We start from the raw sequence: 57142 nt of genomic DNA, 5'->3' as shown, positions 1-57142 counted from the left end.
ACAATGCGCCAACCAGGCAGTCTGTAAGCAAAATGGTCAAACCCAGGCTACCAAAGCGTACGTTTGGATTGATGCCAGAAATAATCATGCCCGCTAGGGTGCCAGCACCATGCGCGCCCATCAACCAACCGAACGCTGCCGCACCGTGGTCCATTTGATTGGCAATGACAGGCAGGGCTACCTGCATGGGGCCGCCAATGAAAAATGCGATCGCCGCGAAGTATAGAAAGCTGGTGCGCAGGCTGACGTCGTTCCAGCAAAACCGTAGCCCCTCTCCGACCAGCTTGAAGACATTTGGATGACCATTCGGTCCTACCGGCTGTGGCTGCCAACGGACGTTGACGCGAGCCAAGGTCCAGGCCGACAACAAGAAACTAACGGCATCGCAGACAAATGCCAGCGCCATACCTTTGGCGTCACCCGTACTGCTTGCCTTGGCGTCGCCCATCTGTGCGATTAGTATGCCCGCCAGGATGGGGCCAACCAGCATGGTCAGTTGACGCAAGCTCATCAAAATGCTGTTCGCGACCTGCAACTGTTCGCGCTTGACAATGTGGGGGAAAATCGCGGTCGCCGCTGGGATGCTGAAAGCGGTAGCTATGCCGATCGCAACGGCCAGTACGTACACCATCGACAAGGTCAGGCTGCCATTCTGCAACAAACCGGCCAGGATAAGCAGCAAGAACATATTGATGTATTTGGTCCACATCAGTACGCGCTTCGGTGAATAGCGATCGGTCAGCGCACCGCCAATCAGCATGAAAATCGCGCGCGGTAATGCTGTCAGTGCCAGTACCGTGCCAACAGCAAACGGATCGCCTGTCATCTTGAGTACCAACCATGGCAGAGCAATCAGTGAGAACTGGTCGCCCAGCATGGATAACGCGGCTCCGCTGAGAAACCAGCGGAATGGTTGATCCCGAAATAGCGCGGCGCGCGGGTTGTCATTTTTTTTGTCGGTCATGGAAAACTTTCAGGAAAAACGTTGGGAATATTTGCTATGGCGAAGCATGGTGCAATGAGGACTGGCAAGCTAGGCAACTGCTGTTCAGGAAGTGTGCCGTGAACATCGCCGATAGATAACTACCCGTGTTTGTAGGGTTGGCCTACATTTGGCTGCTTTTGATGAAGACCAAGCTGAATCAAAACCGATTGTGGCCGCCAGTAAAGCGTCCGCCCTGTTCAATGCCTACGCCACACTTGCACAACTTCCTGTCGACTATGGCGCCGGCGCCCTCATCCAACAGCACTGGCTCTTTCTGGTAAGCGAAAGCGATGGTTTCAGTGCGCTTGCCCTAGGTTTGTAACTGCTTAGATGGTGCTGGCTCCCCGTCCAACTGGACCAGGTCGCCACCGGGATGTAACGCTTACCTCCTGCGCAATGATGCCGGCGCCGCACCAGTCAATGACAAGGGTAATCACAATCAGTGTGCCATTCGGAGTTGGGAGTTTCTCAGTAATGTAGGCGTTCCCATTCATGGCCGCATCCGGGACACTCCTCATGCGAGCGTTCATCGTCAAGCCCCACTTCGCCAGGCTCAACACCGCTGCCAAATGCCATGGTGCTCATCTCAGCTTCCCTGTTTATTTGCACGGTTCACTGATGGATGGCTGTGCAAAGCCGGTTGCGGCGGCTTGCTGGCCGCTGCATGAAAAAGGGAGGCGAGTGCTATGGCATACACGGAGAGACTACGCCGTGCCGAACACTGGAACCGGCAGTTATGCCGCATCTGCGGCCAGTCTGAACGCAGGCGCGCCTTGGCCGGTGCCTGTTGTCGTACCCGATGAGCATGGCGGGCAACGATAGCTACGCGTGCTGCAACGGTGCAGCAGGATCCGGTCACGCGCCCACGATGGACATGCACCGGAGCAACGTGAGACCGACTCTCAAACACATGCAAGCTTATTTTTGCACCAGACGCCTTGCAATTCCAGTAGCGGAAAGGATCATGTTCGACGAGAAGTATCCTGACGCGGACTTTTTTTGCCGGGAGTTTGACGAATCGATGTAAGTATTCACTCGCCAATCACTAATCGGCGGTTTTCTGTGTGGTCGCTACGTTGAAGAGGGCGCCGGGTGTGAGGCTTGGAGCTGCTTGGGCAGCGGCGGCATAGGCTGGCCGGAGATCCATACCCATGTGCCGGGAGTCTCTTGCAGGTGCGCGGCCTTCTCGGCTTTGGCTTTCTCGCTCCAGAAGGTGCTGATGGTATGCAAAGGGATGGGCATGGGCCCTGCATCGAGCAGCAGCGCTGTGGCGAAGCGTGCGGCATGCCTACTGTCATATGCCAGCGGCTTCATAAAGTGCCGGCGTGCGCTGGTGAGTACATGTACGAGCTGCGCCTCATGGGCATCCTCAACGGGGATCCAGTTTGCGGTCGTCGTCATGATACTTGCCGCATGGATGAGGAACGCCGCTTCAGTCTTTGGATAGATCAGTGCGCACAGGACAATGCGCAATGCTGCCTCAGGATCGGCATCCTTCATCAAAAATGACGCCTCGAAGGTGTGTTCTATTTTCTTCCAGGACTTTTCGTCAATGAACAGCGGCATGTCCGACATGTGTTTGATGGAGACTTTTTTGCCGTTTGCCGAATCTGCGACGCCTTTGAATTCACCAAGGATGATCCCTAGACGGGTTAATCCCCCGTCAACATGACTGGTGAGGGAAGCGATTTTGTTGCGGCGCCTTTCGGCGATCTCGGTTTTACGCTGTTCGTTAAATGGCTCTGGCACGTACAAATGCTCCGAGAGTACCGTCCCCTTGATCCTGGTACTGTCCGCCACCTGCATGAGGTATTTATGGATGACGGCCTGGTTGCGCTTGCCTTCCATTGCCGGTAACCATCGATTGAAACCGGCCCAGTCAAAGAGATAATGCATGACGGCGCGCAGCGACATCTTCCTTTTTTCCACATTCACATCGACCTGTTCCATCTTCTTTTCCGGGTGTCTTGCTATCCCGCAGCTCTTTTTGAGAGGGAAATTGACGTCGATCTCGGTGAGCGCGTCGCCATTGTCGAACACCGCTTCACCCATCAATTCACCCAGCCCTGAGTCACTGTATTGCGGCTCAAACGATTTGCAGGACGGATGGTGCTTGTGGCCGGTGCCGGGCATGCGCTTGAGTAAGCAGTGATCTATCTTTGTAATGTACATGTCGACGCCACCAGGCATACACAGGCAACGTGGCCGCTCGGAGGTGCCGTGCAGCTCGGCCAGGGCCTGCTGCAGTTCGGTGGCGTTGGCATTCATACGCCGCCCTCTCACCAGATAGATGGTAGTGTCCACATAGATTCCGTCAGGCATGTTGCCCAAGAGCGGTGCGATGTCGTACGGTTGTGCTGAGACTGGTCCGGTTGTTGCCCGCCACGAGCAAGCGCTTAACCGTCGCTCGCTCGCTGACGCCCAGCAGTGTTCCGATGGCTGCGGAGCCAACGCCACGCGTATCGAGCTTCTGTGCGATCGTTCGGCGCGCACTCATCGCTGTGATGCCGACGAAAGGCCCAAAGCTAAAGATGCGTTTATAGGCAAGTAGAATATCGCTGCACAAGTATTGCATTCCGGTGCTGGTCTTCTTTTGTACGATCCGCATGTTTTCGCCATCCGGGCGCAGAAAAAGCTTCGAGAAAGGAGCCAGCCCGCGGAAATGATCCGCGTCGCCGATTCCCTGGTGTTTCGAGATCCTTTGGGCAAGGTACTGGTCAATGGCCATATTCACCGCATCGCAGCAGAAAAACACAGGCCTCTGCGTGCCATTGATGGCAACCTCTGCCCGAATGATCGATTGTGCGCGCACCGATCCATCCGGCGCAAGATAGTCACGTACTTCCAGTCTGGCGATTTCCAAGGGCTTCGCCGCGGTGGAGAACAGGATCATCAGCAGCGCGACATCGCGGTGCGCATTTCGGCTGTGCCGCCGAATCTGCTGCGCAAGCGCATCGACTTGCTCGTCTGGTACCGCGCATTTCTTCATGCGCGAGTGGTAAGCGCGCTCTGGCGTGTAATGCCCCAGCGCCTCGAGGTAGGCGTTGCGATTGGCGCGCAGCATACGCGCCGTAGGAATGGCATGATCGGGCACATCGACCACGCCGACGATGGATTGTAGGTCGCGCGCAATGAGTCGGACTCGGTGCTGTATCGCCGTCCGCTTCAAGGTATACGCTTCGCCAACCTGCTTGTACGTCTGCCCGAACATCACGCGTTTAATCATATCAATTGATGCGGCAACATAGGCGGCGTCCATGTGAATCTCCTGATCATTCAGCTGAGAGCATCATGCCCCGCAATTGCTCCCGCCAGTGGCCAATAGCGTCACGTTTTCAGCGGGCTTTTGGATCAGCATCGCACTTCGCCATAGTCGCCAGCATGTGCCTATGGCGCGACAGGAATGCGGCTGTAGACAATATGGCGTCCTACCAAAAGCGCACGCTATGCGCTCCGGCATGCGTGCAGATACACCATACATCGCCTGTCCGCGCTACAGTGATCATTCCGATGATGATGCATCCGCCTGGGCTAATCAGGCGCGACAGCAGCAACATCAAGGGTTATTCATCTTATTGGGGAAGCTGATGAAGTGCATCTCTTTACCTGCCAATGTACCAGCCGCATATCGCGACACACTACGCCGCGCTATCCCCCCCAGAAGCGAAAGCGCATACTCCGTCCCGCAAACCGGCCCCTGTACTCTCACACACCCAACAACTCGCAGAACCCTCTTCGACGCGACAAGCATGGCCTTCAACCCTGCCAAACAATGAAAATAGAATACAATACCTTTCGTTAGCGCAATTAACTGAGGTTAACTTATGACAAACAGATCACCGCGCTCGCGCGCGGCCAACACCGTCTACATAAAGAGCCTCCTATGGGCCACCGATCCCAAGGCAGCCTTTCACTGCTGGCTTGAAAAAGACGCGTACGAGGAAGGCCACAACTTCAGCGCAAAAACCATTGCGGTCTACACGTCAATGTGGGCGATCTTCATTGCCCACCTGCGAACATTCCGCGGCAAAAGTGTCGTACAGGCCGATGAACAAGATATCCGTCACTTCCTGGATCAGGCCCATGTGTGCAAGCGCGTCGAAGCGCGCCAGCGCTATGCGCTGCTGCTGCGGCGCGCGTACGCTGCCCTGCAGCAAGCTGATCCTGATCTCGTCAATCCGACCGAAGCGACCTTTCGCCCAGCAACACCACCTGCCGACGAAAAACCGATGCCTTTTCTGCTGCCTGCTGAGCGCGCGCGCGTGTTTGACCTGCTATGCGATACCAGCGATCCGCTAGACCAGGAGAGCCTGGTACGCATCCGCGCCAAGGCGATGTGTGCGTTGATGCTGGGTGCCGGATTCAAGCCTGGACAAGCAAACATAACCTCAGTTAATTGTGTAGGGCATGGACGCGAACGGTTTATCCTTGCGCCACAATGCGGTACCATGACGTCGCACCGGGCCCTGGTGCATCCGGCCGCCTGGCCGGCAATTGACCGATGGCTGGCGTTGAGCGATAGCAAAGGATTGATGTTTCCCGGCGCGCCCTCGGACAAGGAACATCCGGTCGATTATGCACGTGCGTTCGTCGGTGCGAAAAAACTGCTGGCTGACCTCGGGACAATGGCTGGCGGCGAACGGGTCAGCCCGCAAACGTTGCGCAACTCCTATGGCGCCAGCCTGCTCGAGGATGGACTGGGCCTAGAGGCCGTGCGGGAATACATGGGCTACTCCAGACTAGAGTTTGCCAGGCGCTTTTCGCATGCCCATGCGGCATGGTGCCGCCGTTCCGGGCTACAGCAAAGCACGGTAGAATCGACGTCTAGCAACGATCTGAACGATGCTCCACCACCCTCTTCTGAAAGCTGCCACGATGCCACCGATTAATCCAACGGCAGAACAACGTATCGCCGAGCTGGAAAGCGCCCTTACAAAAGCGGTCGACTATTTGCGCTCATTGCCATTGAATCCTTCGAACCACCACGCCGCGGCGGCTGCCGACCAGGTGCTACGGCAACCTGCCCTGCCGGTACAAATGCTGTCGGGAACGTTATTGGCATCGGCCGGCGTGCCTCTGCTACGCGCCACACTGCAAGGCAATCAGCTCGCGGTGCAAACTGCTGATCCAGGCACAGTGCCGGCTGCATTCCGGGACCAGCATGCAGCGCAGCTGCGCGCGGCACTCATTCGCGGCATCACCATTGACTTGTCAGGCGCCTAGAGCCCACAGTATTTTCTTGTCCTGGCATGCCGAAGCACGACAGCGAAGCTGGCGCCGCAGCAGATCCTGCACCCGCAGCTAGCGGGGTGCCAGGCTGAACTGCTCGACGAAGGCGGCCAGTGCCTCAATGGTAGGTTCACCCCAGAGCTCCTGGGCGTACCAGTTGGTAAACAGCGAGCGTGCCAGAACATTCTCGACGCCGCGGTCCAGATTGACAGCCGTGTTCGTATTCTGATCCTTGAAGCGCTCGAAAATGGCGCTGCGGTCGGCGTTATCGAGTTCGTTGTACAAGTCATACGCGTCCTGGGCCCGCGCCGCGAGAAATTTCTCCAATACCGTCGTGCCGCTGTCTTTCTTGGCAACGCTATTTTTTGCCGCGTTGCTCTTGAGCTGCAGGTTTTTCGCGGCATCGGCCCCCTGCTTCATCGTCCAGCGGAAATACGCAGCCGGAGAATCCAATGGTGCACTGCTCTTATGATCAATCCGCGCCTGCACGAAGGCCACGGCGCTGCGGATCTTGTCATCGCCATGCTGCGCCATGACATCGGCCGCATCGACCTGGGTCAGGCCAAATTTCATAATGCTGCCCATCAATTCCAAATCGATAACAGGCGGCGCCGCAAAGCCAAGCTGCGGCTGCTTGGTATGCTCGACGCGAAACTGCAAGCGCTCGACGCGCCGGCCCACGCGGTGCTCGATCAGCTCGACCTGGATATCGGTAAGGGCATTGATCTCCGCCATCGCAGGGCGAATGACATCGCGCTTGAAATATTTATACTGCGGCGGTGGCGCATCCTCGGACACAGGATTGCCGGTCAGCGCACCATACCAGTGTTCATACGTCTCGATCAACGTGACCTTGGATGGATTGGTGGCATAGCGGCGGCAAATTTCGTACAGTGCGAGCGACGAACCGGAACGCAGCAAACCCTGGTAGAAAATGCTGAACCGCGTGTAAGTTCCCGGGGCCATGACCAGCTCATGCACTTCCGGCGGAAACGCAAAACCAAACCAAACTTGCCCGGAATGCTTTTTTAAGCCCATCGGATTGACCAGCGTGACCGAAGCGACCAGGCGCTCGGACGTCCACTGGCGGTCATTTTCCATCAGCAGCTTGATGTTCTGCATCTCTTCAAGCTGGGCCTTCAAGAACTCGGTGTCCTTACTGTCATACGCAGCATCGCGGGCCAGATCTGCCAAGCGAATCCAGAAGTATTTTTTTGACGCCGGCGTATCGATCGGCGAATTGACGCCCGTGACCTTCAACTGCTGGGCGTGGTACATCATGACGTTGAACACCTTACGGGTGAGCAAAGACATCTTGCCTTCCCGCACGCGCAGACCGATCGCATCATTCGTCTTGCGAAACTCCATCGACGGGGATGTCAGTTCGCCATTCTTGGCTGCCTTGGGTTTTCTCGTTGCCACGCCGATCCTCTTTCATCGAGAAAGCATGGCTCCACATGCCCATACTCGCCTTTACATGGTGCGAACTATAACGCGAATTGACTCACCTTTGCATGCTCGCACATGAAATTTCACCAAAATAAGTGATTTTTTTCTGAAAAATATTTCACCTTAAAACAGGGGCTGCACGTTTCGAATTAGAGCCATTAAGTGGCAAACTCCCCGTGCAAGCTCACCTGGATTCGCAACGCCGGAACCAGCAAACAACGCCAAAACCGCATGGCTGGCGGCCCAGAGTACTTTCCCAAGCCGCAACCGCGAAAGCTGCAAGCTGTCCATAGCATGGCCATATCGGTCTCCACATGCTGCGCACTCCCTGTGCAGTCTCACCTATCGACGCAGCAAACGCAGCACAGCGCCCTCCATCCCCTGTCACCGCACCGATTTGACCTATTCCGTATAAAAATGGCACCTACTGACCATAGCACGCCTGCGTTCCACCACAAATAGCCTGTACTACCAAAAACACTCCCTGTGGAAGCTCCCCAGAGAACCATCACCAACATCAACTCATACGTAACCTGTTGATCAGGAAAACAACTCCCCGTAAAAGCTCACCTAAGAATTAGCGACCCCACTGTCACGACCCCGGGAAACCAACACCAACCAGATACGCCCGACACAGGAACCACATAAACACAGCACACACCACATCAAGCTATACCCGGCACAACAGCCTGGAAAATAGTTATCCCCATTTCCATTTACGCACTGTCCCTGTGTAAGCTCACCTGAAGGGTCTACAGTCACCGTATCCCCTCCCCTCACTACCCGTATAGTCTCACCTTAAAAACATTCACTCCCTGAACCGACTCACCGAACTCCCCGTACAGCCTCACCCCTGTCCCCGATCAAGCTCACCGAATCCCTCGGAAAGCCGCATGAATGCTCGGTCTACGCGAGCTTAATTTGTATTTAAGGTTTTAAAAGGGTTCTTTATCAAAAAACCTCTCAAGCAAAAAAAATGTTCCAATGAAGGTTTAACGCAGAATCCAGTACCAAAAAATAAGAATATTTTAGAAAAAAACAATATATTTCACTTCCCAATGGGTAATTACAGCATTTCATGAGAAAGATCAGTCATGCAATCCAAGCAAACATACTAACTTTATAAGTATATCGTGAACAATATAGCGTCTTCAAAGCCAGATTACTGGATCACAACGTCGTGATACGGAACAGTTTTTAGTTTCAGCAACCAATTTACACTCCACCTTACTACTCGAAAAGTGTTTCTTTAACAAATGATAGATCGAGAGCAATCACCTCATTCATTGTTCCCGTAGAAGCTCACCATAGGTGAATAGCAAAAAGAGATCACCAGTAGATTGACAAATGAGCATCATTTCTGCAGGGATACGCACTTTTCATTTATTAATTAAGCAATTGATTAACAAATAAACAAAGACACGCGACATATAAACATCAGTCCCTGTAAAAGCTCCTGTTTCGTCACGTTGAATTTACAGTGCAGCATATAGTCATGCGTAAAGTTCATATTCTCATCGACTCGGCAACGCATGCGACACACTAAAGGTGAGGGATTACAGGGAGCGCACACCAATATTTTTTCCAAATATTTCCTATAAGTTGCAATAGTGCAATTCATATACTTGCTAGATGTTCATATCATCATGCTTCGAACCAATGTGATGCACGTAAACCACTTCAACAACGACTCACACGCGTACTTTCTCATCAAATCCAAGCATGTTCACTCACATGACATGATTAGATGTCCCTGTAAAAGCTCACTCATTAGCGACCTCAGCTCTTAATACTCCCTGTAAAAGCTCCCCCTTGTATAAAAGGATCACGAGATTACGCATTGAATGATTGAAATACCAACCTACCTGCTGTCAAAGGGGTCCCTGTTAAGGCTCACCTATGACACACCTTCATCCTCTCCATGTAAATTATTAAAATTAATGCAATAAAATTACATTCTATGAATACCGATAACTTCTTGATACGCTCCGATTTGCAAATTTTGCCTTGATGCAACCCAAAAAATCACATCCGGGCTTTTGAAAGAGACTATTCCTTTTAACTTGCCGATAGACTTTATTTTCGTCAATCTCCCTTTATTTGGAAAAGTTCGATTGAAAAGTACATTGAAACCCGCTATCATCATTGAAATAATCATCACCACGGGATCCACATGCGCGCATTTGAAGGTGTCAAGCAGAAACTAGCGATGGAATTGAGCGGCTTCACCGGTACGCCAAAAACGTTTCGCACACGGTATCGTGAACAAGCAGACAACAAGCACAAGCTCTACAGTGCCGCTGAAATTCGCGCTATCCGTTTCGGACTTCTGAATATTCCTCCAGATACCAAACGCCCTTTGACACTGCCCCCGGTGATCGACACGCGCATGGCCAAGGGCGGTGTCGGCAAAACCACCATTTGTGGTAACGTCGCCAGCTGCATCGCCTTGTCAGGCTACCGAGTGCTGCTGATTGATGGTGATCCACAGTCATCGCTGACGAGCCTGTACGGCATCAACTGGCTTGACGAAGAAATTACGCACATTGGCGAGCTGATGAAACGCACCTCGCAAGGTCAGCGTGCGCATCCAGAAAAGGCGATCCGTTCGATCTATCCTGATGGCATGCTGGATCTGATCCCAAGCGACATCACCATGGTCGATGAGTCCTGGCTGATGGGCGCCATGAACCGGGAACAGGCATTTACGCGCTTGCTAGAAGCCGAGATCGAGTTTTTCAGCCAGTATGACGTCATCATCATTGATTCCGCACCAGGAACATCCGTCCTGGCCACAACGTTCATGGTGGCCTGCAAGACCCTTCTGACCGTGGTAACGGCTGAAGGACAGGCCATTGCGGCGCTCGACGTACTGGCATCGAACGTACAGGAGATCAATGCCGCTTTTGGACGGCAAGGAATTCATCTGGACGTGCACATCGTGGTGAACCAGTTCAATACCTCCAAAACACCGCACCAGTATCAGCTATCGAAGCTGCTGCCGAAATTCCCTGGCAAGATCAACGACACCATCATCCGTGATTTTGTCGGTTTCTTACGCGAATCGGATCCCGACAACATCAGCAGCAATGGCCCCGTGCTGGAGAAAGAACCCAACAGCGGGGGCGCACGCGACATCATCGACTTAACCAAGTCGCTTATCAAACTATATGGTCTGCGCTTGGCGGGCACCACATTACCAGGGCAGGAAAAATTATGAGCAGAAAACCATTGAAAGTATCCGGCCTGATCCAGTCGGGCCGCCTGGTGCCGCAGGCCGGCATTACCGCATCGACCGCATTTGATACGCCAGCCGATGCCCCAGCCGCAGAGATTGGCCAAAACCAGCCAACTGAAATGGCCTACAACGCTCAGCCTGCCAGCGCCCCAGCGGTTGTAGCGCCGGTCAATGTACTTGGCGTGGAAAAGCTGATTGATCTGGATTTACTTGATGACAGCCCATTTCAAACCCGGTTGAAATATGACCCGGAACGTATCGATGAAATTTCACAGTCGTTCCTGAGCGCCGGACAAAGCACCCCAATCACGGCACGGCAGATGCCTAACGGCCGCTACGAGATCATCAAAGGTCAGACCCGCAAGAAGGCTGCCATTAATATCGGCTGGAAGCAGGCACGCGTCCTGGTTGTTTCGCGGACGGATCGTGAAGCCGAGTTGGATGTCATGGTGGACAACACCGGCGCACCGCCGACCGAATATGAAGAAGCACTGATGTTCCGCAAGGCCATGAGCAAGGAATATGCGACCACGCAAAAGGCCGTTGCAGCGATGTTCCTATGTTCCCAGGCAAAAGTCTCCAATGGGCTGGCAATGTTGAATCTGCCTACCGAAGTACTCAGCCTGCTCGATGAAGAGCCTGGCCTATTTGGCGCCCATGCAGCAAAGGTGATCAATTCACTTTGGGAGACCTATCCTACCCACCACCACGTGATCCTGAAGGCCATCCAGCGCCTCAAGGAGGGGGCGGACCAAGGATCGATACAAGTGTGGGTCACACAACAGATTAACGCTGCCAGCCGCCCTCCCCGGGCACAGAAGCATCTGATCCCTTCTTCATCAGGCGCGCCACGGTATTTGACACAGGCGAAGGACCGCGACATCATCGTACGTATTTCGGACCGGTCGATCGATGCTGCAATGGTGCACCAAAGAATTGACGAAATGCTAAGAAAAATGGCTGATGAAGTAGTCGAGTAATTTAATAAATTTAATTAAATCAAAGACTTATAGTGTATTACTGAGTAATAACTTGATCTGTTATACGTCAAAGGCCTGGGGTTTCCAGGCCTTTTTTTGGAAGTTGATTGCTCATATCACGATACTTTGGTGGAGTAAAGCGCTGACAGATCATACTTGTCGCGTTTTCGATATCCACCCGTATTAAGAGAACGGCATTCATCTGATGTTGTTGGTGTAGCTAGCTGAAGCCAACCATCCAATCCACCACTCGCTTACTCGTATCTTTTCCAACCATGGCAAGCATCGCATAAAAATTGCTCGTTACTGCGCTAGGCCAGTACCAGTTTCGCTCAATTCAACGTCTACAGATTTCGAAGGCAAAGCATGTCTAATTTCAGCCTCAAGGAGTGCTGTGGATTGTGACGCAACAACTGCGCATCCTGGATCATCTGCGGACTCTTTTTGTCTAGGTAAAAAACTAGCCATGACGCGAATGGTGAGGTTAAACAGGGACCACTCTCGGAGAATGGCTTTATCTAACATCTCGTTTCATCCCGTACAACGTGCCAGGTGCATTTCCGTCACAGCACTCTTATTCTAGAAACATGGTTTTTCTTCTAAGGTGAGATATAGCAGGGAGTCAATTTCAGGTCATCGCTATGTGTTACGAATACAGATTAACTGCGGACATTATTTTCATGTTCTAGTATCACTTCTTATCCTTCCTGAAACCGTTGCATGTTGGCCGCCAATGGATTTCTAAGTGTATTTAGCTTTACCTGAAGCTGTAGAGATGGTGTTACGCAGATAACTAATAAGAACCTGATCTGTTTTATCCATTAAAGGGGGAGCTTTATCAGGGACTCTCGAAAGCAGTCCCTGATAAAGCTCCCCCAATACCGGCGTGGGTAACTTGGCAGGAAAATCGCTTTCGAGACGTGCCGGCGATGGTTGGCTGGTATCGTCTTTTCTAAGTTCTTCACGCTAAAGCATTGATTGGCATACAAAAACGGTTTCTTGATTATTTAGGCCGTGGCCTGCATGTAGGTTTCGTGGCTGTCAGGGTATCGCCACAATATCATCCACCGCCGGTTGAGCAGCAGTCTTCGCTGATGAGCTGGCCGTAAATACTGCAACAATCAATGCCTGACGCCCCACATACGGAATGTAGACTCAGGACATCAATATGGTATCCCGACAAGTCGGTCAGTAGTTTGACTACTCCGCTGTCTGCTGTCTGGCTAGAATAGAAGCGGCGAGACCACTAGAGTCGTTCCGATAGTGTGCTGACAACCTGGCGTTGGACTGGGAAAGTTTCTTTGTGTTTCACCTGGCTAGACGTCAACGGCATCGTGGTGGATGACTTGCCCAGTCTGCTGTTACAGATCCACCATCAAGTCTTCGTATTCTCTTGTGGTTCTAGTCCACGCGGCACAACAGAAGGCACTCAGGCTACTCGGCCCCATGTGACTTGGTGCCACGCTAACCAGATGTTCTTTACCCTGTTGTGCTGGCTGTCCTGTTGTTTGTTCGAAGACATATCTACAGATGTACTCTCAGCTTCAAAACATTGCTTTTTAAAGGGAGCTTTTACGGGGAGCTAAGCTCTTGAGGCCAGAGATCGCCATGTCCTTGCATTCACGCTGCTCGATCATGTTTAATGGCCATGTAGTCCTGCACTTTCCCCATCAGATAGGATAAAGGTGTGGAGGTGTATCTCACAATTGCCGAAGACAACGATCTTATTCGTTCTCAACTACCTTACCCAGAAGGGCGTAGCTTGAAAGGAGGATACCTCGAGAATTCAGGTTGTCCTAAGAAAGTACCTGGGGACTAAAGCTCTCGAGTACTACGTTGCGTGGATGTGCAATACCGTGGCCGGGATGCTTCATCCTGTCCCGCCCGATACCGGTTTGCAACATTCTTGAGGAGAGCGAGGTAGTAAATCTGCTGCCTCCGTCAGAATGCGTGCAAGCGCAAACCGCCACGGGTTTTCGTGGCGACGTCACAAAAGACTCAAGGTGGCTGTATTTGTTCTGGATAAGCGGCAGCAGCCCTTGATGCCGTGTACACCGAAGCGAGAAGAGAACCGCATCGCCTGCTGCCGTACGCGGATCCGCAGGCTGTTTCTGTTCTGTATCCGGCTCGTCGAGCGTCTTCACGAAACGAACGTCTGGTCGCCCCTGCACTTGTTGCTTGACTCCTGCAGAAAAACCACCGGCCTGGGGCTCTGCCGTATCGACGCCGCCGTTGACATCAGCGGCGCGGCAGAACCATCCAGTTCCTGCTCGAGCTGGTGAAGCAGTGTTACTGCCATCCGTGATACCCTGCACGGCCTGTGCGGGTTCGGCGCCGGGACAATCTTCGCTACCGCGCACAACAGTTCAACAACCGCAACAGACCGACGGGCTGGCTACGGCCATCCATCGATACGACCAGGCCTGGCAACGGTCGCGCACCTGGATCAGGAATTGGTGTGCTTCGATATGCAAATGCTGCAAAATCTGTACATCAGCGGCGTCGCCTATCAGCAGGTTTGCTTGCCGACTATGAGTGCGCGAGTACCCGCTCGGAAAATTTGGGCACATCTGCGCCAATTACGACACAACCGTCGACCCGCTGCAGATAGAACACATTCATGCACGCGCCGTCGGTGGCTCGAACCATGTGAGCAACTTGCCACTAGCGTGCAGACTCTGCACCAGTTACAAGGCCGCGCGGAACATCCGGGGCTTCTTGGCGAATACCCCGGCGAGGCTGACACGCATCCTGCTGTAAGTGAGAACGCCGATGCGCGATGCGGCCGCCGTCAAGCTACGCGAGCGCTGCTGGTGACGCTGTAAAAGACCATTTTTTCGATTCAGACGCGAAGCGGCGGGAGCACGAAGTGGAACCGCAGCTGGCTCGGCCTGGTCAAGACGCATGCGCTGGATGCTGCTTGCGTGGGCACGGTACACACGTGCCAATCCTGCACGTCACTTGCACCGGGCGATGTCTTGCGCCACCGGTTCGGCTTCCAGCGCGCCTACCTGAGGCGAAAGAAGACCGCATTAGGTTTTCGTGCCGGCGACATGGGGATAGCGGCGGTGCCGTCCGCAGGGCGTGCACAAAGGTCGAATCCCCATCTGTATGACGGGCAATTTCAACATTCAATCAGGCCTTGCCAGCGCCGCGACTTTGTAAGGCATGGGGCAAAGACATTGCCGACTGCTGCAGCGTGCCGACGGTTACGGTTCTGTGTGGCAAACGACACTTTCCCTACAACGGTGACAGAGGCTGCGACCGTTCAACGGCCGGCTCCTCCAATATTACTCAGTAATACTACGTAACCCATTGATTTTATTGGTATTCCTAAAAAAATAGCGTAGGAGGTCATCAGAAAAGTGGTTGCAGCCAGATAGCGGCCACTGTTGAGGAACCAGCCTCTCCTGAACTGCAGCATCGGGACATCGGTAGGTGACATCGAGTTATCCGATCACAAGTGTCGCAGTGTGGGTATGGACCTTTTATAACATCAATCTCTGGTAATGCAAGCTACCTCGCGATGTGACTTTGATCGGTGGCACGCAAAACCTCGCCTTTCAGGGCGGGGCTAAGGGGGCCGACGGCGAAGCTGTCAGGCTTGACATGACTAGTTCCAGGTCAGCGGCTGCTCAATGTGCTCCGGATAACGGGGGCAAAGTGTGAGGACGACGATAGTGCGCCGTTCGAATGCTTCTTACGGATCGGAAGACTCAGACGCCACTCCTTTGCATCGATTGCTGTAAGCCCAATAAATTGGGCACCATCAATGTTTTAGAGTGGTGACAGCGCTTGTTGGCCTGTGGAGAGGTGGTGTAATCAGGTCACTCGCGGAGGCAGGGGCCCACCGACGCAATCCGAAAATCATTGCGCGGCGCTGTAGGAATCCCCCGTCCTTTAGGCGGTATATCAACGTTCAAAGGCACATTTCCTTGTAACAAACAACGACGAGGCAGGCTTCCTCAATAAGACGCAGCTACTCAATGCTGCCATGCGGGGCAGTATGGTAATCCATGGCCTATGTCCGTTTGCAATCTCTGTTCTGGCTTATCGCTATTCCGTTTCGATAAAATCTTTATTAAATCAAAGAGTTAGACGATATTACTGAGTAATATCAGGGATGGCTGATTTCAGCATGTCAATGTGCCATTGAGCTGGTGGATGACTTTGCATGTCTTGAAAATCTCCCAGAGGAACGCCGACCACCGACAAGGAAAACCCCTTCTATCTGGATTGGCCGGGGGCATCTTGAGAGGGCCTTGAAAAGGGAACAGGTGCCAATCAAATATATTTTTAGAAAGGAGTGATATGGTTAGCGCTGTAGTCAAACAGGTTAAACAGCCAGGTTATACGGCTAGGCATTCGATGTTTGCTCATCCTTCTCACACGACAATCCTTCCGGGAAAAACAATGCTCGACAAGCAGCAACAAACTGCCCCCATCCAGCTTCTCCGTAACGTCAGCCGTGCTTGGCATTGGTATGAGATGCTCAACGGTATGGATGTATTTGTCTTCAGGGATGGGTCTGCAATCGGCTACATCGTTGACAGAGCTCCAACTGCAGGAGTAGTTTTAAGTGAGGCAGTCCATACGAATTGATTACGAACTGATGACGAACAGAAACGGATGCGATGTGAGCTGCATGTCACCACGCAGTCCAATCCGTAGACAACACAGTCCGCTGTTGGTGATGCCAGCCAACAATCACAATGATTGCCGACGGCCGGCATAAAACTGGACGGAGTTTCGATCGGGCTCCCTGTCGAAAAATGGTTGAGCTGAATAACAGCTCGGTTGGGGCATCCCGCAGGTGCGCCGTTAGACCTTCATCGCCTTGGCTGATCATCATGATCATGACGTTGGCGTGTCTCCTTTTCTCAAACTAGCTGGCATATTGAGCCTCACCTTGGGTATGCCGGCCGCATTGGGCACCTTGCCGACGAGGCTAAATGCCAGCCGCCATTTTGCCCGGAAGCCGCATTAATCAGACCTGAAACGTGCCAGAGCAACATTCCATGTCAAGTGGCGCCATTGCGGCGGGATCGCTATTCTTTCGATGGGAGTCGTATCGTGTAGATGGTGGCTGGCGCAGTGTGAGATAGACACGCACCTATGGCACACCGTAGAGAACGGCATTCGAATTTCGCCATCAGGATGCCCTGCGAACGATGCTAGGCGACGAGGCATGTGGTTGTATTCCTTGGTGCTGCCATCGCTGTTTACGCACATCTGCTCTGTTCCAGGATAGGTACGAAGCCGGTATTCATCTTCTGCGTCAAGTTCTGGCTGCGGATTGTGCCGCCATTGATAGCGATGATGCGAGCAGCATGTCCGTAACTACTGTGTTCGCCTTAGACATGCAGATGGCGTGATGAGTGGTGCTATTGCTGTATTGACTGGCTCAAGAAATTACCGAATGGTTTGTTTGCGTGAGAATGAGCCACTGCCTATGGGGCCTGTATGCTTTTTCGCTGGTGACAGTGCAGGGGATGTCTCGAGCGCCCCCTCAATCACATCGCTAGAAAATGCTTTTAGGAAAGTCAGGGGAAGAAGCGTGGATCGTATATCCAACGCTTGCGAGTAGTTGCCACAATCGACTTGGCATCGCCATGCTGGGGATTAATCAATACATTGCACTCGTCGGGAACGATCACAGATGGTACCACCAGGAGGGCGCTTGTCCCTGCAGAAATCCATCCTTCACCAGTTCTTCTGGCCGACATGCCTGCCGGGATGGCATCCCAGCCGCCGGGAAGCGGGTGGAGGATTTCGCGGGTATTCCACACCGGATCTGGAATATCGATTTGCACCAGATAGCGGTTGAAAGGCAACCCACCACCACGCAGATAATGGACGGTTTCGAGGGTAGCCAAGGCGATGCTCGATGAGCAATAGACCATGGGTGTACCCTTGCTGTTCCAGCGCCCGCCCGTCATCTTGGCACCGGTACCGCTCAGATCATCGGCAGCGTATGCTGGTGCCTCCACCGCAATGCGCCATAGTTCTGTCATGCGTATGCTCCGCTTTGGCTCATGGAGAGCAATTCTGTCACTAACTTTTGGCCTTCAAAGGTGTCCATGTAACTCGCAGGCGTTGCGCCAGCTAGTGCGGGTAATGGTCTTGTCAGCCATTCGGCCACCCAGCGAGCCGCATCGAAATCCATGGGATTACCGGACTGCTCGACCATGCTCTGCACCATGCCAATCAATGTTTCGATACCAAGCACTCTTTCCGACTCATCCTTCGACAGCACGGTGGCATCTTTCTCCTTGCGGCTGATGGTGGCACGGGACAGCCCCAAGCTGGACAGCAAACTCTCTTTGCTCATACCCATGCGTGACGAGAGGCTGCTGATCGTCGACGCGGGTATGCCTTGCCGTATCACCGCGATCCGGTCCTGTGGATCAAATCCGTAGAGTGTGACTTGCACCTTGATGGCGTTGTGGCGAGCTGCACGCATCTGAGGGGTGGCAGTGCCTCCGGCCATTGAGCGGGTAGTCTTTACATTGACAGTGCGAGCTGTCAGCGCTGGCTTCAGAAGGAATTTTGACTCTGGCATGATCATCTCCTTTAAGACGATAGTATAGCTCAAATGAGACAGCTTGCACTTGCTGCAGGCGACCTGGAGCCGGTGGGGCACTGCGCATAAGCCGCGCATGGCATTGGCTCATGGAACGGTGAAGGGGAGGTCACCGCGCCCGCCTGCAGAAACATCGTTCACGGACTGAATAAGGGGTGGGCGCAGGCAGTCAGCGGGCCAAGAGCGCAGTGCTTGCGTGGCGGAGGTCGTACCAGTGCATGCTGAAATGACGGCCATGGGGTATTGCGAAGTGCCTGGAGAGCATTAAATAGCTGTCCATCGTTTTCAAACTGAGTTGCGATTAGTTTGTTTACTTAATCGCTGCTAAGTAAACTAGATGATATTTACAGGTATCTTTATACCGGTTAAACTACCTGTCACGCGGCGCCCTGGCGCCCGCCCCGAGGCTGTCCAGCAGCGGTGGTGCCCAGCAGCGCCGCCACCACTGGTCCCTTACCCCGACGCGGGAGCGAATGATGTTGTCCTATGCCCTTTTGAATTCCCCGCCGCTGGCGCACGCTGGCCATGCGATGCCACGGGTCGAAGTGTTGCCCGCTTGCGAAACGTTGCACTGCATGGCCAGCCTCGGAGCAAGGCCATGAGCCGCCCGTCCTTCAGCCTGGCCGATGATGAGGCGCGCGCGTTGCTGGCCTTGCTGCCTGCCATCGTGACCCGCCACGCCAATGACCTGCGCAACCACCGTCCGTTTGTACGCGACTTTGTCGCGGCTGTGCACAGCGCCACCGGTCGCACCTATGGTCCGGATGTGTATCGGCGCCTGCTGGCGGCCTATGCACCGGAGCGCCGGCCGTCAACCACCACCCTGGCTGCCGAAAAGACGGCCCTGGAACAGCGCCTGGCCCTGGTTCCCGCCGTTGCCGCAGTCACTGGCCAGGCAGGTGAGGGCGGTGCACCGCTGGCCGAGCTGTTGCGCCAGGTAGTAAAGGAGGCACTGGCCGCCAGCGGGCGAGACCAGGAGGGCACCGAGGCGCTGCTGCAGCAGCACCGTGCGCATGCCGATTACCTGCGCGAGCGGCTGGACCGTACCGAAGCGGAGCTGGCCAGCGCGCGCGAAACGGCCGCCCGCCTGGCAGCGCAGTTACAAGTGGTGCAGAGCCAGGCTGCCATGTACCAGGAGCAGCTCGTGCTGGCCCAGGCTGCGGCCGCCAAGCAGGCGCAGGCGAGCGAGCAGCTGCCCCAGGCGCTGCAGGACATGCGTCAGTTTGCTTTGCGGGCGATGGATGAGGTCCGCGGCGAGACGCGCGCGGTTAAGGAGAACAATGCCTATCTGGTGCAGCAGCTGAAGGATCAGGAGGCGACGCTGGAGACGTTCCGCCAGATCGCCTACCGGCATGGTGCGCCGATTCCCGGCCAGCGTAATGGCGGGCCCGTCCGATGAGTGAGCTGGCCAGCTATGGATCGCAAGACGCGCTGGCGAGTACGGCGCCGCCTGCGCACCTGTTCGGCGCGGTCAGCGACGACTGGGTAGCAGCGGAGATCTGGCTAGGCGAAGTGGCCGATAATAGCCGCAACAGTTCCCGTGAAACGCTGGCAACGTACCGTTTTCACCTGGCCAAGCTGCGCTGGTACTGCGAGCAGATCGCCCGTCTTCCGCCGTCGCGCTGGACGATTCCGGACGTTAAGGCGTTTCGCGATTTTTTAAGCGCCCTGCCGGTGCGGGCCATCTCGGCACGCGGGGCGCGCGCTGGCGACATGGGCTACACGCCGTTCCGCAAACAGCCTTCACCAAGCAGCCAGGCCGACATCATGCGGTTTGCACGCGCGATGTTCACGGCCTTCCATGGCACCGGCTACCTGCGCGTCAACCCCATGATACTGACCCGGACACCAAAGCCGCGCCGGCTGGACACCAGCCGTTCGATTGCGCCCGACATCTATGATTTGGTGCTGGGCGTGATGGAGCGCCAGCGGGACGAGGGACAGGTGGCGTATCAGCGGCATTTACGTGACCGTTTTGTCCTGGTCTTCCTGCGCGAAACGGGTCTGCGCGCCTCGGAACTGGTGGGCGCCAACATGGGGGCTGTGTATGCGCTGAGCGATCCGGAAGCGGGTAAAACCTACTGGGTGGTGCGCGTCGATGAGGAGGATGCCAAAGGCGCCAATGAACGTTCGATTCCGCTCACCCGCGTGGCGATGGATGCGCTGATTGCCTACCGGCTGGGTTTCGGGCTCCCGGCGCTGCCCGCTCCGAATGAAGTGCAGCCCATCGTGCTGTCTCCGCGCACCCGGCCGTTGTCGATCAACGCGCGCACCATCAAGGGTGCGGCCGACCGGCGTTTCTTTGGCGCCTGGGGCAGCGTCACCACGCGCCAGGGACTTTACAAGATCGTCAAGGGCCGGATCACGGATGCGGCGCAGGTGCTGCAGCGCGAAGGCATGCCTGATGCCGCCACTGAATTGCTGAAGGCCTCGCCGCACTGGCTGCGGCACACCTTCGCCAAGGCGACGTTGTTGCACGGGCATAGCGTAGTGGATGTTGCGGCGGCGCTGGGCCACGCCAGTGTCGATACCACGATGATCTACACGGAGCAGGGTGCGCTCGATCAAATCAGGGCGTGGGAGCGGCGCCGGCCGGGAGTATTGGCCGAGGTTGACGCAGTGCCCATACCGGCGGGCGCCGGCTAGTCTTCGTGCGTGCGGCGGCAGAAGTATGTCTGCCAGACGGCAGGGATTGCCTGTGCGTCGCCTGTCACTAGATGGCGCTGCGTACTGTCCATTGTTTCGCCAACTGACGGATATGGCGCATGATTTTCTTTGCGGGTACGTCTGTTGTGGCTGGCATTCTTCCCCCGCCTGGCAGATACGCAGCATCCCTGCAAGTTGGTCTGGAGCGACAGCGAGGCAATAGCTGGTGTTGATACTGCGAGCAGCGATCGTCAGCCTAATCATGCGCCGTGCGTTGCGCCGGAAATGTGCGTATATGTTTACTTGCCGCGGGCGCGCAAGTAGGCTGCGGAAATTTCCTTTGGGGTTGGGCTGTATTTGCTTTGGCTAATATGGGGTTGTCTTTTAAGAGGAACTTCAGCAAGCATGGCTCCTTGTCGCACGGACGCTAGCGCTACCTCTGCTTGACTGGTCGAGATGTATTTGCGCGCATCTCGATTGTGGATTTCCTCATCAGGGGCTGCCCCTAGAGAGAGCAAGAGCCGTTTTTGATAGGCGATCTCATCGTCCACATCGAACCGCATGCCGGCAAGGTACAGCAGAGCGTGAAACTTGCTGATTTCGGTTTTTACGTTCATGGCTATGCCCTTTTAGTTTGTTCTTTATCAGACTGGTTTTCGCTAGCGTCCCCGTTGAAGCCTCTGACGTGCTGGTCGTTTTCCTTTATGCATTTGTATTTGCTTAGCTGCGCAGCTAATCGAGCAGTTACAGCTAAACAACATGATCGTCGAATTCTGACGCCACTGCAAAGTGAGTGCGTTAGCGCCGCTATCCCTGGTGGAAGTTACTTCAGATTGCAGCGCTGATTAGCTGCGCCGGTTTTGGGGTTTCCTGGTGTGATGTCTGGCGTTCCGATGTGCATCGATTTATGCCAGCATCAGGCCTAGTCAGGCCGCGATCTTGCCGCGCAATTCAGCCGTGGTCTCGATTGCCTGGCGCTCGCTGGAGCGCGAGGCTGCGAGGTTTTCCCTGAGCGAACTGATGGTGCGTTCTGCTTGCTCCAATCGTGCGTTGCCCGCCTCGATGGCCACGCGTGTCGATGTTAGTTCGGCGACCTGGCGGCGCTCCCGTTCCTGGCTGGTGGTTAACTGACCTTCCAGGGACTCGATGCGCAGCTTATTCTCGGTTACGCGCTCGGCTAAATGCTCCCGCTGGGCGGTGCTAACTGCTGCCGTTTGCTCGGCAGCGGTACGTGCACGCCGTTCAGACTCTGACTCGGCTTTTGCAGAAGCCAGGTCGGCTTCCAGGCGCGGCATGGCTTCCAGCCGCATTTCCAGCTTTGCCAGTTCGGTGTGAACGCGCTCGGCGACAGCGCGTTGCGTCAGGGCTTCTTCGCGCGCGCTTGCCAAGTCGCGTTCCAGTTGGTCGATACGGCCCTGGAGGGCAGCGTTGGCGTCCATGAGCTGACCGATATTGTCCTCGTGCTCTTCAAGCTGCTCTGCTAATTGCTTGTTTTCCCGCGCTAGATCCGCTGCTGTTTCCTCGCTGTTTGCCAGGTGCGATTGCACCTCCGCCGTCGCGCGCGCCACCTCTTGGCCGAAATGCTCCTGCAGTACGCGCATCAGGACAGGGGAGAGGGTGATGCCCGTTGCCTGTTGCGGCTGGCCGCTTTCCCAGTTCTTGAGCATGGGATGTACTGTCCCTGGGCTTCCGCTGCCATGTTCGGCGATGATCAGACGAACGGTCGGTTTTGTTCCTGTGGATTTGAGGCGGTTTGCAATGGCGTTGACGTGATCTTGCGTGATGGTGGCGAGGCGGGGCATTTGTATCCTGAGTCTATTACGTTACGTATCATTTGTTTCGTAACAAATGATACGTTATGAATCCAATTCGTGCAATTGCCGAGCGGTGGTGCGTTGGGCAAGGCTCCTCAAAAATGGCGCCAGCTCAACCGTCTACTCAGCGCGTAGACAATCTTCTCTGCTGCGATTGGCTATCGTCAAAGTTAGGACCACATGTTTACCAAAGAAATCAATTACTTAGCGTATGTTGGCTTTACTCGATTTTCTGTCCCCGCATCAAAGTTAAGCTGAAAAATGGGAAGCGTTGCGTCAGTCTTAAACGAGTAGTTTTACAAGTCGGAGGCACCTAGGTGTTTAGCTCGCCATAGTTGATGCAAGGCTACTGGGGCTTTTTGACAGAGGTGAAGGATAATGTCGTGGCTCCCCCGTGCCTGGTTCTGGCGCGTTGAGCGAGGAGGGGCTGACCTCTAGCTGGTGCGTTGTATCACTTCTGGGCCGCGTGCGGCGTCACACCCAGGCGGCGCGGTCCCTTGATGAAAGCAGTCGCGTCGTAGCCCTTTTTCAGCACCCATTGTCGCGCAAGCTTTGTTGATGCTGCGCCCGGCCATGATGAACGCCGCGTCGTATTCGGCGGTGCCGCTCGCCAGTATGGTGGTGTCGTCTACCTCCAGGCCGTTGCGATTCTTCAGCAGATATAGGTTCAAGTAGTAAGGATTGACTTTGCATATGATCGAGCAATCACAATTCTTCTACCCTGATGCTTGATTAAGAAAAAAGTGATCGCTTGCTCATATTTGAGTAATTTCCAAAAATAATATGCTAAAATGTGACAGCTCGATCACATTGAGGAAAATATGTCTAGTTCAAATTATCAGACTGTGACTTCAACAGTTCAGCTTGGCAAAATCGCGCGCGCTGCGCGAAAAAAGCAGGGTCTTACCCAGCTTGACCTGGCTGGACTTGCTGGGAAAAGCAATCGCTTCCTCATCGACTTGGAGCGGGGCAAAGAGACCTTGCAGATGCAGATGGTGCTCGATGTGCTGGCCCTTCTTGGTCTTGAGCTCGTAATCAAGGAGAAATCGTGAGTTCGAAAGAAGCATCTGCCAAGCGCATCCCCGACGCCCTCTGGGTGTACGGCCCAGACGGGCAGGTCGGTACGCTTCACAATACTGACCCCCTATCATTTAGCTACAGCGACACGTGGCTGGCTACGCCCGGCGCCGAGCCCATCGTGCCAGGTTTGCCATTGGCGCCTGGCCAAGTCAAGACGCCTGCGGTCGCCGCCTTCTTCGAAAACCTTCTCCCAGAAGGTGACCAGCGCAAGGTCATCAGCATGCGAGAAAAGGTCTCAACGGTATTCGGCTTACTCGCGCGCGTCGGAGGGGAGAGCGCCGGCGCCTTCGTGCTAGTGCCTGAAGGCGAGACCTTGCAGCCTCCCGTCTACCAGCATCTGACGTGGGATCAAGTAGATCTTCTAGTCCACGCTGACGGCGCCCAGTCAGCAGAGCGGGATGAGATCGAGCGCGAGGCAGCAGCCTTGCCTGCTCCTCGTATGTCCCTGTCTGGCGCGCAGTTCAAGCTCCTCCTCTACGTTGACGAGGACGGCAACCCTGCTCGACCTATGGGCAACGCGCCATCCACGCACATCCTCAAGCCCGACATCCAGCGTAGCGACATCAGGGTGTTTGCATCATCCGTGAACGAAACAATTATCATGCTCGCGGCAGAAAAGTGCGGACTTCAGACCGCGAAGGTGGCGTATCAGCCAAACACGCGCGCGTGTCTCGTCGAGCGATACGATCGGGAGCGGCAGCCTGATGGTTCTCTCAAACGCATCTGGCAGGCCGACTTCTGCCAAATGCTCGTCAAGCCGTCCGATGTCAAATACGAGGCCGAGGGTGGCCCATCGTTCAAGGACTGCTATGACTTGCTGGGCGCTTCAGCGCTCCCTGCAGTCGATCGGCTGCAGCTGCTGCGCTGGCTCTTCTTTAACCTGTGCGCGGGAAACGACGACTCGCACGCGAAGAACCTGTCGATCATCGCTACGCCAAAAGGACTACGCCTCGCGCCGTTCTACGACATGATGTGCACGCGGGTCTATCCCGGCCTGGCCGCCAAGTTCGCCTTCGAGATCGCCGGTGAAACGGAGCCCGGCAAGATCACCGGAGTGCACGTCCTAGAGCTCGCAGACTCTCTCGGCGTTGCGCCGAGATACATGATGAACCTAGCGCTAAACATGGCTGGCCGGCTGCCGGCTGCGACGTCGGCCGTCGTCGAGCAGCTTCGTCCAATGCTTGGTCCGCAAGAGACGGTGTTGGCCGAGCGCCTGGTGCAGCGGGTTTCGTCGATTTCAACTCGCTTGGCAAAGCGGATCACCAAGCCAGCAGCGCTAGATGAAGAGATTGTCCCGGAGCAGGAATCCGGCGAAACACCTGGTCCATGAGCTAGGCCCACTGGATGTAGCTCAGCCGATGGTGCTGGGCGCTGCCGCACGCCAGCTCCACCAGCACTTGGCCGGTGAGGATGAAGGGTAATCTCCCCACCAAATGATCGCGTTTAAAAGTAGAAATTTCCAAATTCAGATTTTTTGAAAGTTCTGCATGAAGACGTCCCGTTTTACCGATAGCCAGATCATCGCCATCCTCAAGCAAGCCGAGGGCGGCTCGCCCGTCCCTGAGCTGTGCCGCGAGCACGGCATCAGCAACGCCACGTTCTACAAATGGCGCTCGAAGTTCGGCGGCATGGACGCCTCGCTGATGGCCCGCATGAAGGAGTTGGAGGACGAAAACCGGCGCCTGAAGAAGATGTATGCCGAGGAACGCTTGAAAGCCGAGATCGTCGCGGAGGCCCTGACAAAAAAGTGGTAACGCCATTTCAGCGGCGGGAGATGGCGCAATGGGCCGTGGCCCAGCGTTCAGCCACAATTGGACTGGCCTGCCAGGCGTTCGGCATCAGCCAGACCTGCTATCGCTATCGCGCCAAGCTCGATGCCGAGAACGCCCTGGTGGCCGACTGGCTGGTGCGCCTGACCAACAAGCAGCGCAACTGGGGCTTCGGCCTGTGCTTCCTGTATTTGCGCAACGTGAAGGGTTTTCAATGGAATCACAAGCGCGTCTACCGGATCTATCGCGAGCTGGAACTGAACCTGCGGATCAAGCCGCGACATCGCCTGGTGCGCGAAAAACCGCTGCCGCTGGCCGTGCCTGCACAGATCAATGACACCCGGTCGATGGACTTCATGCACGACCAACTGGCCGATGGCCGTAGCATCCGCTTGTTCAACGTGATCGACGACTACAACCGTGAGGGGCTCGGCATCGAGATTGATTTTTCATTGCCGTCTGAACGGGTCATCCGGTCCCTCGACAGGATCATCGAATGGCGTGGTAAACCCCAGGTCATTCGCTGCGATAACGGCCCGGAGTACATCAGCGCTGTGACGCTGGCCTGGGCCGCCAAGCGCGGCATTCGCATCGACCTCATCCAGCCTGGCCAGCCACAGCAGAATGCTTATGTCGAGCGCTATAACCGCACGGTGCGCTACGACTGGCTGGCCCATCACCTGTTTGAAACGCTCGATGAGATCCAGGATTTTGCAACCCGCTGGCTGTGGACTTACAATCACGACCGGCCCAACATGGCACTTGGCGGCATCACGCCAAAACAGAAGCTTGCCTTGGCCGCTTAACCTCTACTTTTAGCGCGCTCTAAAAATGGGGGGATTACCCCAAACGCCGTGGGTGGCAGAGGTTCGTTGCACCAACGTAGCCCCCATGCTTGTTTTCCAATGGTCGGGCGAACGAGGTGACAATCTCTTCGCCGTCAACGGTACTGGCGAAAGCGAACACTTACTTTCCCTCACCTCTGTAGCGGTTACCGTTACTCGTCGGACTGGCGCAGAGCATTTTGACGATGCGCAGAGTTCAGCTTTCCGGCGCGCCTTTAGGAAATAACTGTGTTAATGTACAGTGGTTTCGATCTTAAAATGTTTAGCCAGAAAGGATGCGTTGTCTATGCGCTCACTTGTATGCCATCCGTTGCCATTGAGGGCGCGCGTCTTATTTATTCGCTCCAATGGCGTACTGTTCGCATCGGAAGGAAGTCCAGAGATGACGCGCCGCTATGTCTGGGCGCCTGTTCTTGAGGGTCTGCTTGTGCCATATCCCGATGTGTGTGTTGTTTTTCTGCGCTCAGAGGAGGAAGCGCAGGAACCCGAGACACTCAAGGGCAACTTAGGACGGCTCGGACAGCGTGTTATCGATGTCCTGACGTCAGATGATCGCTCCATCGCTGAAACGGTGCGTGGTTGGCGGGAGCATCATCCCGAGGTGATGCAAATGTGTCTGCTGACCTCCGCTGGTGTAACGATGATCAATATGGCTGGCATCGTATGTGATGCTGCGCGAGGCGTTAGCGCAATCGAAGTGAAGTCCCAACTGCAGGATTGGCTGGAAGTGGAAAAGATGGTGGCATGATGTGTGGTGGTGGCTGACAGATGTTGTGACTCTGTGCGTATGCTTTTTTCCCGTGGATCACCAGATCTCTTTTTTCGCGGATGGGGGAACGATTTTTGCCGGTGCTTGCATTTTCATGGCCTGTTTGGGCCGACTTTTGGGGGCCTTTATTACACGGGACAGAGTAGGGGCACCCGAGCGCTTCCGCAGGCGTGGACTTCATGTCGCCAGGATGATCAGCTTTATTACTGTCGATTAGTACGAGTTCGACACCGAGCAGGCGCAATACCAAGTAGAGCCGTTCAACACTGGTCGATGCGGGATTGGCCTCGAATTGTGCGTAACTTTGCTGTGTTATGCCGAGCTGCTCTGCTACGGCTTGCTGGGTCAAGCCGGCTTGCTTGCGAAAGCCGACTAGAAGAGGCCGTAGTTGCTGAAGTGTTCTGAGTGGATAGCGCATGAGGTAGTTCCAGCTGTGCTTTTCACAGTATAGGTATTGTATTTTAGATTTACAGTTCTTGACCTGTATTCTGTATTGACGAGATGCTGCTGCCACGGATGTATTGTACGGTCTCGTCGCACGGTCTTTCGACAAGGCGAGCGACGCCGGCCATCACAAAAATCTCCTCGCCTAATCGTTGCGATGCCCGTTCATATTCAAGTGGAGCTTGAGTGATGCGAGGTAATACCTGGGCCGACAGCATGGAACGATGCATCATGGTATACATGCCCAAGAGCCGTAAAATGTCGTATTTTCTGTTAACCTCCTATCGCCATGTTTGCACTGTTCGGAGAGATGCGGTTGGGAGTCATTGGCACAGTTTGCAAAGATCGTTGTACGTCATACGCTTTGATGCAAAGTCGCCAGCTATCATTTATACATGAGAAGTTATCCCCATTTTCGGTGTACAAGCATGTGTATAACTCGTTGCCCTTGCTCTGAAAGGCGCAAACTGAATGGTTTACGGACAGGTGCTGCTTTTCTAATCAGTGGCAGCCTCGCCGTATTTACCGAGCATTTTTACCGATCTGCATGGCGTCTACCTCGCGCTGCTTCGCAATCGCATGACAGCTCCACCGTCGAGCTTGATTAGCAGCTCACTTCAGGAGGCAGTATTCCGGACCTACTTTTACAGTGGATACTTTGGCCAGGCGGCCACCTCAAATCGTTATTCAAGATGGAGAAAAGTGGCAATAAAAGCGGTAGAAAATTCTCTCAAAAATGCGTCGAAATTAAAAAGTTCCCCATGTAATCAACGATCTATAATAATTCTGAATAGATGGAATAAGTGGCAAAAAAAGTTTAAATTGCTGTGCCCGCTTCATCCGGCATAGCTGCGTGATTGCCAGCTGCAGAAATACAACTGTTTGCGATAGCATCATGGGTAATCCCACCATTTTTAGATCGCGCTCAAAGTAGATGTTTAGCGCCTAGAGCAAGCTACTGCTTTGGCATCATGCCGCCGAATGCCAAGTTGGGGAAGGCTGTCGTAACTAGCTCTGCCGTAATAGCATTCAGAAGCAGGCGCTCTGCTGCTGATTCGGTGGGATATGACATCCTTCACAGTCCGTTATGGCGAAAGACGGCTAGCTTTTACTTGAGCGCGGCGAGAGTCTCTGCCGGGCAGTGGGAATAGACAGGCCAGCCACGATCTCGTCGTGGGATTGGGCTGCGACTAGATCGCACGCCAGCCGTCTGGCAGGATACCCGGGCCCCTAAGGAAGTACTGATCAATTCGCTAGCGCGCCAAATAGCCAACCGTCGCGCCACTCAGGCCCGTTTTTCGTTCGATTTGACGCGATACTCACGTCTTTTTGTCATCAAGACAGACTACGGGATTCAGTGATCGTAGAGCGCCTGCCGGCCAGCAGCAGATTGGCAAAGGCGAACAACGTAAGAGCTGTACAGTGTTCTTGGCCAGGCCGCGATAACGCGTCTTTCGATGACGAAACAGATTCTTGACGACACGCAACGGATGCACGACTTTCGCCCGGACACTAGCTTTCAATTGCTCCAGATTTTCCGTCAAGCGTCTCAGTTTATTGTTGGGCAGCGCCTTGCGTTTGGAGCGCCTCATGGCCACATGCCACGTCACCGATTTGCCGATGTTCTCGGATTGCTTTCCACGACCTGGTAGCCGGCGTCGCCGTGCAGCAGTGCGTGTGCCTGCGTCACGTCGGCGACATTGCCGGCCGTGCCGATGACCGTATGCACTAGGCGCGAAGCGGCATCGACGCCGACGCGAGCGTTCATGCCGAAGTGCCAGTCATTGCCTTTCTTCGATTGGTGCATCTCTGGATCACACTTGCCGTCCTTGTTTTTGGTCGACGGCGGCGCGGCAATCAGCGTGGCGTCGACGATGGTGCTTTCGCGCATCATTAGACCCTTTTTGGCCAAGTGCCCGTTGATCGTGTCGAAGATCTGGCGCATCAGCCCGTTGGCTTCCAGCGGGTGGCGGAACTTCCGAAAGGTTTGTTGCGTCCGGCGCCGAATCGCGGTCCAGATCGATGCCGACAAAGGCGCGAATCGATTGGCTGTTGTAGATCGCGTCTTCGATGCCTTCGTTAGACAAGCCAAAGCATTGCTGAGCCACATACATGCGCAGCATGCGCGCCGGCCCAATCGGTGGCCGACCGGCGCTTTCGACCTTCGGATACAACGGCTCGTTCAGTCTGTGCAGCTTGCCCCACGGCGTCACGCTGTCGATCTCGGCCAGGAAGCGGTCGTGCCAGGTCAGCTTCTTCTTGGTGGCGTATTCAAGGTGGGAGAAGCTCTTTTGCATGGTTGATGGTGGACGGTGGCGATACCGATATTGTCTCAGGTCAGGCCGCAGCAGCAAACGGTCCCCGATGAATTAATCAGTGTTTCCCTATAGGCGGGTCAAGACTGCGATATGACACCAATGAGAGCTGCTCGCCGATTTTTTCGTACAGAAAACGGGTCATTTGTTTTCGTGATTGTTGAGTGCTGCCGCCTGGTTTTCAGCAATCGTTTTGAATCGATATTTTTCTCTCGCATCATTTTCGATAGTGAGCAAATAGAACAAGCTTTCAACTCTCAGACAGTTTTGCGTGTCCATTTTTTTCTGCTCTTCAAGAAAATTTAATGTTTGAATGGAAAGCGACGCACTCAAGGTCGCTACCGTGGACGTCCGCAAGGTTTGGCGATGAAATTCTTCATTGGCATAGTCCCAAGGAATTGGCATGTTAAGTGCAGTAATGATGAAAATCGTCATAGAAGCAATGATGAAGAAATAACTGATGTAAATATTGAGATATGCGAGAACAGCACCAAGGATTAAAATCAGTGTATTCGCAATTAGTGCGAGTTTCAGGCCCTTACCTAATAATGGACGGCTTTCTCGATCGATAGCTTGCTGCAGAGTTTCCAATTCTTTGTTTGTCATGTTTATCTCCCAGTGAAGTGAATGCTGTGTTTCGTACTTTGGGGCGCTCTTGAGGCAGATGAATCCAAATATCTATGCCTCTGGTATGCATGGCCATGCAAGTTTGGGAACGACCAACGCTAATGCTGTTTATCGCAGGGGCTCTGATACCAGGCATACTGCGTCAATGGTGTTCGCTGTTTGCACTGGCGATTTTCAAGGAGTTTCCATGTTGCATCAGGATCGCTTGATAACTTCATGGCAACTCCCATCCCATAGCGAGAGAGGGGCTCGGTCTAGGACATATCAACATAGTCTCGGCGACTGTGGTCGTGTGTAGGCCCCGGTATGTATGCAGTATTGGAAGCGGCCGTGCTGACGGATTCTTCGGCCTCAGTGGTATCGGAATTGTGTGCATCCACCGATTGGATCGTCATGACCTTTGTGTCGGTTGATGGATTACCATGGACGATCTTATCGCTTGCAACCGCATCATCAGAACTCAATGCATTGGCTGCGGAATGGCCGACCTGGTCAGTACTATTTTTTTGATGTGCAGCGTTTTTGTCGGTGTTGGCAAGAGCCGCACTTTTCCTCTGCAGGCCGATCTTGAGCGTACGGACGATGCCGCCAACGCTACGCACCATTCTTTTAAAAAGGTTCTTCTTGATACTGAGCTGACTTTCAGAGATGAGTTCGTCAATGGCCAACGTTTCCAGCATGGGCATCAACTGATCGACTTTAGCAATGAGCTCGAGTAATCGGCGACCAATTTTTCCAAGCATACGTACTTCGAGCGTGAGCGGTTCGATCACATAGGTTGCCAGGGAGCCGATATTGTTCTTGTGAAGCTCCTGCTCCACCCTGACCATTTCCTTGTCGATGCTGTCTATTTTTTCTTCGACAAGCTCAAGTACTTGCTTTTCAACCTGTTCGATATCGGCATCCGGTAAAGAAAGGCGCGCAATTTTGGAGATGTAGTGCATGTGGAGCTGCGTAATATCAAAATAGCGGAGGAACAAACGCTTTCCTTCTGGGCTGGAAAGGCTCATTTTGACGATGCGACCGGCTGACTCGACCGGGGCGAGTGACGCCAGCGCCTGGCGTTGCAGCAATTTTTGATTCATCTCGCCGTGATCCTGACGGATCACGCTGACGTTGCCGTTTGTCGCATTCATCATCTTCCCCTCACTCGTTTGCCACTGCGTAGCCCCATGTTGGTCCATTTCCCGGCATGTTGTTGACCAATAAACTGCCGTTTTGACGGGGTATTTGAGTTGGTATTGCTAACCAATGAGCCAGAAAATGCTATTTGGAAGACGATCTCTGCGTCGTTTCCATATCCGCAAGTGTGCGGATAGATGCCTTGTCTACGAACTAACCCGATCCAGGCTCCTTCTCTGGGTTCACTTTGCTCTAACACCTGACAGGGTAGATCACGTGGTTCATTTCCCGATATGTCTATTGCCGCCCCATGTGAAAGGCCAGGGTTGACTCGGATGCTGTGCAGGCGACCATGGAAGCACATACCAACTCGTGCAACCGTAAAGGAGTGGAATATGAACCATGGCGAAATAGCGTTGCGTAGTGCCCAAGCTGCTCCCATCACCGTGCTGGGGCACCGCATAAAACGTATCCCTACCGCTGGGAAAATTCATGCCGGCATCCAAATCCTGACACCGGCAGCGGCGAAGCACCCCGATATTGTGGCTATATATGAGGAGGGTGTGGCGCAGAACATCTCATTTCAGAAAATCTCTCATCGGATACTTGAACAGTTTCCTCAGATTAAAAACCCCTTGATGCCGAAAAATGTTCCCTGGTTTACCGTCCGCCCGGAAGACTTTCCCAATCGTGACATACCCGGGCAGCTGATGCATTTGTATGGGGAGGACCGTGGCGAAGGGCGGCGTCTGTACCGATTCCCGGTCATTTTTCCGACCGACACGTGGCAGTTGATCGTGCCGCATGAGCTGGCGACCTGGAGTGCCAACGAGAAACGGTACTGGAGCGAGTATTCCGCCGACGGCCGGACACGGCATTGCATGATGTTCGCGCCGGCCAAGGTAGCGGCGGGCAGCACACGGATCATCCGTACCTTCGGCGGACGAGCAAAGCAACTGCGGCCCGACAATCATGGCATTTGCGATCCTGACTGCTGCCCGCAATTCCAGGCTCGGCAATGCAATCTCTCTGGGCGTTTTGTGTTCTACGTTCCTGGCGTCCAATCGATCGATGCCTTTGAACTGGCGACCAACAGCATCTATGCAATGAGCCGTGCCATTGAGCGGTTGGAAGCAGTGTCCTGTCTGCGTGGAGGGAGAATTGGAGGATACCTGGATTCAAATCGATCTACTTTCTACATCACGAAGATGTTGCGCGAGGTGTCGCGTATTGGTGATGATGGACGTCCTGTGAAGACCGCTCACTGGATCATCGAGCTCCAGGCCCCCATTGATGTCGCCGTGCTGCTGACGAATCAGTGCAATGGGGAGGCATTGCGGCTGACGGATCCATCAGCAACCCTGTTGAATGGTACGGGTCCTGTCGAGCTTGAGCAGGCTAACGTCGCTGGAGATGAGCCTGGCGAACTGCCCGATTCCGCCGCGCGCATAGCAGCAGGTGACGATGGCGGCGCGACGGTACAGAATAGTGGTGCGTCGAATGCAGGGGCCGGGGAGGGTAGTTTAGAACCTACCGACTTGGGTGAAATGTGGGGCCTGCTGGGCGAGATGGGGATTGTTCGAAGCGATTTTGAGAGCTACGCTGCTAAGAAGTGGGGGAGCGGCTGGCGTATCAACCCGCGTGGACGCGCACGCGTGTATGACGAGCTGAAGCGTCATACGAGTCACCCTGAAGGGTTGAAAGATCAGATCGAGACGGTGATTGGCCTGGTGTAATCGATGGGAGATGTCCGTAAAACTAGTCGCCTTGATGAGGTAAGAGTGGAGCCATACAGAAAATGACAGTTGAAAAAATCGCCGAGTAACACGTCGGCGATTCTGTAGGGGCGGTCAGACTATGATGTTTTCACACTGCGTTGTTTCTTCGTCTGTCGAACGTAGTGCCAGGTAATAGCTACTGCAGCCACCGCAGCAGCAATGTCGACCGATATAATTATGTTGGCGAATGACATGCTATTCCTCCAGTTCTTTCTCTGTGAAGAAAGTGTAGTTCATTTGCGCATAGCGGCAAGCCTATTCGGTTGTATTTTCTTCACTGCGGCTGCCGGGCTGTTGTGGCATTGCCCTGGATCCTTGCTCTATTTTTGTCTCCGTGTCTTCGATGCCGGCGATAATGGTCGTACAGACACGGCAAACGACAAACAAGCCAAGGGCGACCAGGGCGGTGGCACGAGGACTGGCGCTAAATGCGCCCAAGACGGCGCTGGCGAATGATCCGGTTTCCAGGTGTTTAAGTGCCTGCAGGGCGGTTCGTTGGGCTTTTTTATTGAACGTAAAACGCATTTTCAATGCCTCCATTGAAAAAACGTGGCCCGCCTGACCGGGACACATATCCTCCTTAGCAGGAGGCAGTCCAGGTCAGGCTGGATGCCGGCAAGACACCGGCGTGAAGTAGTCATCCAGTTATCAGATCATGTGCCAGATGGCGTTTGTTGTTCTTCCAAAAGATAACTGGAATTGCCGTCATGAGTTCTGCATTCTGCGTTCGGGGCCGGGAAACTGGCCGCTATCTGCTTGCAGCTGAACTCTATGAGGGCTGGTATCCATGGCCATGCATTCACGCAGCCATCGCGCAAAATGGTGGCCATCCCGCCAGGCATGACATAGTTCGGGTGCGCCGAGCAACATGAGCGGCGGCTGCATGTGGCCACGTACCGCATCGACCATGCCATCAGCTTCGGCATGAGCGGACGCAGCATCCATTGCCTGGCGTGTTGTGGTTGAGTTGAACAGCCGGTTAGTCTGGGCCAGGACATAGCTGACCCGTGTGAAAAAGCTACGCATGGTTTTCTCCGTTGAAAAGATGAGAATCGAGGCGTGAATGTCGATCAGTGGCAGGATCTTGGGTATTGCGATCCAGAATGCACTTCGCCGCACCTCGCCCTCCTACAACAGACCGTTCTCAGCAAACGAAAAAAAATCGACGGAGCCGACAATGACATGGTCGAGCACCTCAATATCGATCAGGGCCATTGCTCTGCGAAGCGCTCGCGTCAAGTTGACATCCGCTTCACTTGGATCGGGGCAGCCCGATGGATGATTGTGTGCAAAAAGAATGAAGCAGGCGTTGTGGCGGAGTGCTGATTTGACCAGTTCGCGCGGATAGACGTTTGTGGTTGTTAAGGTGCCTACTGACAGGTCCTCGGTATCGATCAGACGCATCTTGACATCCAGATAGAGAGCCAGGAAGATCTCCCGCTCAACGCCGCAGTAGCGGATGGTGAGCCATTCACGCACCGTTTTTGGCGACGTCAAACTCCAGGTACGTTTCAATGGTTCAGCCAGATCTCGGAGGAGAATTTCCCGTGCGAGATCTAATTTGCGCCGCACTTTTTGATCATATGCAGGTGCCTCCAGGCAATTTGGCATCGAAGTGGCATCAGTTCTTGCTGTGTTTCTTCGGTTTTTTGGCGCATCGACGAGCTCGCGGGCGAGTTCTTCGCGCGACATGAGATGTAGAGAGGTCATGACGTTCTCCCAAAATGGTTAAAGAAAGGGAAAACGGTGTCCCACTTGGGAACGGTTTTCCCGACAGGGTATAGGTATTGCGGGCAAAAAGTGGACTAACTTTGACGCGCCAGAACAGGCCGACGCGTACGCAGGATGGATCCTATGGATGAACATAGGCGGCCTCAATCCACTCAGCTTGGCTCTTTGAAGAAGACCAGCCAAAAGTACTTCCAATGACTACGGAAGCTTGAATAGCGGTCCGACCGTATCTATGATGAGCAGCATGCTTCCGTATGGCGCTTCTTTGCCAGCGGCCGTCACGTTGCGCGCATATGCATGGAGGATCGGGATTCTTATGTTGAGACTGGGAAACTCTATTCGATTGACGTCGAGAGACATCGAACGCTTGACACATCTGACTCTGATTGAGCCAGAGGGGGTGAAAAGCATCGACGATCTCGACGTCTATGTCGAACGCTGCAAACAATATTACTGGGGCACATCACCCGACTCGCGGAAATTTCATCGGCTGATCGACGATACCGTCGCGTCCATCTGCAAGTCTGGCTAATTCGTCCCATCTATATGACCAGCTATTTGCCAGCTGGGTGATTACTGGTCGCCTTGGCGTCTTCCGGAGACCTGGCACCATTCGTTCCTGTTGGCTTGGCAGGTTGCCCTTTTCGCGCCACATCGCGCAGGCGTTCGGCTGCAGGTTCAGTGATACGCTGCTGTGCGCATGCAACCAGGGCGCTGCCGATGAGCCCGACAAAATGTCGCGTCAGACTGTACGCCGTGGTAAATGGCACGGTGAACAGCATGCGCCCGCAGAAACGCAGGGCAACCGCAAGATGTTCCGCACGCAGCTGACGTTGCTTATGCAGGCGAATCGATCGTTTCGCTTGAAGATACAGACCGAGATGGTCTGATCTGATCTCGCCATTGCTGTCGAGTAAACGGAGTACCTCGGCCGCCACGATTGGATCGCCGATGTTCCGGTAAAAGCTGATCCATGCCCGCTGCTCGCATTCTTCCAATGCTGTCATTTTCCGTTTGGCAGGGCGATGCGGATAAGTCGAGGTAGGACGACGTACCGTTTTTGACTGTTCATCATATGGCAACTGCCAAGTATCACGCCCCGACGGTTGGTCATCGCGATCGCTTTGTTGGGTATTGCCACGGTATGCTTTGTTGGACATGATGTTCCCCTTAATGAAAAATGGGAACGGCAGGTCCCAGGCGGGAACCGCAACGTTCCCGCAAAAAAAACATGAAGTCAGGACACCGAGCGGCGCCATTGTTGCGACCCTACCGGGGGCGCCATACAAGGAATCGCCTGTTTCTCCGATTCACTGCGATAGAACCTGCTGTCGCAGATGTTTCCAAGCCACAGGCGATAGCGGTAGTGCTGGCGTCCAGCAAGAGACAGGCGGTGCTAGGTTGCAGCCATGGACTTTTCCTGCACTTACCACCGACAAGCAGACAATGAAAAGAGCTAGAAGAAAAGAGAAGTGGTGTGGACATGAGAAGCCTCCAGAAATACATGGAGACAGGCGTGCCCTATATCGGGAACGCTGATCCCCGATTGAGCATGAAAACGCAGGTATGTGCGCATACCGCGTGCAGATAAAAGAAGGCCCGGAACTCGAAAGTCGGGCCTTGGATGGCAACGGCATCGCACCGCTACTGTCGTTCTCCAGATGGGAGAACGAAATGCGTACGGAGACAAAACCGTACGTTTGATCTAACGTTGAACAACACGTCGTCGGCGTTAACCGACAGGTATGGTGGCGGGTAACGACCGCTACGCTTGCAAGATAGAGCTATTTTGCAAGATCTTGTGTTGCCAGCGATTGGCGAACACAAGAGCAATGTGAGAACGATTCCCACAAAAAGCATGCTCATTTTAGCCGCACTTGGTGAAACTTCAAGCAGTGCTCCTCTTCTTCCTGCCACGCCTCAACTGGCACAGGTGTTTTTGTTAGGTGTATTGCGATAGGGCGCAGCGGTTTGCTGTGAAGGCTTGATGGCATGCGACATGCACCGGGCTATTTATTTCCTTCAGAGCCGCAGCTGCATTGCTGACGGTATATGCCGGGATTCTGCTCAACCCATTGAAAGCCTTGACTGCATCATCGCTCTTCTACCCGGTAATTGCGCGGGAGGCGACTTGAGACGCCTTTTGACGCTTTTACACTGAACCTCCTACATTTATTTATATCGGAGGCAAACATGTCGAACAACGCATCTTCCTTGATCGCGCTGCATGGTTTACTACGTGCCGGTGCAGCTCCGGCAACTTCATTCCACAATACTGCGCGGGAACCACAGGCTGGCCTAGCCGAACGGCTCTTGTTGGAAGCGGCCAGCGACCGCCATGTTTTGGCGGCCTTGGCCGCGTATGCCGTTTCTTGCGAGGTTGAGGCGCCGTCGCGGTCCGGCGCCATTCGCGACGCGGTCATCGCCCGTATCCTGCAAAACAACTGTCTGGTGACCGTGCCAGATACCGTTATCGGCGGCGAGGTGATGCCGGCATTCCGTGTCGGTGCATTTCTTTGTGGGGAGGGGGCATTCAAAACCATTCAGATTGACCCGTGGACAGCTCCCTGGACGTCGATTTCGTTCTCGGACGCGAAACGGATCAGTGCCGAGTGTGGCATGGCGCTGCTGACAGAGCGGCAGGCATTGGCCATCGCTTGCAACATCATGCGCCAGCCCATCAACTGGACTGGCGGCGCAGTGGGACATGGCAGGCTGTATCAAGGGCTGCACAAGGGGACGTGCGAGGGCCCCCAGCCAGGTATTCACCGCTCAACGTGTCTGTTTGAACGCCGCTGGCATGTCCTCTCCAACGGTGAAGTGATCCATGACGTATCTGGAAATGCCTATACATGGATTTTCGACGACGTGCAGGGCGATGCGGATGGCATTATTGCTGGGCCATTCCCCATGCACTCACCCACGGTGGATCGCAGTGAGGAATGGCCGTATCAGAGCGGAGCTGGCGACGGCCCATCCGCTGGAGAAGATTATAGTGGCGAGGCCTTGATCCGGGGCGGCCACTGGTTTTCGGGGGATGTTGCTGGTATCTTTCATCTGCGCGCGCATGAGGTGGATCGCGTTGAGCCAGAAATTGGCTTCCGCATCACCGTTTCAGGTTGAAATGGACAATGAGATCGCCGCGTATAGGCATCTGGCGGCGATCCATTTCTTTACATTCGGAACTGCTTACTTCGGTTTTAGAGGGCCGTTATTGCCATAGACGACCCAGTTGGCGCTGTAACAGAAGTTCCAGTAGCCGTTCACCACTGATCAGAGTGAGCCGGCTATTCCCCAGGTGCTGGTAAAGCGCCGCGCCGCTGCGTCCCGAGTGGACGAACAGGCCGGCGGGATACCGATACGTTGCCACCAACTCAGCGAATTGCCGCACATGGTCGGCTGACACATGCTGGCGATACCGCTTTACCTGTACCGCGCACCATCCATGGCGCGGATGCCATGCCTTGCCATCGATGCCGTCATCGCCGGTGTAGCGCACATTGCGCCAGACAAACAGGCCGCAGTCTTCCAGTGCTGTTAGCACCATTTCCTCGAATATCAGCGGATCTACCTTGCGCAGGAAGGCGAAGCATCTGGAGTTCAGATACGGGCCCTCCCAGGAGCGCAGCTGCCACAGCACTGCGCGGGATTTGGCAATGTTGTCGCGGTGACCTGGCCTGTGGCGTAGGCGCCAGGCATTGATATAGCGCGATGCAAGGCGGCAGGCAATGGACCGCAGGGACATACGACGCAGCTTTTCACCGGACGTACGCGACTGATCAAGCCGCGGAATAGGGCGGTGATTTCTATCATCACGGGACAAGGTCACAATCCGCCTCCTGTACTGTTTTGTGCTGAATCGGGGAGCCGAGATAGGCATTGCTGATCTGTGGGCGGTTGTGCCCTAGTTGCAATGCCACCTGATGGTAGAGCGCGCTTATTGCTTCCGTGTCCAGACACAGTTGCCCGGCGCGCACCGGTGCCTGGCAGTCGGCAATGTCAAAGAAGAGATCCCCCGCGAATTCGTGGCGCAGTCCATGCGGAGTGACGCCGAGGTCGGTTTTAGTCAAGCCAGCCTTGCGCACGACGTTGGAAAACAGGTCGAGCGACTGTTTCAGTGTCAAATCCGGGTGCCCGATATGCGAGTGCCGGAAGCGGGCGAGGCGACAGGCTTCGCTCAACGCCCTGCGCTGTGCATCGTTGCGTACTGCCGCGAAACGCAAGCGGCCTCCCTTGGTGCCGCGTTTGATGCGCAGGAAACTAATGTAGCGGTCAGTACCTTGCTGCGGGTAGCCGGCCGGCAATGCGTAGGCTGGTACTTCGGCGGTGTGCGGGCAGAACATCACCGCTTCCTTGCGCCGCAGTCCGAATGCTAGCAGCATGCGCAGCTGCGTACCGACCCTGTCGTCCATGGCAGTCACAGTATCGATGACCTTGTCCACCTCGACGCCATTCCCGGTCCAGCTCTTGTCGTTGTCTGCGCTGTAGTGCCGAGTCACCAGGTGCAGATCATGGACATATTGCTGGGCACCCTGAACTAATCCGGGTTTGCCGATCCAACGTGCAAACACCCGCAGAAAACTCATTTGCTGCTGGATGTAGGCGGGGCTGAACGGCTGGCGCCTCGTCGCCACCACCCCTTGCCGCGGGGATCCGATGGCCTTTCCCGTCCAATACAGCATGAGTGCGCAGAGGTGTTTGCTGCTCAGGTTATCCGGCGTCGGCTTGAATCCTAAGGCACGCAGGGTGGTGAATGTGCGTTCCAGGCCCATCTTGCGCGCTTGCATGGTGTTGTGAGACACCACTTTGTTGCGATACGCATGCTTGCCGTTATGTTTCAGCAAAATCATGTCGAGTTGGGTTTTCCAGTCGCTGTTGTTCGTCATCATCAATCTCCTTGTTCTGACACCCTCAACGCACGGCCGCATGCCATCTGGCGCGCATGGATCAAACCGTTTTGTGCGCCAGTCTTTCTGCTCCTTTGATGCAGCGTCATGAAGTTGTGCTGTCTCCTTGAGACAATGTGTCGACGTGGCGCTGTCAGTGCCACGTCGCATGCTTGGCCACTTCCCAGGCACGGCGACACGCGGCCAATGTGCGTTCGTCATGCGGGCGAGGAGGTGCCGGCAATGCGTGTGCCCTGGGCGCACTGCTTGTTTGGATAGGGTCTATCGCGCGAGCGAATGGTCTCTTAAAAATGCGCATGCCGAAGACGGGTGGATTTCGCCTTGCCCGACTACCCCCGCCTCAAGGGCGGGCAGTGCCACGCACAGTGCGTAGCAAAGGCTGCCTGGTTGACTGCCAGGCCCAACTATTGAATGTCAAGGAGTCCATCTCCCACGCCGATATCCAAGGTCCTACCACCGGACCTTCTGGCGCTACGTGCATACCGATATGCTCGAAGCCTCACGGGCAACGGCGGCATGTCGACATCCGAGGATGGTCGCACGAGGGGAAACGTGTAATGAAGAAGTGCTGAGATGGCAGTCATGCCGGCACGCCCCAGATCATGTCTGTGGGCTATCTGCATGCATCGCGTTCAGCAGGCGATCATGCTCCTGACGGCTCACGGCGGTACAGGAATGATGGGTTACGGACATCGATCTCGCGGATCGGATACAGAGAACTTTGGGCCATGGTTCCATGGCGCCTTCATAAGGGACTGGAGATCCAGTCGACAGTGGCAGGTCACGACTGCGACGGTGGTTTCGCTCACGGGCGCTGCATTGAGACCGCGATGGTCATGGAAGCAGGTCCAGACAGTGCTCCCAGATTAGGCGGCGCCAAAATCGAAGTCAAGGGGATTTTTTACCGTGAAAAATTGTAATTGAACCCCAATTTAAATTGTAAGGCCCCAAAAAACGTTTTTTTCACTTGAGAAGTGAACGGAGAGTGATACCTCTGATTGTAAATTGTATTGACGAATGTCGATGCGGAGCTCGGCATATTGGGTGGAAAACGTTTCCACAACGAGTGGAGAACAGATGGAGAGCGGTTCTTAAGGTCAAAATGAGCGCTGCCTCGGTGCGAAAACCATTCCAGTCGCATTGCAAATGCGATGGAGACGCGGCAAATTGAAAAGGGGCGCATAAAACGCGTTCTGTTTGTCCCCATTGCATGCTATCTGGCAGTACATTTTTGAAATGAGGTCGGCAGGAGAGGATCATGAATCCAGTGGTACGGGCGGTCGATGTGGGGCGTGGGAACACGAAGTTTATTGTCGGCATCAAAGGGGATGGGACCCTGCAATGTGACATGTTTCCTTCACAGGCGGCGCCATCCGAGTCATTGCGTGACCAGGATGCCTGGGGCGCAAAGCGCAAGACGACGACGGTGCCTATTGATGGCTTGTTTTACGAAGTTGGTCCCGATGTCCATTTGGCAGCAGATGTTTTCTCAGCGAATATGCTGCAAAACGATCACTACTGCCTTACACCTGAATATATGGCGTTATTGCTGGGGGCTGTGCATTACATGCAACTCGAGCATATCGATCTTCTCGTCGTCGGTCTTCCGGTCGCCACCTTCAAGCAGCGGCGCTGGGTTGCTGCATTGGAAAAAAAGGTGCAGGGAGAGCATCAGCTAGGGAACGGCAAGCGGGTCACTATCGCGCGAGTCAAGGCAGTGGCGCAGCCGACTGGCGCTCTCATGTATTACGGACTTGCGTACAACCGGGTCGCCGAGTTACGCAAGGAGCGCAGTCTCATTGTCGATCCTGGCCGGCGTACCTTTGATTGGATTGTCTCTCACGGGATGCAGCAAGTGGAAAAGCGCAGCCATTCAGTCAACCGTGGCATGTTCGACGTGTTGCAGTCGATTGCCGATGGCATTGGTCGGACTACTGCATCACAATACCGAGACTACGATGTGATTGACCGGGCGCTACGGGAAGGCAAGAAGCCGGTGATATTTCAGTCCGACTACGATATTGCGCCCCATTTGGCCATGGCGCTCAAGATACCGGAGCAAGCTGTCGCCGAAATGACGCGCTATGTCGGAGATGCCGCCGATCTCAAAAATATCATTTTGGTTGGCGGTGCCGCGTTCTTTTACAGGAAGGCGCTCAAGGCAGCTTTTCCGAGACATATGATCACCGAGCTGAAAGATCCGATCTTTGCCAATGTCAAAGGCTTTCAGTATGCTGGAACCGCATTTTCCAAAACATGCCATGCTGGTGTCGTACCGGAGTCGGAGAACTCAGACGCGCTGCACGGGTCACCCCGGAGTGCTCCATGAGCGAGGCAATACGCATGAGTTTTGTCCTGATGAGCGAGGATATTCCAGCACTCTTCGATGATCTTCAGCGCTTTCCGAAAGGCACGAGGAGAATTAACCGGCTGCGCATTCTCGCGTATGCCGGATTGATGGCGATGGACGCACAATCGCGCCATCCAGAGTCTGAACGGCTACTTTCTGCGGCAGCGCCCAATGCAGCGGCTGGCGATCCGCTAGGTGACGCATCACTGGAGTTTTTCGGGCCGCCGCTGCGATAGGCAGTCTGGAGTGAATTTGGTCAATTGTCTTCACGTCTGATTTGTCGTGATGCTACCACCTACGTTGTGTACGGGAAAACTAGCGATGGCCAGGATTGGCGACACAAACTAGGTGCAGTCTTTGGATTTTTTGAAAAAATTTGCAACTGAACGGATGAAGGGGGAGGAAAATGTGTTAATTTCCCAGTCATTCAAACGTTTTAATAGGTGAATTCGATGAATCTGGAAAATCTGAGCATTGCGGAATTGCGTGCGTTACAGGACGATATCAAAAAGCAGTTGAAGGTCCGCGAGCAAAAGGATCTGGATGAAGCACGGGCAAAAATTCTGCAAATTGCGCAGAGCCTTGGAAAATCGGTCAAAGAGTTGGTCGGTGACGGTGTTCGGGTAAAAACCCAAACGGTTGCAGTAAAGTATCGTAATCCGAACGATGCCTCGCAACAGTGGAGTGGCCGCGGCCGTCAGCCGAAATGGGTTAAAGACTGGGTTGATTCGGGTAAGGCTCTGGATCAAGCAAAGGTGTAACCCTTCCACGGTAGATGATCCAGTTCAGCTACCGTGGAAAATGATTGGCCGCCGATGGTGCTTCGTGTGGGGCTGGTGCTCGGAGCTTGGTAAGTTGAGTCAATTGGTCGGCTTTGATTTTTTGCAGAATTCCCATGTTCGCTTGCCGATCTTGATCGACTAGCCGCCGCTAGACGCAGCCCGTGGAGGTGAGATGGCCTGGCAACACCAGACGATAGCAAGGCAAACGCTTTTTGATCAGGTCTGGACGGAGCCGATGACCAAAGTCGCCAAGTTCTACGCCCTGTCGGATGTCGCCTTGCGGAAAATCTGCGTAACATTGGATATTCCTTTGCCACCGCATGGATACTGGATAAAGGTAGTTAAAGGGGCGACGCTCAACAAGCCGACGCTGCATGCCACGAGCGTGGCCCCGACATATACGCGATCCAAGTACCTGTCTCATGTGGATGAGGAAATAGAAGAGCGGTTCGCTCAAGCAAGGCATGATAGCCCGCAGCCTCTATTGGCGGACCTTCCTGCGTATTGTCCCACGCGAGATCATCAATCCTTTCAGCCAGAAACCAAGCTGGTCGTACGAGCGATGAAGGGTATTGACGTTGAAAAAGGGGTTCGTAATTCTTCAGGCGCAACCTGGGCAGATATTTCGGTGTCCGACGGTTTAGTCGAGCGGTCGCTGCATCTGGTTGATCGATTCGCCTATGCATTAAGATGTATCGGTGCCCAGTTCGACAATTCACACCCTCCACTTCCTTCCCTTCCTCGTGGCATGCGGCGGGACACAAGCCTCAAGCGGAACTGTTTCGTCATTCGCAACCAGCCGTTCTTTGTCCGCATCCGTGAGCGTATAACGCAAGAGCTCGTTCCACCTCCTCAACCTAAAGCTCGCCCGGGCCGGCCGCGATTAGCGCAATTGCGGTCAACATGGGAATACCGCCCACCTGAATATCGTTATATTTCGACCGGGAAGCTCCATGTGGGGATCTTCAATGTCAACGGATATTTCGAGTGTTACAAAATGGAAGACACTCCTAGCGCGAAGATTGAGAACAAGGTTCAGAAGGCGGTACTCTGGATTGAGAACGACACGCTTCGGCGTCATGTGCGGGCCACCGTGTACGAAGACCGGGCACGTGAGCAGCGCGCCAAGGTCGCAGCTTGGGAGCAGCGAAAGGCGAACAAAGAACAGCTACTTGCGAAATTGGCGACCTTTGAGAGCATGTCCAAGGACCTCGATCGTGCGGAATCGCTTCGCCGGCTCCGGGATCGGATTTTGGCCCAACCAGGAATGTCAGCTGAGCTCACTGGAAGCATCGAGCAGCTGACGCTAATGGCTGATTGGCTTGATCCCCTCGTCAAAGCAGCCTGGCCAGAGGTCGATGATGTAGGTGACAAACATCCTGACAGCGGCCTCTGGTAGCCAGGAGAATTGGAAGTTAGAGCTAAGCCAAGTGCTGTAATACCGGACCTAAGCTGGCGATCGAGTACGCGTGCGTTGCAGTTTTGCTCTGTAGCTTCCTTCATGTGCCAATGGCGCGCCACATCATTTTCTACCCGCCGCAAGGTGCGATAGTGGGGCCAGTTCAATTCGCGACGCAGTGCGTCGCGAATTGGGAACGCCAGATAAAAACCGCGTATATGGCGCAAGTTGGTCGGATCCAAGCCTTTTCCAAACCCTGCCGACCAGGATTCCGCCAGCGTATGCAAAAGCCGCTTGGCATAGACCGCGCGTGCCTGCTCATCTTGTTCAAATTCGCAACGGCTTTAGTAAATATGGGTGCTAGGGGAGAAACTGGATCTCTCGAAAATCCGCCAAGCCCCAACTTCATCCGCGAGTTTTCAGACGTTATGAGTAAGGCACGCAAAAAATCTCATTCATGTTTGACAGTATCTTACACAAAATATGGGCATAGGTACTCATTTCGTGGTGATGAGTAACTTTATTGCAATGCAGGATAATCTGACAAGATATTCAATGTAACCGTGTACAGGAACGGTTCTGGACTCCACAGTGAAATGCTTTCTAGGCCGGCCTGCTGCTATCAAACCTGATTTAGTTGATGGGGTCAACCTGGGTAACTGTACAGAATCCCGACACATTGCCGCTGGTGTATACCATCACGCGGCGATTGCCGCTTGCAATGGACATTAAGGTGACGGCGATGAGCGTCTTGTTTGCTTCGAGAATGAACATCCAGGTGGCGCCGGCACAATTGTCGGGCGATGCTGAGGTGGCGGGATTAAAGCGTATCAGCAAGCCGCCGGCGACGGCGGAGTGGTCCCATATCTCGCCCTCTTGCCATGTTGGGCCGGCATGTGCCGACGTCAGCGACAGGGAACTGCAGAGGAAAACGGTGGAAAGCAAGAATTTGCGCAGCATAGTGTCCTTTAAATCAGTGTTTGTTTGAAATGATTTTATGTATTTGCAGCTGTCGCAGGCATTCGCGTCGGGCACGCTGCGTGGCGAGGAATTCAACGCTGTGAACGAGGCGGCGCCGCGCCTGATGAAGGCACTGGCCGACGGCATGGGCCTGCCAGTGGGCGCGCTCAAGGCCATGGCTGGCGAGGGACAGATCACTTCCAGCATCATGGCCAGGCCACCGACGCGATGATCGACAGTATGGCGCGCATCCACATCTGGGCGATATATAAGCTGTGCAGCCAGGCCACACCATGGCGGTTCCCGAACGCAGTATTTGCAGACGTTGCAATGGCCGCGCGCGCCGAGCTGACCCAGCGCCTTAAAAATAATGCGTGTACTGCTGTTCTGTTCTGTTCTGATATGATTCGTGCATAGGCGGTTTTCGCACGCCTAAATAAAAGCCCGCCTCTTCAATGACGCGGGCTTTTTGCTTTTAAGAGTTGGCATAAGCCTTACGACTTTGTCGTCGGAGAAATAGATTGGCTTGTACTGGAATCTGTCGAGCTGATATGGCTATACTTGGCAGAAGGCGCGCGCGTTTACCATCCTTGTTCTTCATCGACTGCGGCGCGGCGAACGGCAGCCGATGAATTAATCAGTGTTTCCCTAGAGGAAAGTTCTTGTATGGACAGTGCTTGCATAAAACGCTAAACTAAATTTTCTCATACGCAACATTCGATATGCCGATTGTTTGTGGAAAAATGTGAGTATTTCCCATATAAATAATGACGATATCTTTTAGTGTTTTAAAAGCGAAAAGCCTGTTGATTTCCGCTGTGCTCATTAGTTGCTGCCTTCCGGCACAGGCGGCTGAAATTCATGTTGAAAATGTCACTATCAGCAAGATACGCAGTGTCGGAGACTTCTCTGCTCCTATGTTTGCCAATGCCATTGAAATCTGGTTCGTGGCACCGGTTAATCTGCCTGCGGGCATGGGATGCCCGGCGCTGGCCTATCGCGTGGCGGTGGATGCCAAGCATAAACATTTGATTGCCGCCGTTTATCTCGCATTTTCCATGGGTAAGAAAATCAATATCAACTTTGACGACCGGCTGCCGATACGCGGCGATATGTGCGAAGCGTCTTATGTGGATGTTGTGAATTAAGTCATTTTTCCAAGACGAGAGGGCGATGGCTTTCCCCGTTCTTTCAGATGAAGAAAACGGGTGAAACGGGGATTGTTTTCGGGGGAAGGGCGATAGATGCCCGGCGCTGGTTGGCAGTTTTTATTCCAGCCGCATTCATGCTCGATGCCAAAGCAAGGATGACAGCTCTTGCATGAGCCGGCAGAGGCAATTTGGACTTGCTCTGAAGAAAAGTTTATGCCGGCGTGATTGCCAGAATCAGCGGCGCCGGCCTGCCACCCTGCACTGGCCGTGTCGAAGTCCACGGCTTACGACCAGAAGGCGCGAATCCACAAGGGGCTGAAAAAGCTAGATGGCGCGGTTCAGCGCGCGGCGGCCGGGCGTCTGAATGATATGTGCGCCTGGGCGGCGGATGAGAGGCATGCGTCTACTCAGCCAGCTGTGGCTTGAACGATAAAGCCCATACTTCCCGAAGCGCGCCTCGTGCCTGTATTATTGACACACGACATCTTTCTTTTGACGGGCTATGGGACCAGTGCTAATAAATCACTCAACCACAAATATCCATCAGGATGGGGGTGTCGGCTATGACCCGCTGTTGCAAGGGTTGGTGAGAGAACTTAATGCTACCTGCAGCCAGGGAATCCCTATTACGCTCCAGATCGAAGCAATGCTGGTATCGGGCGTGATTATCAACGCTCACGAGTATTACCTTCAATTTGCCGAACACCACATATTTTCTCTGGGCCTGGTGGACGCAAAGTCGGAAGAGGTGCGGAAGTATTATGTGGATATGGCTCAGAGTCTGTACCCAAGGGCTGATGATAGAAAAGGTCTGGAGAAACAGCAGATGCCGGCGATGATTCATTTGGCCGATGTAAGGCTATACACATTGCAGGGGGGGCCTATCACCTCGGGCATGCGGCTTTGGCGCGGGAAGATTGAAGCGGTTAGTGGATTTCTACTGGGGCGAGTTGAAGAGCCGGTGCCGGTAAGGTGAAATAGCTTGCGCCGGCATAAAGTGTCCGGTATGGTTAATTTTTATATACACGTGAGAACTGCGCCAAGCAGTTTATCACAATGAAAGGCCCGCCAAAATGCGGGCTTTTTGCATTCCAAGTCTCTGCCTGTGCTGGGCTTTAGCGGCTGACCGCATCGTGCGGTAGCGGCCTTTTTATTTGAGGTTCACATGTTCGGTCTACTGAAATCTTTGGGCAGCCTCGCTGCCGATGTTGTGCAGGTTGTCGCTGCACCTGTTGAGATGGTTGTCGACGTCGCGGCGGCCGCGGTCAATCGTGTCGCTGAGGTGGCAAAGGAACTGGTCGCCGACGTCAAGAGCCTGAAGGATTGAGCATGTTCGATTTCGACTTCCGCCGGATGTTCATCACCATCGCCCTGCTGGGGGCGGTAATCGGTGGCACCACTATTGCACTCTTGCTGCTGGCCTGGCCATGGCTGTGGGCGTTGGTCAAGCCGACGCTGCACGCCTGGACCGTGTGATATGAGCCCACGCCACTACCGAGACATGATTATCCGCGCCAGCCAAGCCGGCGACATGCGCCGTATCGACCAGCTGGCCACGCAGTTGGGCAAAGCTGAAGAGGCGCGCCGGCTGCTGCAGGCGCTTACCCACTGTCCAGCCTGCGCCGCCAGCGCGGCCGCGGGGCTGATGCCTGACGCCACCACCGCATGAAAGGATCGACCATGCACCAGAACGACTTCCACACTGGCATCGAGTTTGCGCGTGCAGCAGTCAAGCACTTCAACCTGCCGGCCAACACCTTGGCGGCCATGACGATGATTACTGGAACCGATGAAGTGTTTGGCTTGGCGATCAATATCGCACTGACCGCAGACGATCTGGCAGGCATCGCCGACCACATGGACGGACGTACGCCGCCAGCAGTCGCGGCCCACGCGGTGGAAGAGTTGAGCATCAATGCTTGGGCCAACGAGCGCGACACGCTTCTGCAAGGCATGTCGTTCGATGCCTGGCTGTGTCACCACGCAGGCGTTGCACATGCCGCCGAGGCCATCGGTTTTGACGCCTGGATGCGCGAAAGAGCCGAGTGCGCGCATCAAGCAATGATGCGACACGCCCGCCGCGGCGGTCAACCTTACGGCTATTGATGGGACGGCTAACCTTGCTTAAGCCGCGCTTGCAGCAGCAGGCCATGAGCCGCGCGCCTGGGATGCAGCCAGGCTCATGGCGCACCGATCAAACGAGCAGCACCAAGCGCGGCTACGGCTACGCCTGGCAGAAGGCCCGCGCCGGCTATTTGCGCCGCTATCCGCTGTGCGTGTACTGTCTGCGTGATCCGGCCTATGCGGCCATCCGTGACATGGCGCCCAGCACGGCCATTTTGCGCTGTGCTGAGTTGGGCTTGGCTGCGCCGATGGCCTCCGTAGTCGACCACATCGAGCCGCATCGTGGCGACCAGGTGCTGTTCTGGAACAAGGCCAATTGGCAGTCGCTGTGCGGTACCCACCACAGCGCAGATAAGCAGCGTGAAGAGGCGGCCCATCGGCGTGGCGAATAGATGGCACTAAAGCAACATCGTGCAATGCTTCCAAAAAAGAAATGTTACTATTTTTGCAAAATAACAACATGCATCAAAAGAAATATTTCAAAAAAGCAACATCAGGGGGAGGGGGGCGAAAAGTTCCCGACCCCTCGCCGACCTAGACCGCGTCCTCTCCCACGCGCAGATTTTATTTCCCTTTGGAGTAAATGTTAATGGCCTTAACAGGCAAAAAGCGGCGATTCGCCGATGCCGTTTTAGCCGGCCTCTCCAATAGAGATGCGGCTATTGCGGCGGGGTACAGCGCCGCCACTGCGTCGGCGGCAGGGTCGCGGCTTGTTAAAGACGTGGACGTTAAAAAATGCCTGGAGGCGGGCAGGGCGGCGGTCGACGTCAAGCTGGAGCCACAGCCGCATGGTGGTGCGCTCAAGCGGTCGAAGGTGGCGCCTGTCGAACAGCCGGTCACGGATATGTTGAGCTTGCTGCAGGACATTGCCTTGGGGCGTATCGATGCGACCACCACCCAAGTGAGGGCCGCGATCGCGGCTGTGCAGTACACGCACAAAAAGAAGGGCGATGCGGGGAAGAAAGAAGAGAAGTTGGCGGATGCACAGAAAGCTGCTGGCGGCCGCTTCGGTGTGCCGCCAGCGCCGCCGCGCCTGGTGGCCAGTGGTGGTAAATGACACCGTATCCGGAGTGGAGCACGGCATGACCCGACTGGGAAGCTCGCATTGTTGCCGGTCAGCCGCTCACGCCATGCCCACCGCTATATCCTGACCAGGCTGCCGCTGCGTGGGCGATTTTTTCGGAACTGCGCATGGTGGACGCGCCCGGCAGCCCGAAGATGGGCGAGGTGGTCAAGCCTTGGGTACGGGAGTTCGTTGAGGCCATCTTCGGTGCGTACAACCCGGAGACCGGACGGCGGCTGATCAACGAGTTCATGCTCCTGATCAGCAAAAAGAACGGCAAGTCGACCATTGCCGCGGCAATCATGCTGACCGCGCTGCTGATGAACTGGCGTCTGGAGGGTGAGTACATCGTCCTGGCGCCAACGAAGGAGATTGCGGACAACAGTTACAAGCCGATGGCGGCGATGATCAAGGCTGATGACGATCTGGCCGTAATACTGAAGGTCCAAGATCACATTCGCACCATCACCCACCTGACGACCAACGCCACTCTCAAAGTCGTGGCAGCCGACGGCGAGACGGTAAGGATGGCCGCCAGATCACTCTACCAGCAGAAGAAGTGTTCCACCTGCGTGACTTGTCCGAAGACGGCGTGGTAGGGCTATCCCGCGTGCGTTTGGCGCATGAGGCCATCGGGATCGCGCAGCAGGCAGAGAAGGCCGCCGCGCGGTTGTTCAAGAACGGCGTGATGGCCGGCGGCGCGCTGTCGGCCCCTGCCGCGCTCAGCGAAACCGCCTTCGGCCGCCTGAAAGACTCGATTAACGAGAAGACCGGGGCCGAAAACGCCGGCAAGTCTCTCGCATCAATCGACGCGGCAACGAGAACGGCAGATGCGCCGCTTCAAGTCATCTGGCCAAGCTCAGCGCTTTTTGTCGGCGCATGGCCCGATCAACAATGCTTTCCGATGCCAGCGCAACCGCTTGACAGCAAAGCAGTACAGGTGCGTCCGTACGCAGGCATTTTTTATATGGAATGAGATCACAGACGTAGCAAAAAACGCCTAATCCGTGACACCGTGTTACCCGACCAACGGCAATTTCGCTTGGAACTCTACAACTCGTCGCCCCGCATCAGCAAGTTGACAATACCCCATTTCTGTCAAAGCATAAAACTTGCTGCAGGGCATGAGAGGACGCTGTGTTTGCAGGCAATCTTTTCGATGCGCAGCAAAAAACGGACCACCCAACGACTACTCTTTCAACGCTTCCGCGCCTTGTTTTTCTCGTGCTGCTGTAGAAAATACTTCGCGGCCTCTTCAGCCGTCCGTTTTTCCTTGGCACGCACGTAAATGGATGTGGTAGCCGCACTCACATGTCCTAGCACTCCCTGCACCACATCCTGTGGCATGCCACTTGCTACCGCCAGTGTGCCAAACGTATGGCGGAATGCGTGTGGAGTGGTAGTTGCTAACTGCGCAATGTCTTCAGGCTGGATCCCCAGTTCAAGAAGAGTGTGTTGAAGTCGATCAATGGAAGAGGTAATTAACCGGTATAGCCCATCGCTGGTATAGCCATTGCCCACTTGGTCCTCGTGGCGCGCGATCGCTGCTGCATGGCGTGGAATGACCAACGGTGCCAGGAGCGCCCTATCTTTGACTATTGGATGACTGCTCGAATCAACGGGCGGGCGGTCGAAGTCGAGACCGCGATCCTGCCAGTGTGCGCGCAGTGCGTTGAGGGTACGCTCGCTTACCGGTACCTCTCTTTTTTTGTTTCGCTTGCCGAGTACGCGTAGCGTTGAGACAGTTGATGCCCACTGGCTCGGTTTGAGATCTGCGCGCCGACTACCAGCGGCCTCTTCGCGTCGTAGCCCAGAGTCGCCGCACAAGAGAATGGCGGCAAGCGCTGCCCGGTCTTGTGCATTCTCGACGGTCCCGGCGCGTTGCGACAATTGATCAATGAGTAGATCCCACAGTTCATCATCGAGGGCTTTTTCGACCTGGATGGCGTGGACTTCTTCTGTGACCGCCGGATCGACGACGGCCACCCAGGGATTGCCTCCCAAATAGCGTACGCGGACGAGGTAGTCGAACGCGGCTCGCAGAATAATTACCGCCTGTTTTTGTGTCTTGGCGGTCATCGGCTCCGGGGTAAAGGGGCGCCATTGCTCCGTAAAGCGTGCCGCTTTCTTACCGATGAAGGCTGGGGAGGGGTCAATCAGGAAATCCTTGTAGGCGTTGCAGTCATCAACCAGCAAGGACGACATCGGCTTGCGTCTGATCATGATGGCCCATAACAAGAAGCGCTCAAGTTCCTTGCGATAGGCACGCAAAGTATGTGTCCTGCCTTCGAAACGCGCAAGGTAGGACTCGATGGCCTGCAAGTCGTCATCTGCCTGGATAAAACAGAATTTGTGATTGCGATTGATACCGGCCGAGCCGTCGAATGCACTCGAGAGACTGAAGTGTCCCAGCGGTGCTAACCGGTATGTTTGCAGGGGATCGAGCAGAAAGGCTGGGGCAGGGGGCCGGCCGGCCGGCGCAGGAGCTGGTAGTTCGCCTAGCGTATCCTTGTTACTCTGCAGCCACGCAATGATGACGCTGGCGCGTTTGGCTCCGATACGGGGAATCGATCTCCACCAGCCGGGACCCCTGAGCCGGATCAGGCTAATCAGGTCGGCAACCAGGACAATGCCTTCATCGTGCAATACTGCGGCGGTCTTTGGCCGCAGCCATTGGGAAACCGCTTGTCCGGGCTGCGGCACCGCTGGCGCTAACGCTGCGGCTGATACTAGGCGATCCAATGAGAGGGATATTGCATCGCATTCCAAGGATCCTGTCAGTAGCTTGGCCAGTTCGGGATCCGTTATTAAGGCACGGTCGGCTAAGTCGTCGCGCATGGCATCGAGGAATCGCTCAAGGCCATGCCGCACCTGCGGGCTGTCGCTACTGTAGTAAAGTTCCGCAATCCGGGCCAGCGGCATTTTCAGCAGTTGTGCTCGTAACGCGGTGTAGTCTGCCCGGGTGTAGCTGATTGCTGCCGTGACGACATGCGTGTTCTGTGCCATGAAGGTAGTTCCGTAAGATCGATGGAAATATGGTGTTGCCAAGCATATCGACTTACCTAGGATCGATCGTGCATGGCGGTGCAACACGGTGCTGGATCATCGTGGCTGGACTGGTAGATTGGCACGGCGGGAGGCCGGCCAAGGCACATGGATGGATCAAGGATATCCGCAGTTTGTTGTCGATTTCATGCGAATTTTAGCATAAACGCTTGCCTGATAATAACAATTATCAGGCAATATTTACGTTGAAAGGAATAGCGGTCACCTCCGAAATGTTGCCTTTTTGGCAGTATTTCGCTGCCGTACCTGCATAGCGACGCAGCCTGTTCGGCACGATCAGCCACACCGCTCGCGGCAAGCGTGATCCCATGTCGCAGTTGGAGCGCAGCATCGAGCGCATCAGCGAGCTGCCCAAGCAGAAACAGCGCTTTGTGATGGAGATGCTGGAAACGGTGCTGGCCCAGGCCAACGCCTAGCGTCTTTCCTTAGCCGCTAAAAATTGAAGCCGTACCCATCACCCGCGCCATCGGCAGCGGGTTGGGGACGGCTTTTTTTTCATAAATAGATATTGGAAAGCAAGCGCCGCGACGTGTATGACAGTTTTGACGGATATTCCCTCGCAAGATCAGGCGCTTACGCAACGGAGTCATACAACGGCGGCAGCTTGTCATACACGCGAAGCTAGGATTCATGCGGGTTTCGAGCACATTTGTAATGTGCGTATGGTGTGGCGCTTGTGGGACGGCCTTTTTGCCACGATTTCCAGCCAAAAACCAGTAATCGAAGACCACAGAAAAGGCCAAAGAGCGTATCCAGCTCATCGGGATTAAAAGCGCCTTGGCAAATTGCAGCAGAATTTCACCTTGTTGCAGAGAATTTCATCGAATTCCAAATAGTTACAAAGGATTGCAGAAAATTTTACTTAATCGCAGAAAATTTCAAACCATTTCAGGAAATTTCACCATGTCGGATATGCCACCACCCCCGACATCGTATCGTTTGATGCCATGCGCTAGTTTGGACACGCTGTATTACAAGTTGGGGCGAAAGCCTATCCTGCATTGAAGATTTTGGCCGACAAGGGTATTAAAAATACCAAGGGCACGGCGAGCCAAGTTGCACCTGGAAATGAAGAAGCCACTTAATCCGATACCCTAGATTGAGTGGCCCATCATGGATCACGAATTGAACGCAAGTCGTCGCATGCTTACCGACGCATTGGCCATATGTTTAAACAGCTGACTGCGCATATTCAAAAAGCCGCATTCGCTCGCTTGCAACATCTAAGCGATCGAACTCGCGAGCAAACTCTTCAACTGTCGGACCGACATCGTGCCTATACTTCCACATCGCTTTAGTAACGACCAATTGCAGAAAGCTAAGGCCACGTAACAAATCGTTGCATTGTTCGTAAGTTCTCCCATCCATAGCTCTAAGCAAAGTCAAATACAACAGCTCCACCGTTGTCCGACAGTCGCCCTCAAAAAGAGATGCGTACATTTCCGGCTCGTTCCTCTCGTCATCCATAGTAGCCGCAACACCATTGCTGCCTCCAAGGAGCTCTTCTAGGCACGCGATTTTCGCCTCGCCACCATTAAGGAATAATTTATAGATTTGCAAAAAAATTTGATTGCACATATTTTATTTCTTGAGAGGTTGCAAATGCCAGACCTCTTTCGTTGTGGGGTTATAGACCATTTCATACGCTTCGTTTACGTAGCGACTGAATCCATTCATGCGATCTGGCGTAACACTTTTCGCCGTCTTCAGCACTTCTTCCGCCTGCAAAAATGGAGCACCTCTACCTGTGGACCAAAGTTTTTCATAGTAATACTTTGAGAACTTGAAAGCTGATTCTTCTGCCTGATAAAACCCATTCACCAGCTTGATTTCACGACCAGCCAAAGATGCCACTTCCTCAGCATTTAAAAGCTTTGAAAGCCAAGAAGTAATCGTCCCAATTTTCCCGAGTGATCCAGCTACAAGACCGCCAGCGCCGAAAGGTGCAGCTGCATTGTCCAGTGCCTCCAACGGGTTATCAAGGTTGTACTTTAAGTAGTTTCTTTGCTGTTTTAGCTCACCTTTAATTGCCTCGCCCGTTCTTTCAAGCAAACTTTTCTCGCTATTACCACTGTTTGCCGAAACAAAAACTTGGATCATCCCTTCGGCTCCAACAGTACTCACCTCAGAACCATTAGTATTCGACGTAAATTGATTGGATACGCTCCCGCTACCACCATTAGTGAAAAATCCGCCAACTTCACTGAAGAAACGCACTAGTCCGCTATACAGATCATCAACGACGTCACTACTACGATGATCTTTATCATTGAATCCGTCCAGATCCACATAAGCCAGCGGATTATTGCGTGCATATGAATAACGATTATACGACTGCAGGTCTTCCGGATGCGGCACACCCGGATCGGCACTCATAAAACGCGCTACCAGCGGATCATAGACCCGGCCATTCATATGCACCAGGCCAAGCGTATCGAGATGCGCATGGTTGGTAAAGCCACGCTTGGTGTTCACGCCAGCCAAGGTATCCTGCTGATCCTGGTTACCCGCAGCGAAGCGACGCTTGCCCGAGGCTTCGTAGGCGAAGCGTTCAATCACCGTGCCGGCATCGTCACTGATGGCCACCACCGAGCCCAGATAGTCGCGATGGAAATACTGCGTCGTACTCTGCCCGCCGACGGTTTTTACCACCGCGACCACCACGTCATTGGCGCTGATAAACTGGCGGTGCTCTACCTCGCCATTGCTTTTGATATCCTTTTCATACAGCAGGTTGCCGCTACCGCCACCGTTCAGATAGATTGTGGTCAGGCCCGGTGCGATTTCCTTGATACGCTGGTGCTGCGGGCCATACACAAATGTCATGCTGGCTGACGGCGTGGCAATCGTTAGCGGCATATTAAAACTGGTGTACGACACCGTACGTCCTTTTGCTGCAATGGTGGCGCCTGCTGCTGAGGTCTGCAATTCGCCGACCAGATTGCCAGCCACATCATAGGTGTAGTAACGCTTGCCGCCAGCTTCCAGGGTAATAACCGAAACCGCATGCGGCTTGTTACTCGTCTCCAGGTAGCTATAGGTGCCCACACCCGAGCGCTGCTTAATATTGCCAATGCCGTCATAGGCATAGCTTTGTGTCACCAGGCCGGCCGCACCCGAGTTGACGGTTGCCGTGGTCAGGCGGTTCAAGCCATCATACAAAAAGCCTTCTGATAGGTTCTGGTTGCTGTCGCTACGCGACTGCAGATTACCGATCTTGTCAAACTCGTAGACCAGGTTCTGCACGCCTTTGCCTACGCCGGCATACTGTTCCTTGATCATACCATTGGCCTCGTTATAGACCGCATTGCTGACAATCTGGTTGCCATACTGCTGTTCACGCACGCGTAATTCAGCATCCATCTCCTTGGCGCGCCAGTACAGGGCGCCCGTGGCCTTGTTGCGGATTTCTTTCAGAAAGATCAACCCCTGATAGTCATATTCAAGCGTCAGTCCGGTTGGATATGTCCGCGTGGCAATCCTGCCCCATTTATCAAATGTTGTGCTACTGGTATAGAGTGTATCGATGGTGGTACTGCTGCTATACATGCGGCCATAAGCATCGTAACCGGACACGTTCTGGTAGCCGTTGTCGGCAGAGATCTTACACAGCTTGCCAATGCCTTTGGCGCAGTTATCGTAATCCCAGCGCGAAACCATATCCGCTTCCGTGCGTACGCGCAGGCGGTTCAGCACATCATAGCCATGCTCGGTAACGTTTCCCCTGGCATCAGTTTGCTTGAGCAGCCGGCCTAGCACGTCGTAGTCATACAGGGAGCCGCCCGTGTCAGGCTCGTACATCTTGATCTTGCGGCCCAGAACGTCATATGCCATGACATTCATATTGTTTTTGGGATCTGTCGTGAGCCACAGGTTGCCGAAGGCATCATATTGATAGCTGATCGTTTGGCTGAGGTTGTCAGTCACTTGGGCCAG

The 57142-nt window shown here is 54.4% G+C and carries 53 protein-coding genes and 4 pseudogenes (1 of these 57 cut by a window edge); 32 read left to right on the top strand and 25 right to left on the bottom strand.

The genetic code is table 11. From position 1 onward, the window contains the following. Window positions 1–964, bottom strand: partial view of an MFS transporter gene (locus AC1RJW_RS28290; RefSeq protein WP_493047873.1) — the 5' portion only. It extends 329 nt beyond the left edge of the window; 964 of the gene's 1293 nt are visible here — the first part of the coding sequence; it begins with the start codon at window positions 962–964; its stop codon lies off the left edge, out of view. Window positions 965–1112: 148 nt separating this feature from the next. Between AC1RJW_RS28290 and AC1RJW_RS28285 the strand changes: the two genes are divergently transcribed. Then, window positions 1113–1307 carry a hypothetical protein gene (locus tag AC1RJW_RS28285; RefSeq protein ID WP_493047871.1) on the top strand — a complete coding sequence of 65 codons (195 nt, stop codon included), beginning with the start codon at window positions 1113–1115 and terminating at the stop codon, window positions 1305–1307. Between the two features lie 749 nt (window positions 1308–2056). Here the strand turns inward: AC1RJW_RS28285 and AC1RJW_RS28280 are convergent. Beyond that, a complete protein-coding gene (locus tag AC1RJW_RS28280; RefSeq protein ID WP_493047869.1) occupies window positions 2057–3289 on the bottom strand; it encodes a DUF1173 family protein in 1233 nt (410 codons plus the stop codon). A gap of 10 nt (window positions 3290–3299) precedes the next feature. After that, entirely contained in the window at window positions 3300–4244 is a 945-nt protein-coding gene (locus AC1RJW_RS28275; protein WP_493047868.1) for a hypothetical protein, read from the bottom strand. 565 nt (window positions 4245–4809) lie between these two features. Between AC1RJW_RS28275 and AC1RJW_RS28270 the strand changes: the two genes are divergently transcribed. Then, window positions 4810–5874, top strand: a complete 1065-nt coding sequence (locus AC1RJW_RS28270) for a tyrosine-type recombinase/integrase (protein WP_493047867.1) — start codon at window positions 4810–4812, stop codon at window positions 5872–5874. Then, entirely contained in the window at window positions 5861–6208 is a 348-nt protein-coding gene (locus AC1RJW_RS28265; RefSeq protein WP_493047866.1) for a hypothetical protein, read from the top strand. Before AC1RJW_RS28270 ends, AC1RJW_RS28265 begins: the two co-directional genes overlap by 14 nt. A 78-nt stretch (window positions 6209–6286) precedes the next feature. On the opposite strand, the gene AC1RJW_RS28260 is transcribed toward AC1RJW_RS28265, so the two are convergent. Further along, complete coding sequence (locus AC1RJW_RS28260; RefSeq protein ID WP_493047865.1) at window positions 6287–7636, bottom strand: RepB family plasmid replication initiator protein; 1350 nt, start codon at window positions 7634–7636, stop codon at window positions 6287–6289. A gap of 2200 nt (window positions 7637–9836) precedes the next feature. Here AC1RJW_RS28260 and AC1RJW_RS28255 point away from each other — a divergent pair. Then, a complete protein-coding gene (locus AC1RJW_RS28255; protein WP_082654459.1) occupies window positions 9837–10883 on the top strand; it encodes a ParA family protein in 1047 nt (348 codons plus the stop codon). Beyond that, the gene (locus AC1RJW_RS28250; RefSeq protein WP_493047862.1) at window positions 10880–11881 is read left to right on the top strand and encodes a ParB/RepB/Spo0J family partition protein; all 1002 of its coding nucleotides are present in this window, start codon (window positions 10880–10882) and stop codon (window positions 11879–11881) included. The genes AC1RJW_RS28255 and AC1RJW_RS28250 overlap by 4 nt, the downstream gene beginning before the upstream one ends. A gap of 303 nt (window positions 11882–12184) precedes the next feature. On the opposite strand, the gene AC1RJW_RS28245 is transcribed toward AC1RJW_RS28250, so the two are convergent. Then, a complete protein-coding gene (locus AC1RJW_RS28245; protein WP_493047861.1) occupies window positions 12185–12406 on the bottom strand; it encodes a hypothetical protein in 222 nt (73 codons plus the stop codon). Window positions 12407–13827: 1421 nt separating this feature from the next. On the opposite strand from AC1RJW_RS28245, the gene AC1RJW_RS28240 reads away from it, so the two are divergent. From AC1RJW_RS28240 to AC1RJW_RS28230, 3 genes are read left to right on the top strand one after another with little or no spacing between them, the layout of a single operon-like run. After that, window positions 13828–14163, top strand: a complete 336-nt coding sequence (locus AC1RJW_RS28240; protein WP_493047860.1) for an RRXRR domain-containing protein — start codon at window positions 13828–13830, stop codon at window positions 14161–14163. A 38-nt stretch (window positions 14164–14201) separates the two neighbouring features. Further along, complete coding sequence (locus AC1RJW_RS28235; RefSeq protein ID WP_493047859.1) at window positions 14202–14492, top strand: RRXRR domain-containing protein; 291 nt, start codon at window positions 14202–14204, stop codon at window positions 14490–14492. Then, on the top strand, window positions 14417–14641 hold the full coding sequence (locus AC1RJW_RS28230) for an HNH endonuclease (protein ID WP_493047858.1): 225 nt from the start codon (window positions 14417–14419) through the stop codon (window positions 14639–14641). The genes AC1RJW_RS28235 and AC1RJW_RS28230 overlap by 76 nt, the downstream gene beginning before the upstream one ends. Window positions 14642–17424: 2783 nt before the next feature. Here the strand turns inward: AC1RJW_RS28230 and AC1RJW_RS28225 are convergent. Together AC1RJW_RS28225 and AC1RJW_RS28220 are read right to left on the bottom strand one after the other, a co-directional pair. Further along, window positions 17425–17895 carry an RES family NAD+ phosphorylase gene (locus tag AC1RJW_RS28225; RefSeq protein WP_493047857.1) on the bottom strand — a complete coding sequence of 157 codons (471 nt, stop codon included), beginning with the start codon at window positions 17893–17895 and terminating at the stop codon, window positions 17425–17427. Continuing rightward, window positions 17892–18443 carry an Xre family toxin-antitoxin system antitoxin gene (locus AC1RJW_RS28220; protein ID WP_493047856.1) on the bottom strand — a complete coding sequence of 184 codons (552 nt, stop codon included), beginning with the start codon at window positions 18441–18443 and terminating at the stop codon, window positions 17892–17894. Before AC1RJW_RS28220 ends, AC1RJW_RS28225 begins: the two co-directional genes overlap by 4 nt. 619 nt (window positions 18444–19062) lie before the next feature. Between AC1RJW_RS28220 and AC1RJW_RS28215 the strand changes: the two genes are divergently transcribed. Continuing rightward, entirely contained in the window at window positions 19063–19863 is an 801-nt protein-coding gene (locus tag AC1RJW_RS28215) for a hypothetical protein (protein WP_493047855.1), read from the top strand. Then, window positions 19860–21110: a tyrosine-type recombinase/integrase gene (locus AC1RJW_RS28210; protein WP_493047854.1), complete on the top strand. Its 1251-nt coding sequence runs from the start codon at window positions 19860–19862 to the stop codon at window positions 21108–21110. The genes AC1RJW_RS28215 and AC1RJW_RS28210 overlap by 4 nt, the downstream gene beginning before the upstream one ends. A 299-nt stretch (window positions 21111–21409) precedes the next feature. Here the strand turns inward: AC1RJW_RS28210 and AC1RJW_RS28205 are convergent, their stop codons facing one another. The 3 genes from AC1RJW_RS28205 to AC1RJW_RS28195 all read right to left on the bottom strand — a co-directional run bounded on the left by AC1RJW_RS28205 (window position 21410) and on the right by AC1RJW_RS28195 (window position 23595). Continuing rightward, the gene (locus tag AC1RJW_RS28205; RefSeq protein ID WP_100877069.1) at window positions 21410–21727 is read right to left on the bottom strand and encodes a hypothetical protein; all 318 of its coding nucleotides are present in this window, start codon (window positions 21725–21727) and stop codon (window positions 21410–21412) included. A 309-nt stretch (window positions 21728–22036) separates the two neighbouring features. After that, complete coding sequence (locus AC1RJW_RS28200; protein WP_493047853.1) at window positions 22037–22912, bottom strand: DNA-binding protein; 876 nt, start codon at window positions 22910–22912, stop codon at window positions 22037–22039. A 446-nt stretch (window positions 22913–23358) separates the two neighbouring features. After that, the gene (locus AC1RJW_RS28195; RefSeq protein ID WP_493047852.1) at window positions 23359–23595 is read right to left on the bottom strand and encodes a hypothetical protein; all 237 of its coding nucleotides are present in this window, start codon (window positions 23593–23595) and stop codon (window positions 23359–23361) included. Window positions 23596–23745: 150 nt separating this feature from the next. Here AC1RJW_RS28195 and AC1RJW_RS28190 point away from each other — a divergent pair, with 150 nt between their 5' ends. The 4 genes from AC1RJW_RS28190 to AC1RJW_RS28175 all read left to right on the top strand — a co-directional run bounded on the left by AC1RJW_RS28190 (window position 23746) and on the right by AC1RJW_RS28175 (window position 27366). Beyond that, window positions 23746–23976 carry a helix-turn-helix domain-containing protein gene (locus AC1RJW_RS28190; protein WP_493047851.1) on the top strand — a complete coding sequence of 77 codons (231 nt, stop codon included), beginning with the start codon at window positions 23746–23748 and terminating at the stop codon, window positions 23974–23976. Next, a complete protein-coding gene (locus tag AC1RJW_RS28185) occupies window positions 23973–25334 on the top strand; it encodes a type II toxin-antitoxin system HipA family toxin (protein WP_493047850.1) in 1362 nt (453 codons plus the stop codon). Before AC1RJW_RS28190 ends, AC1RJW_RS28185 begins: the two co-directional genes overlap by 4 nt. Window positions 25335–25491: 157 nt before the next feature. Further along, window positions 25492–26579 (top strand): IS3 family transposase gene (locus AC1RJW_RS28180; RefSeq protein WP_493047849.1). Its coding sequence is split into 2 segments (ribosomal slippage): window positions 25492–25744 and window positions 25744–26579, totalling 1089 coding nucleotides; the frame shifts between segments, so codons are not numbered across the junction. 421 nt (window positions 26580–27000) lie between these two features. Continuing rightward, the gene (locus AC1RJW_RS28175) at window positions 27001–27366 is read left to right on the top strand and encodes a hypothetical protein (RefSeq protein WP_493047848.1); all 366 of its coding nucleotides are present in this window, start codon (window positions 27001–27003) and stop codon (window positions 27364–27366) included. Here AC1RJW_RS28175 and AC1RJW_RS28170 read toward each other — a convergent pair. The 4 genes and pseudogenes from AC1RJW_RS28170 to AC1RJW_RS28155 all read right to left on the bottom strand — a co-directional run bounded on the left by AC1RJW_RS28170 (window position 27302) and on the right by AC1RJW_RS28155 (window position 31912). Beyond that, window positions 27302–27805, bottom strand: a complete 504-nt coding sequence (locus tag AC1RJW_RS28170) for a helix-turn-helix domain-containing protein (RefSeq protein ID WP_493047847.1) — start codon at window positions 27803–27805, stop codon at window positions 27302–27304. The genes AC1RJW_RS28175 and AC1RJW_RS28170 overlap by 65 nt on opposite strands. Window positions 27806–29166: 1361 nt before the next feature. Beyond that, window positions 29167–30128: pseudogene (locus AC1RJW_RS28165) on the bottom strand (IS5 family transposase). A 159-nt stretch (window positions 30129–30287) separates the two neighbouring features. After that, on the bottom strand, window positions 30288–30752 hold the full coding sequence (locus AC1RJW_RS28160; protein ID WP_493047846.1) for a hypothetical protein: 465 nt from the start codon (window positions 30750–30752) through the stop codon (window positions 30288–30290). 275 nt (window positions 30753–31027) lie between these two features. Next, window positions 31028–31912, bottom strand: a complete 885-nt coding sequence (locus tag AC1RJW_RS28155) for a hypothetical protein (RefSeq protein ID WP_493047845.1) — start codon at window positions 31910–31912, stop codon at window positions 31028–31030. Between the two features lie 378 nt (window positions 31913–32290). Between AC1RJW_RS28155 and AC1RJW_RS28150 the strand changes: the two genes are divergently transcribed. Then, window positions 32291–33631 (top strand): recombination directionality factor, encoded by a 1341-nt coding sequence (locus tag AC1RJW_RS28150; RefSeq protein WP_493047844.1) that lies wholly within the window; start codon window positions 32291–32293, stop codon window positions 33629–33631. Between the two features lie 297 nt (window positions 33632–33928). Here the strand turns inward: AC1RJW_RS28150 and AC1RJW_RS28145 are convergent, their stop codons facing one another. The 4 genes from AC1RJW_RS28145 to AC1RJW_RS28130 form a co-directional block, all read right to left on the bottom strand. Further along, window positions 33929–34198, bottom strand: coding sequence for a hypothetical protein (locus tag AC1RJW_RS28145; RefSeq protein WP_493047843.1), 270 nt, complete (start codon window positions 34196–34198; stop codon window positions 33929–33931). Window positions 34199–34378: 180 nt separating this feature from the next. Then, window positions 34379–34699: a hypothetical protein gene (locus AC1RJW_RS28140; protein WP_493047842.1), complete on the bottom strand. Its 321-nt coding sequence runs from the start codon at window positions 34697–34699 to the stop codon at window positions 34379–34381. 102 nt (window positions 34700–34801) lie between these two features. Beyond that, entirely contained in the window at window positions 34802–35383 is a 582-nt protein-coding gene (locus tag AC1RJW_RS28135; protein WP_493047841.1) for a JAB domain-containing protein, read from the bottom strand. Between the two features lie 575 nt (window positions 35384–35958). Next, window positions 35959–36564, bottom strand: coding sequence for a hypothetical protein (locus AC1RJW_RS28130; protein WP_493047839.1), 606 nt, complete (start codon window positions 36562–36564; stop codon window positions 35959–35961). Window positions 36565–37597: 1033 nt separating this feature from the next. On the opposite strand from AC1RJW_RS28130, the gene AC1RJW_RS28125 reads away from it, so the two are divergent. Continuing rightward, complete coding sequence (locus AC1RJW_RS28125) at window positions 37598–38527, top strand: hypothetical protein (RefSeq protein ID WP_493047838.1); 930 nt, start codon at window positions 37598–37600, stop codon at window positions 38525–38527. 88 nt (window positions 38528–38615) lie between these two features. Here the strand turns inward: AC1RJW_RS28125 and AC1RJW_RS28120 are convergent, their stop codons facing one another. Beyond that, complete coding sequence (locus tag AC1RJW_RS28120; protein ID WP_493047837.1) at window positions 38616–39233, bottom strand: restriction endonuclease; 618 nt, start codon at window positions 39231–39233, stop codon at window positions 38616–38618. Further along, window positions 39217–40293, bottom strand: coding sequence for an integrase domain-containing protein (locus AC1RJW_RS28115; RefSeq protein ID WP_493047835.1), 1077 nt, complete (start codon window positions 40291–40293; stop codon window positions 39217–39219). Before AC1RJW_RS28115 ends, AC1RJW_RS28120 begins: the two co-directional genes overlap by 17 nt. A 1276-nt stretch (window positions 40294–41569) precedes the next feature. Here AC1RJW_RS28115 and AC1RJW_RS28110 point away from each other — a divergent pair. From AC1RJW_RS28110 to AC1RJW_RS28095, 4 genes are all read left to right on the top strand, one after another. Further along, the gene (locus tag AC1RJW_RS28110; RefSeq protein WP_493047834.1) at window positions 41570–42640 is read left to right on the top strand and encodes a PRTRC system protein D; all 1071 of its coding nucleotides are present in this window, start codon (window positions 41570–41572) and stop codon (window positions 42638–42640) included. Then, window positions 42637–42897, top strand: coding sequence for a hypothetical protein (locus tag AC1RJW_RS28105; RefSeq protein ID WP_493047833.1), 261 nt, complete (start codon window positions 42637–42639; stop codon window positions 42895–42897). The genes AC1RJW_RS28110 and AC1RJW_RS28105 overlap by 4 nt, the downstream gene beginning before the upstream one ends. Before the next feature lie 216 nt (window positions 42898–43113). Further along, window positions 43114–43422, top strand: a complete 309-nt coding sequence (locus AC1RJW_RS28100; protein WP_100876957.1) for an H-NS histone family protein — start codon at window positions 43114–43116, stop codon at window positions 43420–43422. Window positions 43423–43615: 193 nt separating this feature from the next. Then, the gene (locus tag AC1RJW_RS28095) at window positions 43616–44842 is read left to right on the top strand and encodes a hypothetical protein (protein WP_493047832.1); all 1227 of its coding nucleotides are present in this window, start codon (window positions 43616–43618) and stop codon (window positions 44840–44842) included. Between the two features lie 56 nt (window positions 44843–44898). On the opposite strand, the pseudogene AC1RJW_RS28090 reads toward AC1RJW_RS28095, so the two are convergent. Further along, a pseudogene (locus AC1RJW_RS28090) lies at window positions 44899–45159 on the bottom strand (DUF1016 N-terminal domain-containing protein); the annotation flags it as partial. A 316-nt stretch (window positions 45160–45475) separates the two neighbouring features. Then, on the bottom strand, window positions 45476–45802 hold the full coding sequence (locus AC1RJW_RS28085) for a hypothetical protein (RefSeq protein WP_493047831.1): 327 nt from the start codon (window positions 45800–45802) through the stop codon (window positions 45476–45478). A gap of 37 nt (window positions 45803–45839) precedes the next feature. On the opposite strand from AC1RJW_RS28085, the gene AC1RJW_RS28080 reads away from it, so the two are divergent. The 12 genes and pseudogenes from AC1RJW_RS28080 to AC1RJW_RS28025 form a co-directional block, all read left to right on the top strand. Then, a complete protein-coding gene (locus AC1RJW_RS28080) occupies window positions 45840–46034 on the top strand; it encodes a tape measure protein (protein WP_493047830.1) in 195 nt (64 codons plus the stop codon). A gap of 535 nt (window positions 46035–46569) precedes the next feature. After that, entirely contained in the window at window positions 46570–46950 is a 381-nt protein-coding gene (locus tag AC1RJW_RS28075) for a hypothetical protein (RefSeq protein WP_493047829.1), read from the top strand. Between the two features lie 505 nt (window positions 46951–47455). Beyond that, complete coding sequence (locus AC1RJW_RS28070) at window positions 47456–47929, top strand: GvpU-like protein (protein ID WP_493047828.1); 474 nt, start codon at window positions 47456–47458, stop codon at window positions 47927–47929. 189 nt (window positions 47930–48118) lie between these two features. Then, a complete protein-coding gene (locus tag AC1RJW_RS28065; RefSeq protein ID WP_493047827.1) occupies window positions 48119–48280 on the top strand; it encodes a hypothetical protein in 162 nt (53 codons plus the stop codon). Window positions 48281–48282: 2 nt separating this feature from the next. Beyond that, entirely contained in the window at window positions 48283–48429 is a 147-nt protein-coding gene (locus AC1RJW_RS28060; RefSeq protein WP_493047826.1) for a hypothetical protein, read from the top strand. 1 nt (window position 48430) lies between these two features. Beyond that, window positions 48431–48622 carry a hypothetical protein gene (locus AC1RJW_RS28055; RefSeq protein WP_493047825.1) on the top strand — a complete coding sequence of 64 codons (192 nt, stop codon included), beginning with the start codon at window positions 48431–48433 and terminating at the stop codon, window positions 48620–48622. 11 nt (window positions 48623–48633) lie between these two features. Next, a complete protein-coding gene (locus AC1RJW_RS28050; RefSeq protein ID WP_493047824.1) occupies window positions 48634–49059 on the top strand; it encodes a hypothetical protein in 426 nt (141 codons plus the stop codon). Window positions 49060–49103: 44 nt separating this feature from the next. Then, on the top strand, window positions 49104–49469 hold the full coding sequence (locus AC1RJW_RS28045) for an HNH endonuclease signature motif containing protein (protein ID WP_493047823.1): 366 nt from the start codon (window positions 49104–49106) through the stop codon (window positions 49467–49469). Window positions 49470–49660: 191 nt separating this feature from the next. After that, window positions 49661–50134: a terminase small subunit gene (locus AC1RJW_RS28040; protein WP_493047822.1), complete on the top strand. Its 474-nt coding sequence runs from the start codon at window positions 49661–49663 to the stop codon at window positions 50132–50134. Window positions 50135–50268: 134 nt separating this feature from the next. Continuing rightward, complete coding sequence (locus AC1RJW_RS28035; protein ID WP_493047821.1) at window positions 50269–50739, top strand: terminase large subunit domain-containing protein; 471 nt, start codon at window positions 50269–50271, stop codon at window positions 50737–50739. Then, window positions 50661–50876, top strand: a pseudogene (locus AC1RJW_RS28030) (phage portal protein); the annotation flags it as partial. The gene AC1RJW_RS28035 and the pseudogene AC1RJW_RS28030, both read left to right, overlap by 79 nt. Before the next feature lie 52 nt (window positions 50877–50928). Continuing rightward, a pseudogene (locus AC1RJW_RS28025) lies at window positions 50929–51022 on the top strand (IS6 family transposase); the annotation flags it as partial. Between the two features lie 315 nt (window positions 51023–51337). On the opposite strand, the gene AC1RJW_RS28020 reads toward AC1RJW_RS28025, so the two are convergent. The 3 genes from AC1RJW_RS28020 to AC1RJW_RS28010 form a co-directional block, all read right to left on the bottom strand. Further along, on the bottom strand, window positions 51338–53146 hold the full coding sequence (locus AC1RJW_RS28020) for a site-specific integrase (protein ID WP_493047820.1): 1809 nt from the start codon (window positions 53144–53146) through the stop codon (window positions 51338–51340). 1230 nt (window positions 53147–54376) lie between these two features. After that, a complete protein-coding gene (locus AC1RJW_RS28015) occupies window positions 54377–54784 on the bottom strand; it encodes a hypothetical protein (protein ID WP_493047819.1) in 408 nt (135 codons plus the stop codon). Window positions 54785–54787: 3 nt separating this feature from the next. After that, window positions 54788–57142, bottom strand: a 2355-nt coding sequence (locus AC1RJW_RS28010) for an RHS repeat domain-containing protein (protein WP_493047818.1), incomplete at its 5' end; no start/stop codon positions are given.

The sequence above is a fragment of the Janthinobacterium sp. GW822-FHT07A03 genome (assembly GCF_058798815.1).
This window is presented reverse-complemented; position numbering and strand designations above follow the sequence as displayed.

What these genes read in the sequence shown, in the direction of transcription:
- AC1RJW_RS28275 (WP_493047868.1), bottom strand. Translation starts at nt 4,244, where the DNA reads ATGGACGCCGCCTATGTTGCCGCATCAATTGATATGATTAAACGCGTG.
- AC1RJW_RS28270 (WP_493047867.1), top strand. Translation starts at nt 4,810, where the DNA reads ATGACAAACAGATCACCGCGCTCGCGCGCGGCCAACACCGTCTACATA.
- AC1RJW_RS28265 (WP_493047866.1), top strand. Translation starts at nt 5,861, where the DNA reads ATGCCACCGATTAATCCAACGGCAGAACAACGTATCGCCGAGCTGGAA.
- AC1RJW_RS28255 (WP_082654459.1), top strand. Translation starts at nt 9,837, where the DNA reads ATGCGCGCATTTGAAGGTGTCAAGCAGAAACTAGCGATGGAATTGAGC.
- AC1RJW_RS28250 (WP_493047862.1), top strand. Translation starts at nt 10,880, where the DNA reads ATGAGCAGAAAACCATTGAAAGTATCCGGCCTGATCCAGTCGGGCCGC.
- AC1RJW_RS28245 (WP_493047861.1), bottom strand. Translation starts at nt 12,406, where the DNA reads ATGTTAGATAAAGCCATTCTCCGAGAGTGGTCCCTGTTTAACCTCACC.
- AC1RJW_RS28240 (WP_493047860.1), top strand. Translation starts at nt 13,828, where the DNA reads ATGCGTGCAAGCGCAAACCGCCACGGGTTTTCGTGGCGACGTCACAAA.
- AC1RJW_RS28225 (WP_493047857.1), bottom strand. Translation starts at nt 17,895, where the DNA reads ATGACAGAACTATGGCGCATTGCGGTGGAGGCACCAGCATACGCTGCC.
- AC1RJW_RS28220 (WP_493047856.1), bottom strand. Translation starts at nt 18,443, where the DNA reads ATGCCAGAGTCAAAATTCCTTCTGAAGCCAGCGCTGACAGCTCGCACT.
- AC1RJW_RS28215 (WP_493047855.1), top strand. Translation starts at nt 19,063, where the DNA reads ATGAGCCGCCCGTCCTTCAGCCTGGCCGATGATGAGGCGCGCGCGTTG.
- AC1RJW_RS28210 (WP_493047854.1), top strand. Translation starts at nt 19,860, where the DNA reads ATGAGTGAGCTGGCCAGCTATGGATCGCAAGACGCGCTGGCGAGTACG.
- AC1RJW_RS28205 (WP_100877069.1), bottom strand. Translation starts at nt 21,727, where the DNA reads ATGAACGTAAAAACCGAAATCAGCAAGTTTCACGCTCTGCTGTACCTT.
- AC1RJW_RS28200 (WP_493047853.1), bottom strand. Translation starts at nt 22,912, where the DNA reads ATGCCCCGCCTCGCCACCATCACGCAAGATCACGTCAACGCCATTGCA.
- AC1RJW_RS28190 (WP_493047851.1), top strand. Translation starts at nt 23,746, where the DNA reads ATGTCTAGTTCAAATTATCAGACTGTGACTTCAACAGTTCAGCTTGGC.
- AC1RJW_RS28175 (WP_493047848.1), top strand. Translation starts at nt 27,001, where the DNA reads ATGACGCGCCGCTATGTCTGGGCGCCTGTTCTTGAGGGTCTGCTTGTG.
- AC1RJW_RS28170 (WP_493047847.1), bottom strand. Translation starts at nt 27,805, where the DNA reads ATGCGCTATCCACTCAGAACACTTCAGCAACTACGGCCTCTTCTAGTC.
- AC1RJW_RS28160 (WP_493047846.1), bottom strand. Translation starts at nt 30,752, where the DNA reads ATGACAAACAAAGAATTGGAAACTCTGCAGCAAGCTATCGATCGAGAA.
- AC1RJW_RS28155 (WP_493047845.1), bottom strand. Translation starts at nt 31,912, where the DNA reads ATGATGAATGCGACAAACGGCAACGTCAGCGTGATCCGTCAGGATCAC.
- AC1RJW_RS28150 (WP_493047844.1), top strand. Translation starts at nt 32,291, where the DNA reads ATGAACCATGGCGAAATAGCGTTGCGTAGTGCCCAAGCTGCTCCCATC.
- AC1RJW_RS28145 (WP_493047843.1), bottom strand. Translation starts at nt 34,198, where the DNA reads ATGCGTTTTACGTTCAATAAAAAAGCCCAACGAACCGCCCTGCAGGCA.
- AC1RJW_RS28140 (WP_493047842.1), bottom strand. Translation starts at nt 34,699, where the DNA reads ATGCGTAGCTTTTTCACACGGGTCAGCTATGTCCTGGCCCAGACTAAC.
- AC1RJW_RS28135 (WP_493047841.1), bottom strand. Translation starts at nt 35,383, where the DNA reads ATGACCTCTCTACATCTCATGTCGCGCGAAGAACTCGCCCGCGAGCTC.
- AC1RJW_RS28130 (WP_493047839.1), bottom strand. Translation starts at nt 36,564, where the DNA reads ATGTCCAACAAAGCATACCGTGGCAATACCCAACAAAGCGATCGCGAT.
- AC1RJW_RS28125 (WP_493047838.1), top strand. Translation starts at nt 37,598, where the DNA reads ATGTCGAACAACGCATCTTCCTTGATCGCGCTGCATGGTTTACTACGT.
- AC1RJW_RS28115 (WP_493047835.1), bottom strand. Translation starts at nt 40,293, where the DNA reads ATGATGACGAACAACAGCGACTGGAAAACCCAACTCGACATGATTTTG.
- AC1RJW_RS28110 (WP_493047834.1), top strand. Translation starts at nt 41,570, where the DNA reads ATGAATCCAGTGGTACGGGCGGTCGATGTGGGGCGTGGGAACACGAAG.
- AC1RJW_RS28105 (WP_493047833.1), top strand. Translation starts at nt 42,637, where the DNA reads ATGAGCGAGGCAATACGCATGAGTTTTGTCCTGATGAGCGAGGATATT.
- AC1RJW_RS28100 (WP_100876957.1), top strand. Translation starts at nt 43,114, where the DNA reads ATGAATCTGGAAAATCTGAGCATTGCGGAATTGCGTGCGTTACAGGAC.
- AC1RJW_RS28095 (WP_493047832.1), top strand. Translation starts at nt 43,616, where the DNA reads ATGGCCTGGCAACACCAGACGATAGCAAGGCAAACGCTTTTTGATCAG.
- AC1RJW_RS28085 (WP_493047831.1), bottom strand. Translation starts at nt 45,802, where the DNA reads ATGCTGCGCAAATTCTTGCTTTCCACCGTTTTCCTCTGCAGTTCCCTG.
- AC1RJW_RS28080 (WP_493047830.1), top strand. Translation starts at nt 45,840, where the DNA reads ATGTATTTGCAGCTGTCGCAGGCATTCGCGTCGGGCACGCTGCGTGGC.
- AC1RJW_RS28075 (WP_493047829.1), top strand. Translation starts at nt 46,570, where the DNA reads ATGACGATATCTTTTAGTGTTTTAAAAGCGAAAAGCCTGTTGATTTCC.
- AC1RJW_RS28070 (WP_493047828.1), top strand. Translation starts at nt 47,456, where the DNA reads ATGGGACCAGTGCTAATAAATCACTCAACCACAAATATCCATCAGGAT.
- AC1RJW_RS28065 (WP_493047827.1), top strand. Translation starts at nt 48,119, where the DNA reads ATGTTCGGTCTACTGAAATCTTTGGGCAGCCTCGCTGCCGATGTTGTG.
- AC1RJW_RS28060 (WP_493047826.1), top strand. Translation starts at nt 48,283, where the DNA reads ATGTTCGATTTCGACTTCCGCCGGATGTTCATCACCATCGCCCTGCTG.
- AC1RJW_RS28055 (WP_493047825.1), top strand. Translation starts at nt 48,431, where the DNA reads ATGAGCCCACGCCACTACCGAGACATGATTATCCGCGCCAGCCAAGCC.
- AC1RJW_RS28050 (WP_493047824.1), top strand. Translation starts at nt 48,634, where the DNA reads ATGCACCAGAACGACTTCCACACTGGCATCGAGTTTGCGCGTGCAGCA.
- AC1RJW_RS28045 (WP_493047823.1), top strand. Translation starts at nt 49,104, where the DNA reads ATGAGCCGCGCGCCTGGGATGCAGCCAGGCTCATGGCGCACCGATCAA.
- AC1RJW_RS28040 (WP_493047822.1), top strand. Translation starts at nt 49,661, where the DNA reads ATGTTAATGGCCTTAACAGGCAAAAAGCGGCGATTCGCCGATGCCGTT.
- AC1RJW_RS28035 (WP_493047821.1), top strand. Translation starts at nt 50,269, where the DNA reads ATGGTGGACGCGCCCGGCAGCCCGAAGATGGGCGAGGTGGTCAAGCCT.
- AC1RJW_RS28020 (WP_493047820.1), bottom strand. Translation starts at nt 53,146, where the DNA reads ATGGCACAGAACACGCATGTCGTCACGGCAGCAATCAGCTACACCCGG.
- AC1RJW_RS28015 (WP_493047819.1), bottom strand. Translation starts at nt 54,784, where the DNA reads ATGTGCAATCAAATTTTTTTGCAAATCTATAAATTATTCCTTAATGGT.